Raw genomic sequence first — 56,215 nt, 5'->3', positions numbered from 1 at the left:
GTCCCTCCGGGCAGTGCGCGCGGAAATCACACCAGGAGCAGAGCGGGCCCGTCCTGGGCGGGAAAACCTCGTCGATCCGAGGTGGTACTGCGGGCGGCGTGCGCCCCGCGGCGGCCGTACGGGAACCTCGGGGGGCCTCGCCCGCCCAGGCCCGGTAGGCCTCGTCCGCCTCCGACGCCTCGACCGCGATCGCCTCGGCACGCCCGATGTGCCGGGCCAGGGACTCCTCGGAGTGCTCCCACTCCACGATCGAGCCCGTCGGCAGATGGTGCAGCTCCACCCGGTGGCAGGAGCGGCGCATCATCCGGGAGGAGGCGACGGCGTAGACGGCCAGCGCCAGCGAGGAACGCGCGTCGTCCTCGGTCAGCGGGCGGCGGCCCGTCTTGTAGTCCACGACGACCAGTTCGTCACCGCGCCGGTCGAGCCGGTCGACCCGCCCTGAGACGGCGATGACGGACGTCCTGGTGGCGACCGTACGCTCGACCCCGACCGGCTCGTCAGCGGGGTCCAGCGAGGCGGCGTAGCCCATGACCATCTCACGGGCCCGCGCACGCCACGCCGCCGACTGGGCGGCGTCGCGGAACCCCTCGCCGATCCAGCCGTTGTTCAGCAGGACGCCCGCCATCACGGGCGTGCGCCGCTCGTACGGCTCCCGCCACCACCCGGCCAGCGCGTTGTGCACGCTGACGCCGACGCTGTTGTGCGCCCACGGCGGACCCTTCTGCGGCGCCGGCCGGTCCAGGTAGGTGAACCGGTAACGCCTCGGGCAGTCCAGCCAGGTGTTCAACCGCGACGGCGTGCACGAGTACAGCCGCCGCGGCATGCCCTCCAGGGGCAGCTGGTCCATGAAAGGACTACTCGTCGTTCAGGTTGATCCGGATGCCCGCGGCCCTGGTGCCGTCGGTGAGCGGCCCTTCCTTCTCCTCGACCGTGCCGCGGGTCAGCGAACCGGAGAGCCAGGCGTCGAACTGCGGCTCCAGGTCACCGATCGTGGACTCCTCGCCGTGCGCGGGCAGCACCCGGGTGCGGTGCGGCAGCGTGAACAGCCTGCCGCCGATCGCGGTGAGCTGGTCGGCCAGCGCGGGATACTCCCCGCCGATCCTGCCGGGACCGTCGGCCTGCAGCGTCTTGCCGCTGAAGACCGCGTCGAGCGCCTCGCAGTACAGCGAGACCCCGCCCTGCGAGACGCCGGGCGTCGAGAGGACCTCAAGCTGGACGCCCGCGACGCCGAACAGCCCCTCGTCCTCCATCTCGATGTCCGGCCACGTCTCCGACCAGGTCAGCCGCCACAGCGGCCGGTCCTTCGGGTGGAGCGCGACCACGGCCTCGTCACGGGCCGCCACCTCGATGGCCGCACCCACGTGGTCGGGCAGACCATGGGTGCAGACGACCGCCAGCACCTCCCGCTCGCCGACCTTCTCCAGGATCGCCTCCGCGTCACGCGCGGGGTCGATGACGATGACCTCCTCATCGTCACCCACGATCCAGGTGTTGTTCTCGACCTTGTGCTCGACGCCGTCGACATCGACGACGCCCTCGGTCACCACTCGCTCGATACGCGCTGTCACGCTTCCGCACTTTACCTGTTTTCTTTGCGACGCCTTCGGCGTCGCGGGTCCGGGCGCCCTGTCTCTTTGCTCCGCCTGACGGCGTCGCGGGGTTCGGGCGCCCTGTCTCTTGCTCCGCCTGACGGCGTCGCGGGGTTCGGGCGCTTCGAGCCGACGCTTTCCCTCGTCGCTCATCCGCTTCGCTCCTTCGCTCCTCAGTCCAAGCGCCGGCGCGCCCGAACCGAAACCCTTCACACACGACACCGGTAAGTCCCTTCACGCCGCCTTCGGCAGAGCGGGCTTGGACCCCCTCACTCCCAGCACCGGAAAAGCATGAGCCGAACCCCTCGCACACAGCGTCGGGAGGGCCTGAGCCGAAAGACGGAAAAGGGGTCGGTCTCAGGTAGGGGTGTTCAGGAGGGTGCGGATGGCGGTGATGATCAGTTGTACGGCCAGGGCGGACAGGAGGAGGCCGGAGACCCGGGTGATGAGTTCCACGCCGTTCTCCTTGATCACTCTTATGACGGTGACCGAGAAACGCATGAACACCCACAGCAGGATGTGCACGACGGCGATGGCCAGGGCCAGGGCCAGGATGCCGCCGTCCTTGTGGCCGGCCTGCTGGGCGAAGACGATCGTGGCGACGATCGCGCCCGGCCCGGCGAGCAGTGGGGTGCCGAGCGGGACGAGCGCCACGTTGACGTTGGACCGTACGGCGTTGGCGGGAGGCTCGGTGTCTCCGGTGAGCAGTTGCAGGGCGACCAGCAGAAGCAGGAGGCCACCGGCGATCTGCATGGCCGCCACCTCGACGTGCAGGTATCCCAGGATGGCCTGACCGAAAACAGCGAAGATCACGATGAGGCAGAACGCGACGATGGGGGCCTGCCAGGCGATCCTGCGACGTTCGAGGGCCGTACGACCACCCGTGTAGGCGAGGAAGAGCGGGATGATCCCGGGCGGGTCCATGATCACGAACATCGTGACGAACGCCTCGACGAAGAACTGGACGTCGAACACCCGTTTCCCCTGACCCTCGGTAAGGAACACGCCATGACAGACCAGACGTTCCCGACCCGCAGGGTAGCAAGCATCCCCGTTCCCCTCACTCAAAGTAGCCCTCCCGGAATTCGGCCCCCTCAGACCACCCGGTAACGGCCCACCGCCCTCGGGCGGACACGCCTCACCACCTGCCCGAAGAACGACGAGGAGTTCTCCCGGCTCACACAGACGAGCCGCACCGGCCCTCAGACCCCCGGCCCCACACGGAAAGAAGAGCGCACGGCCAACCACAAGCCCGAAGCGAAGACTTTGATCTTGGCCCTACCGGTGCCGTGCGCGAGGGGTTTCGGCTTGGGCGCGTCGGTGCTTGGACTGAGGAACGCAGGAGCGAAGCGACGGAGTGACGAGGGAAAGCACCGACGCGCCCAAGCCCGCGACGCCGAAGGCGGAGCAAAGAGACACAGCGACGAGGGAAGACACCGACCCGAAGCGCACAAGCCCGCGACGCCGCCAGGCGGAGCAAAGAGACACAACCCGCGACGCCGAAGGCGTCGCAGAGAGACACAACTAGTTTTCCAGGCGCGGAGAGAAAGCTCCCAGAGGGAGGTCGAGGGTTTGGTCGTGTTCCCTGAGATCTCTCAGGGAGAGTTCGGCGAGGGTCACCAGGTAGCCCGCCTCGCCCGGCCAGACGACCGCCCACAGCCAGTTTCCCAGGGCCTCGCCCGCGTAGACCGCCCGGTCGGGGGCCGCTTCGACGCACCACATGGGTGTGGGATGGCCCATGATCTCGACCTTGGCGTGCGGCGGCCCTTCGCCGAAGCCCTCTCCCGGGTCGGTTCCCGCGATTCCGGCGAACCCGGCGCCGAGTCCCACTCCGGGCTCCTCGGCGATGATCAGCATGTCGGCGGGGCCGTGGGTCAGTGAGGGGCCGGAGATCGCGACCACGGTGCCTCTGACGCCGCTGCGTTCGTCGCCCGCCTCCGCGAAGCCCGTCACCAGCCATCCCTGCGGCAGCGGCCACGGAAGCCAGGCCGGGACCCTGGAGTTTCCGAGGCCCTCGATCGCAGCCTGAGAGGGGCGTTTCGGCGACTGCAACGGCAGGACGTCACCGTGCGGTCCACACCGCCAGGCGCTCGACCAGGCACTGGGCGGGCGGAGGGGGCCGAAACAACGCGGACAAATGGGCTCGGCTCTCACGCCTACCCACGGTGCTTTGTCCACACCCGGTTCGTCAAGGGCGCTTCTCGTTGCGCAGCCGTAATCTTGTTCATGTGCGCGTAAATTGTGTGGGAGCGATCATCCGTGACGCGGAAGACCGGTTGCTCCTCGTACGGCGAGGCCGTCCCCCGGGGAAGGGCCTGTGGTCCATCCCCGGAGGGCGGGTCGAGCCGGGCGAGTCCGACGCCGAGGCGCTGGCCCGTGAGCTGCGTGAGGAGACGGGCCTGACGGTCAGGGCCGTCGGCCTGGCGGGCACGGTCGACCGTCCGGGCCCCGGCGGCGTCGTCTACGAGATCCACGACTATCTCGCCGAGGCCTCCGGCGGCACGCTCCGCGCCGGGGACGACGCGGAGGACGCCCGCTGGTTCACCGAGGACGACCTGGCCCGGCTGCCTCTCTCGCCGGGCCTGCTCGACGACCTCATCGGCTGGAAGATCATCGGGAGGCCGTCAGGGTCGAGCGCCACAGGGTGAGGTGGTCGCTGTCGTAGGTGGTCGAACGCCCCAGGGCGACGACCTGGTCGCCGGCGACGGTGACGGCGCCGAGCCGTTGCGCACCTTCCCCGGCGAGGCCGTCCTCCGTCTGGGCGTGCGGCTGCCACTTCAGGCCGTCCTCCGAGGTCCACGCGACGCCGTCCCCCTCGCCCGGCGCTCCCTGCCAGCCGACCGCGACCACGCCGTCGGCCGTCGCCGCCATGTCCAGTACGGTGGCCGCCCCTTCGGCGGGCAGCCAGGAGAACTCCCACGAGATGCCGTTGTCCTCCGACATCGCCCCGAAGGCCCGTTGCCCGTCGCCGGTGACGGCGGTTCCGGTGGCGACGATGGTCGTGCCGTGCTGGACCACGTGTCTCAGGCCCGCCGCCGTCGCGCCCTCGGGCAGCACGGGTTTGCGCGCGACCCAGTTGATCCCGTCGGCGGACACCCAGACCACACCGGTCTCGTGGCCGTCGGTGCCCATGCCGCCGACGGCGACGTACCCGGAGGAGGTGACGGAGACGTCGTACAGGCGCACGCCGACACCGCCTGCGGGCAGACGCGCCGCCCGGGTGAAGCGTTTGAGGTCGGCGGTGAACCACAGCACCGGGACGGTCGCGGACGGCCCCCGGTCCTCTCCGGCCAGCACGTAGCCCGAGGGACCCGCGGCCACCGCGTGGGGGGCGAGGAAGTCGTGTTCCGCGGCGGGGGCGAGGGGGCCGGTCGCGGGAAGCCTGCGCCAGGTCGCGCCGTCGGCCGAGGCGACCAGGAGCGGCCCCGTCGAGGAGGCGTCGGTCATCGTGCCGCCGACGGCGAGCCAGCCCTGCCTGCCCCGGGTGACGTCGCTGAGGGCCTGGCGCCACGAGCCGCCGAGAGCCTGTGCCGGGCCCGCGCCCTTCCAGGTGTGGCCGTCCCTGCTGGTCCATATGCCCGCGTCTCCGGCGACCGCGCCGACGGCGACGAATGCGCCGTTCCCGGCGGCGATCCTGGCGGTGTCGCGGGAGGCCCTGGTCAGACCGTCGATCCGGTCGAGGGCTACGGGACGCGCCTGTCCTCCCTCGGGGGCCGTGATGAGGACCAGGCGGTTGTCCACGTCGGCGGCGCGTTCGTCTCCGCCGACGACGAGGGTGCCCTCCTCCGAGATGGCCAGGGCCCGTAGCGAGCCGGGCACGTCGCCCAGGTCGGTGGACCTGCGCCAGTCACGGCCGTCCCTGCTGGTGTAGACGGCGTACCGTTCGAAGCCGGATTCGGCGACCGCGGCGATTCCGGCGTCCGAGGAGGCAAGGCGCCTGACCCCGGAGCCCTCCCGGGCCAGGCCGGTGATGCCGCCGCACCGCTCCCAGTCGTCGCCCCTCGCCGAGCAGTAGACGACGACGTCGCCCTTCGCGTCGCGCCGCTGGATCGGGACGAGTACGAACCCCGAGGAGGAGGCCGCGAGCGCGCCCGCCTCAGGGGTGACGCCCGAGGGCGCGGAACCGGCCCGCGTCCAGGTCTTCCCTCCGTCCGCCGAGCGCAGGACGGCCGGAGAGCCGCTCCGTCCCGGGTCGCCGAGCGCGACCACCGAGTCGCCTCTGGCCACGACCGCCTTGAGTCCTCTGACCCGGTCCGGGGTGCCGAGTTCACCGGCTTCGACCCTGCTCCACCCCTGCCCGTCGGGGGAGGTCCAGGCCACGGCCCCCGATGAGCCGTCCTGGAGCACTCTCGTGCCGACCGCGACGAACCCGGAGGAGGTCCTGGCCAGGTCCATGATCTTGTCGCCGGTCATGAACGCGCCCAGTTTCGCCGGGGCCACGGCGGTCCAGGTGGTGCCGTCCTCGCTGGTCCACAGGCCCCGGCCCGCGCCCAGGAGGTCGTTGCCCGCGGCCAGCCAGAGGCCGTCGCCGCCCGCGACCCTGCCCACGGTCGTGGGGCCGTTCTCGTAACCGGCCGGGCCGGTCACCTTGCCCAGCTGCCAGGTCGCCCCTCCGTCGGGGGAGACGAGGAACAGCGGCCTGGGCACGGGGCTGGTCGTGTCACTGCCCACGGCGACCATGACGGAGCCCGCCGAGGCCACGGCGTTGAGCACCTGGCTCGATCCGGTGCCGCCCGCGTCCGCCGGCGGGGCGAAGTCGGTGTCACCGGGACTCACCTCGGCTCCGACGAGTTGCAGGCCGGTGGTGAACGGCCCGCCGTTCCAGCTCCACAGCACCGCTCCCCCGCCGACCGCGGCGGCCAGTACGGCGGCGACCACGACGGGCACGACCAGGCCTCTGCGCCCGCGTCCGGCCGGGCTCGAACGGCGCAGCGCGGAGGGGGCGGTCGTGGAGCGGTGGTGCCGTCCGCCGGACCCCCTCCTGCCCGGCGGCCCCTCGGCGACCAGCAGGTCGGGCCTGGCGGGCCTGCCTCCGGGGGGACGTCCGAGCCGGTGCACCGGCTCAAGGTCGTCGTCCTCCCCCGGTACGGCGGGCTCGTCCTCGTCCGGTTCCCACGGCTGGGCCGGCGCCTCCTCCTGGAGGTCGTGCCACACGTCGTACGGGCCGGTCCGGTCCTCCTGGGCGGGCTCGGCGGGTCTGCGCGGCGGCCCCGAGGCCACCAGCAGGTCGGGCCGGTCGCCACGGCGGCGTCTGACCGGTTCACGGGGGACGTCCGGCTCCTCGGTCTCCCCCCAGGACGCGTCGGGACCGGGGGCCGAGAAGACCGCGTGGGCGTCGTCGCGCCCCGAGTGGCCGAGAAGGTCCCCGTAGTCGCCCTCTCCGGTCCTCCTGGGCGTCTCGGCCGCCGGGCCGAGAGGGTCGGAGTCGTCGAACCAGGAGGGGCTCAGGAGGTCTCCGTAGTCGCCGTCACCGGGGGCGTCGTCCCGCTCGCGGGACGGCCCGGAGGCCACCAGCAGGTCGGGCCGGTCGCCGTCCCGCCTGCCGTGCCTGCGCTCGGGCGGCCGGTCCGGCCACAGCTCGGGGCCGGAACGCTGGTCGGGGTCCGGCGGGCTGCCCGCCGGGGAGGCGTACGGCTGGGTGTGGGCGCGGCGGCGCTCACCGCCCAGGCCCTCGGGGCGGGCCCTGGGGGGCTCGTCCTCCGGGGTGGGCGCGGCGAACGGCGGCAGCCTCCACGGGGAGGCGAGCGGAAGTCCTCGGGGGTCGTCGTCGGAGGGGCCTGGGGGGGAGTGCTGGATCGTCGGAGGCGAGTCCGGATGCCGCCGGCGTCCGCCTCCGTGCGTCCCTTCGTCGTCCGCCGGCCACTCTCGTGAGCGCGGTTCGTGGGGGCCCGGGGCCACGCTCAGCACCTCCTCGCAGGAAGCCCGTCCAGCCCGGGGTTGGGCACTCCGGACCGTTCCATTCATCTCCGTGACACTCCGTCGCGTCACCGTACGGCCACGGCGAAGCGCAGGAGACCTTACTACTACCCCGTTCCGCGGAAACGATCACCTCCGTGGGGCGGCGGGGGTTCCAACCGTGCACATCAAGAGCAACACGCCGGAGCCCCGATGACGAGACCTCTCTAGTCAGATTTATCGGCGCGGCGCCGGAATTATCACTATCTGTGGCTTTAATTCCGAGATTTCATGACGGGAAAAACCCTCGGGCCGGGAGTCAGGGGGCCGGTGGGGTGAAGGCGGTGGTCCGGGTCATCCCCGCCGCCCTCCCCTTGGCCGTCACGACCAACGCCATCTTGCGGGACGCCTCGTCGATCATCTCGTCACCGAGCATGACCGCGCCGCGCCCCTCGACCGTCGTGTAGTGGTCGTAGGCGTCCAGGATCAGCTCGGCCCGGTCGTAGTCCTCCTGGGACGGCGAGAACACCTCGTTCGCCGCCTCGATCTGCGTGGGGTGGAGCACCCACTTTCCGTCGAAGCCGAGGGCCGCGGAGCGCCCCGCGACCCGGCGGAAGCCGTCCAGGTCCCTGATCGCCAGGTAGGGGCCGTCGACGGCCTGCAGGCCGTGCGTGCGTGCGGCCATCAGGATGCGCATCAGGATGTAGTGGTAGGCGTCGCCCTCGGTGTAGCCGGGAGGCTGTTCCCCCACGACCAGCGTCCGCATGTTGATCGAGGCCATGAAGTCGGCGGGGCCGAAGACCAGCGTCTCAAGCCGCCTGGAGGCTCCGCCGACCGCGTCCACGTTGACCAGGCCCCTGGCGCTCTCGATCTGGGCCTCGATGCCGATCCGGCCGACCGGCAGGCCGTTGGCCTTCTCGATCTGGGTCAGCAGCGTGTCGAGCCAGACCACCTGGGCCGGGTCCTCGACCTTGGGCAGCATCAGGCAGTCGAGGAACTCCCCGGCGCCCTCGACGACCTCGATGACGTCCCGGTAGGTCCACTGCGTGCTCAGGTCGTTGACCCGCACGACCCGGGTCCTGCCCGACCAGTCGCCCTCCCGCAGGGCCGCCACGACGTTCTTGCGCGCGCCCTCCTTGGCCGACGGCGCCACGGAGTCCTCAAGGTCGAGGAAGACCTCGTCCGCGGGCAGCCCCTGGGCCTTCTCCAGGAAGCGGGGATTGCTGCCGGGCACCGCCAGGCACGAACGTCGTGAGCGCATGACCCAACGCTAGCGGCAGCCCGCCCCGCCGGGGACGGCAGGCGAAGGCCGTACATTCGTGCCATGGGAGTGATCGAGGAGGGCGCCAGGAAGTCCGGGGTCCTGTGGCTGTCACTGGACCGGCAGCGGCTCGCCTGGCACGTGTGGCACGACGGCGCGATCTATCTCGTCACCGGCGGGGACGAGCAGGACCTGCCCCGCCTCGCCGAGGTGGAACGGGTCCAGGTGACGCTCAGGAGCAAGGACAACGGGGCCCGCCTGGTCGTCTTCGACGCGACCGTCGAGGTGGTCGACCAGGCCGCCTCCCCCGAGGCGGTCGCCGTGCTGGCCAAGGAACGGCTCAACGCCCCCGACGCCGCGGGTCTGCCCGAGCGCTGGGCCGCCGCCTGCACGGTGGTACGGCTGACGCCCCAGGAACCCGCCTGAGGCCCGGCTGAGGCCTGTCTGGAACCCGCGGCCTCAGCCGACCCTGGCCGGTTCCCCGGCCTCGACGGGGACGGGCAGGGCCGCGGTGGCGCGCTGGGCCAGGTAGGCGCCGAACAGGACGATGAGACCGCCGACGATCTGGAAGGGGCCGAGCGCCTCACCGACCAGCACCCAGGCGATGATCGCCCCGGCGATGACCTCAAGCGAGGCGACCGTCGAACCGACGGCGGCCGACAGGCGGCGTACCGCGGTGACACCGAGGATGTAGGCGGCGACGGTCGCGATGAGGATCATCCACAGCGCCGCGGCCAGCACGGGCAGGGGGTGGCCTCCTGCGGGAGCGACGACCTGGCCGAAGGCCCGCCACGGGATGTTCCACGGCTGGGAGACCGGCACGAGCACGATCGCCGCGCCGACCAGGCCCCAGGCGATCAGGCCGAGCGGGTCGACGTCCCCGCCGAAGCCGTCGCTGAGCAGGAAGTAGCCCGTGCAGCAGGCGGCGGCGCCGAAGGCGAGCAGCAGTCCGAACGGGTCCAGGGCCATGCCCGACCACACCTCGACCACGATGCCGAGGCCGACGACCGCGACCACGGCGCCGACGAAGGCGGCGCGCGGCAGCCGTACCCGGCGGACGAAGCGCACCCAGAGCACGACCAGCACCGGGGCGGTGAACTCGATGAGCAGGGTGACGCCGACCGGCAGCCTGGTGATCGCCGCGAAGTACAGCGCCTGCACCCCGGCCACCGCGACGACCGCGTAGGCCACGAAGAGCGGCAGCCGGGAGCGCGGGATGCGCAGCGCGGCGGGCCGCAGGAGCGCCAGTACCCCGGTGAGCAGCAGCCCGGCTCCGGCCATCCGCACCCAGACGGCCTCAAGAGGGGACAGCCCGGCCGCGCCGAGATATTTGGCCATCGGCCCGGAGAACGCGAAACACCAGGACGACGCGAAGGCGATCAGCAGACCGTCACGCCGCACGGATTCACCACCCATGTAACTACCGTTCGCATGCTTTGATGCTGACATATCGGATATGCGCCCAGCAAGGGGACGTCCGAAATGTGAGCGAGCCTTGAACCGCCCCGGCGAGAAGGCGACCTACCCTGCAAATGTGAAGATCTTCATCGCGCGACTCGCGGGAACCCCGGTCTTCGACCCGGTGGGTGACCAGATCGGGCGGGTGAGGGACGTCGTGGTGGCGTTCGCGGGCGCCGCTCCCCCACGCGTGCACGGCCTCGTCGTCGAGGTGCAGCCCAGGCGGCGGGTCTTCCTGCCGATCACCAGGGTCCGCGGCATCGAGGCGGGCTCCGTCGTCTTCAGCGGCCAGATCAACGTGCGGCGTTTCGAGCAGCGGGCCACGGAGAGCCTGGTCATCGGCCAGATGCTCGACCTGGAGGTGCAGGTCGAGGGCGAACGCGTGACCGTCCTGGACCTGGCCATGGAGCAGGTCAGACGCGCCGAGTGGCTCATCACCAAGGTCGCCGTCGTCAGGGTGGGCCAGGGCCTCGGCCTGCGGCGGCGCGGCCCGGCCAGGATCGTCGACTGGGCCGAGGTCAGCGGTTTCAGCGCGGTGCAGAAGGACCAGGGCGCGGCCGGCCTGCTGGTCGCCTTCGAGACGATGCGCGCCGCCGACCTGGCCGGCGCGCTGCACGAACTGCCCGCCAAACGCCGCACCGAGGTCGCCGCCGCCCTCGACGACGTACGGCTCGCCGACGTGCTCGAAGAGCTCCCGGAACGCGACCAGATCGGCATCCTGGGCAGGCTCACCCCCCGGCGCGCCGCGGACGTCCTTGAGGAGATGAACCCCGACGACGCGGCCGACCTGCTCCAGGACCTGCCGGCCGAACAGGCCGAGGCCCTGATGGCGCTGATGGAGCCCGAGGAGGCCGCCCCCATCCGGCGGCTGCTGGTCTACCCGGAGGACACCGCAGGCGGCATGATGACCAGCGAACCCGTGGTGCTCCCGCCGAGCGCGACCGTCGCCGAGGCGCTCGCCCACATCCGCCAGCGGGAGGTCACGCCCTCCGTGGCCGCGCAGGTCTACGTGGCCAGGCCGCCCATCGAGACCCCGACCGGCCGCTTCCTCGGGCTGGCGCACTTCCAGCGGCTGCTGCGCGAGCCTCCCTCGACGCTGCTCGGCGGGGTCGTGGACAGCTCGCTCGACCCGATCAGGCCCGAGTTCACGCTCAACCAGGTGGCCTCCTACATGGCCACCTACAACCTGATGGCGGTGCCCGTGGTGGACGAGCTCGGCCGTCTGGTCGGCGCCGTCACCGTGGACGACGTTCTCGACCACCTGCTGCCCGAAGACTGGCGGGAGCGCAACCACGAACCGGGAGCCGAACATGGTTGACCGTCTCGACCAGCCGAGACAGCAGGGCCTGCGTCTGCGCGCGCACTACGACCCCGAGGCCTTCGGGAAGCTGTCCGAACGCATCGCGCGTTTCCTCGGCACCGCCAGGTTCCTCGTCTACATGACCGTCTTCGTCGGGGTCTGGGTGGTGTGGAACGCCCTGGTTCCGGGCGAGGGGAGGTTCGACCCCTACCCGTTCATCTTCCTCACCCTGATGCTCTCGCTCCAGGCCTCCTACGCGGCGCCGCTGATCCTGCTCGCCCAGAACCGGCAGGACGACCGGGACCGCGTCCAGACCGACATAGACCGGGCCGCGGCCGAACGCAACCAGGCAGACCTGGAGTACCTGACCCGGGAGATCGCGGCCCTGAGGATCGCCCTTGGCGACGTGGCCACCCGCGACTACGTCCGCTCCGAACTCCAGCGCCTGCTGGAGGACCTCCAGCAGCCCCGGCCCCCGGCGAACGACCTCCTCTGAGGGGTCAGTCGTCCGCGGGGAAGAGCTCGGTCAGGATCGAGGCGCACCGGCGCAGTTCCTCAGGGCCCAGGGTGTCGAGGAGCTGGGCGCGGATGCCCCGCAGATAGGTGGGCCGCGCCTGCGCCAGCCGTACGCCACCGGCCTCGGTGAGCACCGCGAACAGGCCACGCGCGTCGCTGGGACAGGCCTCGCGGTCGACCAGGCCGTCACGCTGGAGGCGGTCGATCAACCGGGTCAGGCCGCTGCGGGAGAGCAGGACCCGCTCGGCCAGGTCGTTCATGCGCAGTCTGCCCTCCGGCGCCTCCGCCAGATGGGAGAGCACGTCGTAGGAGGCCAGGGCAAGGTCGTGACCGACGAGCAGTTCGGTCTCCAGTGCCCGGGTGACACGCGCCTGGACGCGTTGCAGCACCCTCCAGACCACCAGTTCCTCTGAACTGACGGCCTCCTTCGGCTCGTCCGCCGTAACGGTCACGCAGTAACCTTAGACTGTTGCACACGCACCTACATAGGGGATCACCCGGGTGCGGGAGCCCGGAATTCCCGGCGTCAACTCCCGGTTCATACCATGGGTCCGTGGCCCCTCCCACTCTCAGCCGGGAGCGGCACGAACTGTCCGTGAAACGCCTGGACGACAATAGACAAGGAGGGACGGCAGCCCCGCCGCCTCATCGCGACGTCCGTTGCCGACACTTCGATGGCACCTACCCCGGAACTGGTCACGGCCGCGCTGGCGACCGTCAACGACCCTGAGATCCGTCGGCCGATCACCGAACTCGACATGGTCAAGAGCGTCGACATCTCCCCCGAGGGGGTGGTGCGCGTCGGAATCTACCTCACCGTGTCCGGCTGTCCCATGCGTGACACCATCACACGCGACGTCACCACGGCCGTCTCCAAGGTCGAAGGGGTGACCGGCGTCCAGGTCGAGATGGACGTCATGAGCACCGAGCAGCGCAAGTCGCTCCAGACGAAGCTGCGCGGCAACCGGGGGCCGGAGAAGGAGATCCCCTTCGCCCAGGCCGGTTCCCTGACCCGGGTGTTCGCGGTCGCCTCGGGCAAGGGCGGAGTCGGCAAGTCCTCGGTGACCGTCAACCTCGCCGCCGCGATGGCCGCCGGCGGTCTGAAGGTCGGTGTCGTGGACGCCGACATCTACGGCCACAGCGTGCCCCGCATGCTCGGCGTCTCCGACCGTCCGACCAAGGTCGAAGACATGATCATGCCGCCGGTCGCGCATGACATCAAGGTCATCTCGGTCGGCATGTTCAAGCCGGAGGGCAACACCCCGGTGGTGTGGCGCGGCCCGATGCTGGACAGGGCGCTGCACCAGTTCCTCGCCGACGTCTTCTGGGGCGACCTCGACGTCCTGCTGATGGACCTGCCCCCCGGCACCGGTGACATCGCGATCTCGGTGGCGCAGCGGATGCCCTCTGCCGAGATCCTCGTGGTGACGACCCCGCAGCAGGCCGCCGCCGAGGTGGCAGAGCGCGCCGGTTCGATCGCCGTGCAGACCCACCAGCAGATCGCGGGCGTCATCGAGAACATGGCCTGGCTGCCGTGCCCGCACTGTGACGAGCGGATCGCCGTCTTCGGCGAGGGCGGTGGCCAGACGGTCGCCGACGCGCTCACCCGCACCCTCGGCGCCCGTGTGCCTCTGCTCGGACAGGTGCCGATCGACATGCGGCTTCGCGAGGGCGGCGACGAGGGCAAGCCGCTCGTGCTGACCGACCCCGACGCCCCGGCCGCCGCCGAGCTGATCAAGATCGCCTCGGGCCTGAGCAGGAGGTCGAACAGCCTCAAGGGCATGCAGCTCGGCATCTCCCCGACCAGGGGCCGCTAGAGCGGGACGTACGGCGGGCCCCAAGAGGTCACTGCGGGGTCACCGAGAGGTCAGGTGGCCTCGGAGTCGTAGGGCGGGAGCTCGCCGTACCCCAGTTCGTCGAAGTCGTCCAGGACGTCGGTCCCCGTGCGGCCGGAGACGGCGGCCCCTCCGGCGACGCCCGCCGTGGCGCTGCGCCACTCGTCCTCCAGGTCACCGGTGAGGTGCTTGCGGACGAAGTTCTTCGGGTTCAGGTCGGTCGGGTCGAAGTTGGCGAACTCCGGCCCGAGACCGTCCTGCAGGTCCTGCTTGGCGTTGTTGGCCATCTGCCGCAGGGAACGCAGCGTCTTGCCCGCCTGCGCGGCCGCCTGGGGCAGCTTGTCCGGCCCGAAGACGAGGAGCGCGATGACCACAAGCGCCAAGATCTCAGGCCAGCCGAGTCCGAACACCGTGATCTCCTAGCGGGATGACACCAAGGCGGCGCTCCGGGCACACGCCCGGAGCCTTTTCCAGACTAATGCCCACGACCCGTGCCCGCACCAGCCCCTCCGTCGATCATGAGGGACTGGGCGTGGGCTGCGGGGACGCGGCACCGACGGTCACGACGACCGTCTTCTCCTGGCCGCCGCGCTGGAACTTCACCGTCAGCCTCTCCCCCGGCGCCTTGTTGCGGATCAGCGCGATCAGCTCGTAGCCGTCCTGCAGCACGATGCCGTTGACCTCGGTGATGATGTCCCCGGGCTTGAGCCCGGCCTTGTCGGCCGGCCCCTCGGGCTCGACGGGCTTGGTGGCGCCCCTGACCTCGGTGTCGATGCGGACGCCCGCGCCCTGGTAGGACTGGTCGATGGTGACGCCGATCCGGGACTTCTTCGCGGTGCCGGTGGTGATCAGCTCCTCGGCGACCCTGCGGGCGTGGTTGACCGGGATGGCGAAGCCGAGGCCGATGCTGCCGCTCTGGCCGCCGACCGACCTGCCGAGGGTGGCGATCGCCGAGTTGACGCCGACCACCTCACCCGCCGAGTTGACCAGCGGGCCGCCCGAGTTACCGGGGTTGATGGCCGCGTCGGTCTGGATGGCGCTCAGCCAGGTCGTGTCGGTGCTGTTCTCCTCACCGGCCTGGACGGGACGGTTGAGGGCGCTGACGATGCCCGAGGTGACGGTCCCGGTCAGGCCGAGCGGGGAGCCGATGGCGACGACCGGGTCGCCGACGACCACGTTGTCGGAGTTGCCGAGGGCGATCTCCGGGGCGCCGAAGGTCTCGTCCGGCTTGACCACCGCGAGGTCGGACTCCGGGTCACGGCCCACGACGTGGGCGGAGGTCGACTTGCGGTTGCTGAACTGGATCTGGATCTGGCTGTTGTTCGGCTCGGCCCCGGCGACCACGTGGTTGTTGGTCACCACGTAACCGCCCTTGATCAGGAAGCCGGAGCCGGTGCTCGCGCTCGTGCCCGCGTTGACCGACAGCGAGACCACGCTGGGCAGGACCTTGGAGGCCACGCCCGCGATCGACTCGGGGGCCCTGGAGTTGGAGCCGCTCGGCGCCGTCCCCAGCCGGTAGGACGGGTCGAGGTCGGAGTTGGCCGGGCGGGTGAGCAGGTAGGTGCCGAAGCTGCCCGCCGCGGAGGCCAGCAGCGCGATCACCACGGCCAGTACGGCCAGCGTGCCGGTGCGCGGGCCACGCCGCTCGGTGACGGCCGACCCGCCGAAGGTCCCGTCGTACGGCCCCGGCCCACCGGGGACCGGAGGCGCGGGCGGCGGTGCCCAGCCCAGCCCGAGGCCGTGCGCCCGCGACGGCGGGGGCGGCTGGTTCCCCGGAAAGCCCCCGGGGGCGGCGAAGACCGCGGTGTCGCGGTAGGTCCTGCCCGACGGGTCTCCCCAGCCGCCGTTGGCGGGAGGCGCGGCCTGACGCCCGGTCCAGTCCTCGTATCCGGGCCCCTCGGGCTCCCGGGCGCCCCAGCGGGCACGCCCCGGGGGCTCACCGAGCTGGCTCCAGCCCTCGCCGTACCCCTGGGAGCCCTGGACTCCGTGGGACCGGTCCACCGGCGAGGGAGGCGTCTGCCCTGCGGGCAGGAACTCCGGCCTGGAGAACTCCGAGGTCGCGCCTGCACCGCCTCTGTCGTCGGTGAGGCCCGACTGCGTACGCCCCTCGGCGTCGTCCGCCTCGTGGGTACGGTTCTCGTCGGTCATCGAATGTTCACCACTCCTCGCCTCGCATGAGGCAACTCACCGGGGGGCACCCGGCAATCTTCCCCTGAACGGCATACGAGAGACGTAAAACGCGCCCTATCCGAAGGGATTGACCCAGGAAAGCAGGCGGTGGGCTCCTCTGCCCAGCCGGTTCCACAGGTTCGGGGCGGGTTCGTGGGGCAGTGCCGCGACCGCGGCGTCGACCGTGTCGGCCGGAGCGTCCGCGAAGACGGTGTAGACATGGTCCCCACTGGCCCAGATCGTCCCCTGCTCGGCTGAGTTCCGCATCCAGATCGTATGCCCGTCATGACGCTGGGCATGCCACCCACGGAGCTTTTCCCCATCAAGCACACCAGAGTCCACGAAAACCGACACGACCGACAACCCATCCGAATATCCCAGATACAAGTATCCGGCAGGTGCGGTGTGCGCCGCGAACAGCTCAAGGCGACCGGGCAACTCGGCGGGGAAACGCCACCCCCGGTCCAGGAGCTCGGGCACCTCGCCCAGGTCGAGCCCGCCCGGAGGCGGCACGGGGACAACGCTCCCACGCGCAACCGGATCGAGGGTCAGGTCGAGGAAGCCGCCCACGTGGACGGTCCGGCCCCGGCCGTCGAACAACTCACGGCGCAGCGCCAGGCCCCCCGACTCGTCCAGCCAGTAACGCGCCGCGGGTGTGCCGTCCGTGCGCAGGACGTCCACCAGGTGGGCGGCACGTCCGCCGGTACGGGTCCTGCCCGCGTCGACCACCCGGTAGTTGCGGGCCAGCACCTCAAGCATCGTCTCCGAGGGGGCGGCCATGCTCCCCGCGGGGGTGCCGGGGTCGACCCAGCCCGCCGTACCCGAGGGGCGTGAGCTCACCGACAGGCCACGCCCGGGGACGTTGCGGACCTCGACCATGGAGGAGAAGGACCCGGAACGGCCCCAGGTCGTGACGTACTGGGTGCCCGAGTAACCGCGCCCCCTGGCCGCGGCGGCCGCCTCACGCAGCAGCCGCAGGCCCGTGTCCTCGTCGCGCTCGCCCTGCTGCACAGACTGCTGTACGGCTCGCGCCGGGCTGCCCGCCACCAGGCCCAGCGCCATGGCGACCACCACGGCCAGGCAGGCGGGCAGCCGGATCACGGAGTCGGCGAGAAGCTCGGAGTCGCCGAGCCTCCGTACGGGGCGGTGTTCCTGTGCTGGTTGGCGAACATGTCGACCGGAGGCACACGCGGGCCGGGGTCGGGACCGCCGACGACGAACAGCGTGCCGATGGCGACCGCCGCGGAGGCGACGCCGACCGCGACGTAGCCGACCCTGCGGGCACGGCGCGTCGACGCGGCCCGCCCGCGCGGCCGGTTGTCCGGCGGCGCGACGGTGTGCATGCCGGGGATCGGCGCCCCGCCGAAGGTCCGCGAACCGCTGGGAAAAGGCCGCTCACGCGGCGGTAGCGGGTCGCCGGGGTCGGCCATCCGCAGCAGGGACATCGTCAGGTCGGCGGGCATCGCGGGCCCGTCGAGCGACCTCAGGCGGCTCTTCAGCGCCCGCATGGCCTCCACCTCGGCCCTGCAGGAAGCGCAGAAGGCGAGGTGGGACAGCGCCCGGTCACGCTCGTGGTGGTTCAGCTCGCCGTCGACCAGCGCGGAAACACGTTCTCCAAGATGACTCATGACCACTCCTTGCCAAGCGGCTCGTCGTGACATTCGTCATAACTGCGGCTTCTCATGCGAGTTCCTCCCCGCGGGTGATGGTCGGGGGGAGTTGATCTCCGCGGGGCGCGCGGTGTTCCAGCGCGTCACGCAGCTGAGCCCGGCCACGGTGGATACGGCTGCGGACCGTGCCGAGCTTCACGCCGAGTGTCGCGGCGATCTCCTCGTAGGACAGCCCCTCGATGTCACACAGAACGACGGCCGCGCGGAACTCGGGCGCGAGCGCGTCGAGTGCCGCCTGGATGTCGGGTTCGAGATGGGTGTCGTCGTACACCTGGGCGGGGGACGGCTCACGGCCACGCAGCCGTTCCGCCGCGTCGTCCGCCAGGCCCTCGAACCTGATGCGCTGCTTGCGCCGCGCCATGTCGAGGAACAGGTTGGTGGTGATGCGGTGCAGCCAGCCCTCGAAGGTCCCCGGAGTGTAGTTCGACAGGGACCTGAAGACCCGGACGAAGACCTCCTGTGTGAGGTCCTCGGCGTCGTGGACGTTACCGGTCAGCCGATAGGCCAGCCTGTAGACACGCGCCGAATGGGTCCGAACCACCTCCTCCCAGGTGGGAGGTGTCCATTCAGACACGGGAGTATCCGTCTGGTGGTCGAACTCGTCCACCAGCACTCCTCTCTCCGGGACCACCGCTATCGCCATAGTGCCTGGTTTCGTCCCTTCGTGCGCACTCACTACCCTCAGGACCGGCAAAGGCCGCTTAAACCGTGCAACGCACCAGGCATGACATGAGTTCCCGATCGGGCTTGGCTCCCCTAGGCTGCGACCCAGTCCCTATATGGCTCTGTACGGAGAAAGCGGGAAGGAGAGGCCGATGGCAGAGACGCCGACAAGTCCGTTGGAGGCCGCTCTGGCCTATGCCGAGGAATTCCACCGGGAGGACGAGATCCTCTGGGAGGCGCGCCGACGCGCCGCGGAGGTCGGGGTCACCCCCATCCCGCCCGGCACCGGCGCCGCGCTCTGTTTCCTCGCCTCGGCCACCAACGCCAAGGCCGTCGTGGAGGTCGGCACGGGATGCGGTGTGTCCGGGCTGTGGCTGCTGCGCGGCATGCGCCAGGACGGCACGCTCACCAGCGTGGACGTCGAGCCGGAGTACCAGCGCCTCGCCCGGCAGAGTTTCGCCCAGGCGGGCTTCCCCGGCGGCAGGACCCGCCTCATCACGGGACGGGCCCTGGACGTGCTGCCTCGTCTGTCCGACGGCGGCTACGACCTGGTCTTCTGCGACGGAGCCAAGCAGGAGTACGCCGACTACCTGGCCGAGGCGGTCCGCCTGCTGCGTGTCGGCGGCATCGTGATCTTCGACAGCGCGCTGTGGCAGCACAGGGCGACCGACCCCACCCGGCGTGACCCGGACGTCGTCGCCCTGCGGGAGCTGGGCAAGCTGGTCCGCGGTGACGAACGACTGCGCCCCCTGATGATCCCTCTCGGCGACGGCGTCCTGGCCGCCGTCAAACTCGGCTCCTAGCCGCCCGGCTCAGCTCCTGGTCAGCCAGTCGAGCAGCAGGCGCACGCCGTAGCCGGTGGCGCCCTTGCTGAGGAAGCCCTCGTCCGCGGTGCTCCTGCCGACGCCCGCGATGTCCAGGTGCGCCCACGGCCGCCCGCCGGTGAACTCACGCAGGAACAGCGCCGCCGTGATGGAACCGGCGCCGTAGGTCGATCCGGCCTCGATGTTGGCCAGGTCCGCCACGCTCGACTCCAGCGCCGGAGAGTAGTCCTCGATGAGCGGCATCCGCCACAGCCGCTCCCCCGCCTGCGTGCCCGCCTCGGTCAGCTCGGCCGCCAGGGCGTCGTCGGAGGCGAAGACGGCCCCCACGTCCTTGCCCAGGGCCACACTGATCGCGCCGGTGAGCGTCGCGACGTCCACCATGACGTCCGGGTCGAGCTCGGCGTCGGCGTAGGCCAGTGCGTCGGCCATCACCAGCCGGCCCTCCGCGTCGGTGTTGAGCACCTCGACGGTCCGCCCGCCGTACTGGGTGATCACGTCGGAGGGGCGCTGGGCCGTACCGGAGAAGGCGTTCTCCGCGGCGGCGACCAGGGCGGTGACCCGCACCCGCGCGCCCAGCGCGGCGAGCGCGGCGACGGCCGCGATGACGGTCGCGGCGCCCGCCATGTCGGTCTTCATGAACTTCATGCCGTCGCTCGGCTTCAGGGACAGGCCGCCGGTGTCGAAGGTGATGCCCTTGCCGACCAGGACGACGTGCCTGGTGGCGCCCTGCGGGCTGTAGGAGAGCCTGACCAGGCGCGGCGGGCTGACCGAACCCTGACCGACCGCCAGGATGCCGCCGAAGCCCTCGGCGCGCAGCTCGCGCTCGTCCCACACCTTCACGTCGACGCCCCCGGCCGCCTCGGCGCGCTCCGTCGCGCGCTCGGCGAGCCACTGCGGCGTCTTGATCGAGGCCGGGGTGTTGGCCAGGTCCCTGGCGAACGAGACGGCCTCGGCGACCACGGCGCCCCTGGCGACCTCGGCCTCGACGCCGTCACCGACGAGCTCGACCAGGGCCGCGGGGGCGGACCTGGTCTCGCCGATCCTGAAGGTGTAGGTGGCCAGCAGCGCGCCCTCGACGAACGCTGCCACCGGCCCCTCCGGCAGCACGACCCTGATGGAGGACCTGCCCCTGCCCCGCCGTACGACCGTGGCGCCGGCCTTGCGCAGCGCGCCCGCCGAGCCGTCGCCGACCCCGTAGAGCAGCACCCGGCCGACGCCGTCGCCGTTGGCCACCGGGACCTCGACGACCTCACCGGCCTCGCCCTTGGCCTCGTAGTGCGCCAGCAGGGCCTCGACGGGCAGCGGCAGCTCCACCTCGGGCGCGCGGTCGGCGGAGAAGGGTACGGCGAGCAGCCCTGCCTCCCCGAGCGGCGGCACCCCCGCCGGGACGGCGGCCCCGGGTTCCGAAGGGGCACCGGTGAGCAGGGTGTACGGAGAGATGGGCATGTGGAACTCCAGTCATCAGCCGGGGGACACCGCGGCCCTGGCACGAGCCGCGCTCCGGCGGTCCGGTGGCCAGGGCCGTGTTCGTCGATCGGGGGCGCACGGGCCGCAGTGGCTGTCGTGCTCCGCGAACGAGATCGAGTCGGGGCCCGGCGTCACCGCTGGTCTCAGGCCGGGATCAGACGACGACCTTCTTCAACTCTTCGCCAAGGGCGCTGGCCTCATCCGCCGAGAGCTCGACGACGAGCCGGCCGCCACCCTCAAGGGGAACCCGCATGACGATGCCCCTGCCTTCCTTGACGACCTCCAGCGGACCATCACCGGTCCTCGGCTTCATAGCCGCCATGCGTGTATCCCTTCCTGCTTCGGGCTCCGGATCTCCGACTGACCCGAGGGTGGCCGACGCATTCACGTCTTCTGTGATGTCCTATTATCCCGTCTCCGCGCTCGGAATGGGAACGATCAGCCCCAGCATCGACTCATCGGGCAATCAAGACCGTCCTTCGCGCTCGGGGACGGCCCCGCGGACATCCGGGCCGTCGCGGTCCGCGGGACCTCTCACTTCCCTGACCAGGCCACAGAGGTGGCAGGTTACGAAGCGGTCCCGGAGCGGGCGGGACGGGCGCGCGTGGCGGCGCGGAGAATTTACCGGACCGAGACGATCAACTGAACGGCTCGGGGGTCGCCGGGAAGACGTTCCGGCTCGGCGGGGTCAGGTCCGAGGTCAGTAGGTGCCCCGCACCCAGCAGTCCTCCAGATGGTCGTTGACCAGTCCGATGGCCTGCATCAGGGCGTAGGCGGTCGTCGGGCCGACGAAGCGGAAGCCGTTCGCCTTGAGCTCCTTGGCGAGGGCCTTCGACCCGGGCGTCTGGGGAGGCACGTCCGCCAGTGTCCTGGGGACGGGCGCGCCGGGATCGGCGTGCTTCCAGATCAGGTCGGACAGGTCGACGTCGAGCGCGGCCCGCGCGTTCGCGACGACCGCCTCGATCTTGGCCCGGTTGCGGACGATGCCGGTGTCGGCGAGCAGCCGCTCGACGTCGGCCGCGCCGAACGCCGCGACGGCGGGGATGGAGAAATCGGCGAAGGCCGACCGGAAGTTCTCCCGCTTGCGAAGGATCGTGATCCACGACAGGCCCGACTGGAAGGCCTCAAGGCACAGGCGCTCGAACACCAGGTCGTCACCGGTGACCGGACGGCCCCACTCTTCGTCGTGGTAGGCGATGTACTCGGGCGCGGAGCTCACCCAGCCACAACGTGTCGGTTCCGTCACCGGCCCTCCTTCACGCCCTGCTTCTCCCGCTTCTTGTCCTTCTCATCTTGCCCGTCCGGGTCCTTGTCGGCGCTCTCGGCGGACTCCTCAGGGGACCGTACGGTTTCCAGGGGCTCCTCGGGTTTGGCGGCTTCCTCGGCCGCGGGCTTCCCGGTTTCCTGAGGCTCCGAGGCTTTCCGGGGCCCTGCGGCCTCCCCGGGTTCTTCGGCCTCCTGAACTTCCCGAACGGCCTGGGGCTCGTCCGGCTCCTGAACCTTCTCGGGCGCGTTCGCCTCACCGGTCTCCACCGCGCCGGCTTCGGAAGCCTTCTGAGCTTCCTGAACCTTCCCGGGGTCCACGACCTCGTCCGTGTCCGTCTCTCCGGCCGCCGGCGGCTCCTCGGACTCGGGGTCCGCGCGCCGTACCGTGTCCGTGGGCCCGGGGAGGGCCTCGCGCATGACCGGCGGGGCCGTGAGGGCGGCGTCGTGGCGGGCCTGGAGCCTGCCCGCGAGCAGTTCGGCGATCTGCTGTTCGAGGACCGCGATCCTGGTGTCACGCTCGCTCAGCGCGTTCACCACGCGGTTGAGGGTCTCGTCGACGCTCTGCGTGTTGTAGCCGATCACGCTCACCGGCAGCTGCAGGGCCATGAAGTCGGCGGCCCCGAGTCTCTTCGGCTCGGGCAGCTCAAGCGGGGGGACGTCGGGGACGAATCTGGCCAGTTCACCACCCCTCCCCATGGAGACCGCCACGACTGCGGCGATGACGGCTAAGGCGGCGAGGGCGAGTACGACCAGCACATACGAATCGTGCCACAACTCCCACTGATCTAGGATCGCCTCATGACCGCTCTCACGGTGCTCACCCCCGGCGACCAGGGCGATTCCTCCTGGGCCGAGGCGAGATCGATCGCCGAGATCGAGAAGTTCGTCCGGGCCGGGCACACCGTCGTCGTCACGCCCGCCGAACTCGCGGGACACGACGGAGAGGCCGCCGAACTCGCGGCGGCCTCCGTCTGCGCGTGGGCCGGAGCCAGGGTGTTCCGCACCAACCGTCCCGAGCAGGTACGGCTCGCGGTCGAGATGACCGAGTCACTGGCCGGGCGGCGCCCCCCCGCGCTAACCCGCCGTGGCCTCGCCTAGCTCCTCGATGCCCGGCTCCAGGTGCCTGGTCCGCTTCTCCAGGTGCTCGAAGGCCTCCTCGACCGTGGTGGTCCAGGAGATCGCGTCGAAGACGTTGGGCCGGGTGAAGCCCTCCGCGTGCATGCCCTCGACCAGGCTCCGCAGCGGCGCGTAGAGCCCCCACGGGTCGAGGAGCACCAGCGGCCTGTCGTGGAGACCCAGAGTCCTGGTCGTCCAGATCTCGAACAGCTCCTCCAGCGTCCCGATGCCGCCGGGCAGCACGAGGAAGGCGTCCGAGCGGGCGTCCATGACCCCCTTGCGCTCACGCATGTCGGTGGTGACGACCAGTTCGTCGGAGTCGTGGTCGGCGACCTCGACGTCCACCAGGGCCTGCGGGATCACGCCGACCGTACGGCCGCCGCCCGCCCTGACCGCTCTGGCGACCGCCCCCATGCACGAGACCGTCGCCCCGCCGCTGACCAGGGTGTGCCCGCGCCGGGCCAGTTCGGCCCCGACCTCCTCCGCCAGCGTCAGGTACTTCCTGTCGATCTTCCGGTGTGATGCCAGGAAAACGCATATGAACACATCGGAACCATAGTCGTGGCCCGGGATCGCGGGGAAACCCTTATTCGGCGTCGGCGACCGTGCTCCGCGCGGCCTGCTGTCCCTTCCCGAGACCGCTCGCCCGGTCCCTGTCGGCCTCGACGATGATCCGTACGGCCTCGTCCACGTCGTCGGTCACCTGGATGAGGTCGAGGTCGGCCGGGGAGATCTTGCCGGTGTCCACAAGGGTCGTCCTGATCCACTCGTACAGGCCGCCCCAGAACTCCGTGCCGAGCAGCACGACGGGGAAGGAGGTGACCTTGCGCGTCTGGACCAGCGTCAGCGCCTCGAACAGCTCGTCCAGCGTGCCGAAGCCGCCGGGCAGCGCGACGAAGCCGCGGGAGTACTTCACGAACATGGTCTTGCGTACGAAGAAGTAGCGGAACTCGATGCCGAGGTCCACATATTCGTTCATGTGCTGTTCGAAGGGCAGCTCGATGCCCAGGCCGACGGAGACGCCGCCCGCCTCCCTGGCACCGCGGTTTGCGGCCTCCATGCAGCCGGGACCACCACCGGTGATCACGGCGTAGCCCGCCTCGGAAAGCCTGCGGCTGAGCTCCACGCCCAGTTTGTAGTCCGACGACTCCTGCGGGGTACGCGCGGACCCGAAGACGGTCACCGCCTCGGGCAGTTCGGCCAGCTGACCGAATCCCTCGACGAACTCCGCCTGGATGCGCATAACCCGCCACGGGTCCATGTGCAGCCAGTCGGCGGGGCCCCTGCGGTCGAGAAGGCGCTGGTCGTGGGTGGAGTCGGAGACCAGGTCACCGCGGACGACCGCGGCTCCCTGACGGCGTTCGGGGCGTGTCTTCTTCATGCCGAACACGCTAGCGCCGCTTCTGGAAAAATCTTGAAAATTCTGGGGGAAAACCGGGAACCGGATTTCTCCGGAGCCACGTCTAACTGCCGAGGGTGCTGCTCGGGACTGAAAGTGGCTTTCCCCGCCAAATGGCCGGCGAGGAAAGCCACTTTCATTTGTGCCCGTGTACCGTGCGGCGCTCAGCCGCGGAGCCAGCCGATCATCCTGCGTTCACAGTCGGCGATCTTCTCCAGCGAGACGTACTCCCCCCGCTGGTGCGCCAGATTGGGGTCGCCGGGACCGTAGTTGACCGCGGGAATCCCGAGCCCGGAGAACAGCGAGACGTCGGTCCAGCCGAGCTTGGCCCTGGGCGTGCCGCCGACCGCGGCGACGAAGGCCCCGGCGACCGGGTCGGTCAGCCCGGGACGCGCGGCCGGGGCGAGGTCGGTGAAACGGAGCTCGAACCCGTCGAAGACCTCGCGCACGTGCTCCTGCGCGGCGTCGAGGGAGAGATCGGGGGCGAAGCGGTAGTTGACGGTCACCACGCACTCGTCGGGGATCACGTTGCCCGCGACGCCGCCGCGGATCGCCACCGCGTTGAGCCCCTCGTGGTATTCGAGCCCGTCCACGACCGGCTGCCTGGCCTGGTAGGCGTTGAGGATCTCCAGCACCGGCATGGCCCGGTGCACGGCGTTGACGCCGAGCCACGACCTGGCGCTGTGCGCCCTCCTGCCCCGCACGGTGATCTCGGCCCTGAGCGTGCCCTGGCAGCCGCCCTCGATCTCGCCGTCGGTCGGCTCCATGAGGACGGCGAAGTCGCCGGTGAGCCAGTCGGGGTGGTCGAGGCTGAGCCTGCGCAGGCCGTTGCGCTCCGCCTCGATCTCCTCGCAGTCGTAGAAGACGTAGGTGACGTCCCTGGCGGGCTCGTCGAGCGCGGCGGCGAGTTTCAGCGCGACCGCGACGCCCGCCTTCATGTCCGAGGTGCCGCAGCCGTACAGCAGGCCGTCCTCGACGTGGCTGGGCAGGTTGTCCGCGACCGGGACGGTGTCGATGTGGCCCGCGATCACCACCCGCTCGCTCCGGCCAAGCCCGGTCCTGGCCACGATCGACTCGCCGTCACGGTCGACACGAAGGTGCGGCAGTGCCCGCAGTGCCTCCTCGACCGCGTCCGCCAGGACCTTCTCGTCTCCGCTGACCGACTCGATGTCCACGATTCGCGCGGTCAGCGCGCCGACGTCCTGTGTGAGGTCCAGCCGCGTACTCATGCGGCGACCCTATCCTCAGCCGGTCCTCGGCCGCCCCGGACCCGGCCGTCCGCCGTCACGAAGGGCGATCCCGTTCGCAAAACCTGTGAAACGATAACAGAGCGCGACGGCTCCTCCGGGGGTTCGCAGGAAGTGCCGTCGCCTTCCCGCTGTCTGCGATCGGTAGGTTCTTCAGCGTGCGTCGGCGCTTCTCCAAAGGGGTCATCGCGATCGTCGCGATCGTGACCGTGCTCGCCGCGGCCATCACCGTGGGGGTCTTCACCCTGATCAACCGGGTGACGCCGTTCCGGGAGACCGGTGAGGGGTGCAAGATCACAACGCCCGGCGGCACGCTCGAACTGGAGATCGACCAGGCCCAGGTCGCCTCGGTCATCGCGGCGGTCGCCGCCCGCAGGAAACTGCCCGAACGGGCGGTGGTGATCGCCTACGCCACCGGCATCCAGGAGTCCAAGCTGCTGAACCTGCCCTTCGGTGACCGTGACTCCGTCGGGGTCTTCCAGCAGCGGCCCTCACAGGGCTGGGGCACCCCCAAGCAGCTGATCGACCCGGTCTACGCGTCGGGGAAGTTCTTCTCCGCGCTGGTCAAGGTGAAGGGCTACCTCAAGCTGCCGCTCCACGAGGCGGCGCAGCGGGTGCAGCGCTCCGCCGACGGGTCGGCCTACGCCCAGCACGAGGACGAGGGCAAGATCCTGGCGGCGGCCTTCACCGGGCGGGTGCCCAAGGCCGTGCACTGCTGGTTCCCCGAGCCGACCTCGACCCCCCGCACGTCGGGCACGGCCACCACGACACCGCGTCCCCCTGCGGACAGGGCGATGCGCGGGCTCGTGCACGCGCTCGGCGCCAATGCCACGTTCGAGGCGGCGTCCTCACGTGACGGCTGGCTGATGGCGAGCTGGTCGGTCGCCCACGCGCAGAAGTTCGGGCTGCGGCGGGTCCGCTACAGCGGCCAGGCGTGGACGTCCGCCGACGGCGAGAACGGCTGGCGGCCCGACACGACCACCCCCAAGGGCAAGGTCGACATCTCCTAGGCCCGTTTCTGGATGGTGATGGAGCCCGGGGCCAGGGGCTGGGCGTAGGAGGAGGTCCAGGGCTCGTCCTGGGGACGGTCGAAGGAGAGCAGGCGGCCGTCGGAGGCCCGGTAGTCGGCGAAGTCGAGCAGGCCGCGTTCGGGCATGAAGGTGACGCCCTCCGAGCGGAAGGCCGCGGTGCCGCGGCCGACGGGGAAGAACTCGACGCCCTCGACGCTCAGCGTGGTCCTGGCCGGGACCATGCCCTGTGTCGGCACCGGCGTCCACAGCAGCACCTCCAGGTGCGGCGCGTCGGAGTCGGAACCGGTCCGCGTCTCGATCGACAGCCACTGGTAGCGGCGGCTGCCGTCGTCGAGGAGGTACTCGGTCCACTCGACGCCCTGCGACGACAGGTACAGGGCGCCCAGGACACGGGTCCGCACGCCCTGGCAGTCGATCGTGTCACCGACCTTGATCGTGCGAGGGTCGGGGTAGTCGATGCCGACATGGCCCGCGCTCGGCCTGGCAGGCTCCGCGGCCTGTGCCGCCTGGACGGGGGACTCGCCGGGGGCCCCGGACCCGCGTGGCCTCCTGTCCTGGCGCGTGGTCGCGAACAGCGCGCCCAGCAGCAGAACGAGCGTGACCGCGCTCAGTCCCAGTATCGCGGCGACCTCAGGGGTCATGGCGCGCGATCCTACTGGAGGCGGCTCACCGCCGCACTTATGCGCTCGTCACTCGCGGTCACGGCGATCCGGACGTGTTCCGCGCCGGCCCTGCCGTAGAAGTCTCCGGGCGCGACCAGGATGCCCTTGTCCGCCAGCGAGCGCACCTGCTTCCAGCAGTCGGTGCCGTTGGTCGCCCACAGGTACAGGCCCGCCTCGGAGTGCTCGATCCGCCAGCCGGCCGCCTCAAGGGCGGGGCGCAGGAGCGCTCGACGGGCCGCGTAGCGCGCGCGCTGCTCGTCGGCGTGCGCGTCGTCGTCGAACGCCACGGCCATCGCCGCCTGGACCGGCCCCGGCATGATCATCCCGGCGTGCTTGCGGACTTCGAGCAGCCGCCCGACCAGCGCCGGGTCTCCGGCCACGAAGCCCGCCCGGTAACCGGCCATGTTGGAGCGCTTCGACAGCGAGTGCACCGCGAGCAGGCCCTCGTGCGAGCCGCCGCAGACATCGGGGTGCAGGATCGAGATCGGCTGTTCCTCCCAGCCCAGCTCGATGTAGCACTCGTCGGAGGCCACGACGGCGCCGCGCTCACGGGCCCACGCGACCACCTTGCGCAGGTGCTCGGCGGGCAGGACCTTGCCGCTCGGGTTCGAGGGGGAGTTCACCCAGACGAGCGGCACCCGCTCGGGACCGAGGGAGAACAACCCGTCCGTCGCGTACGGCTCCGCCCCCGCCAGGCGCGCTCCGACGTCGTAGGTGGGGTAGGCCAGCGCGGGGAAGACCACCCGCTGCCCCGGCCCGACACCGAGCAGGGTCGGCAGCCAGGCGACGAACTCCTTCGAGCCGATCAGCGGCAGCACGTCGGCCTGGTCCAGGTTCACCCCGTGACGGCGGGAGAGCCAGCCCGCGGCCGCGGAGCGCAGCCGTTCGGTGCCGTAGGTCAGCGGGTAGCCGGGACTGTCGGAGGCGTCGGCGAGCGCCTGCCGTATGAGAGGGGGCACCGGGTCGACGGGGGTGCCGACGGAGAGGTCGACGATCCCGTCGGGATGCTCCTGCGCCAGCGTCTTGAGCGGCGTGAGCCGATCCCACGGAAAATCTGGCAGGCCGATCACAGCTCTCCCCGCTGATGACTGTCCCCCCGCCTCACCGGCCGGGAGAAGGGACCTCTTCGCCCGGGACGTCCGGGTGACTGACTCTCGCGGGCGGACGGCGTCGCCCCCCGCCCGCGGGGATGTTTTCTAGTGCTCCTCGGCCTGCGGGGGCAGAGCCGAGACGACGGAGTGGTCCTTGGCGATCTTGCCGATCTTGGAGGCGCCACCCGGGGAGCCCAGGTCGTCGAAGAACTCGACGTTGGCCTTGTAGAAGTCCTTCCACTGGTCGGGAAGGTCGTCCTCGTAGAAGATCGCCTCAACCGGGCAGACGGGTTCGCACGCGCCGCAGTCCACGCACTCGTCGGGGTGGATGTAAAGCATGCGCTCGCCCTCGTAGATGCAATCGACGGGGCATTCCTCGATGCACGCCTTGTCCAGGACGTCCACGCAAGGCTGCGCGATGACGTAGGTCACCTCGGGCTCCTTCTTTTATCCGCACCTAGGCACGACTTCGACCGCGGGTTGCTACGCCCTAGTATTGCCGTGCCCACCAGATGTCTGAAACGGGAGGGGGCAAAAGACGATGATCCTCGGTATCAGCGCTGCCCTCAAAATCACCCTAACCCCTTCCGACGTGGGCAAAAGGGTAACTACCCGGCGTCGTGTTCCCGAGGGCTTCCGTGACGCCGTCGGCGAACTTGAGTTCTGGCGTGACGATCTTCTCGGGGTGCGCAAACGCGACGGCACGCTCGTTGAGATCCGCCGTTCCGAACTCGTCGCGGCGAAGGTCGTCCAGGGCGGACGGCCCGGCCGGACGTAAGTCGTTCCCCAGTCGTTTCCCAAAAAAGGCCGCGCCTCCTCGACCCGCCGCGCGATCACCGAGAGTATTCGATGAGTGACCGTACGCATCAGCGCCGCCGCCATGCTCCTCATCGCCACGACCGCCGGATGCGGCGGCACACAGGCACAGGACGACGGGAAGCTCCCGCCGATCAAGCCACAGGCCGCCTCCCTGAAGGACGGCTTCTCGACGATGGACCGCCTCGTCGAGGCCGCCAGGAAAGAGGGTTCGCTCACCGTCATCGGGCTGCCGCGTGACTGGGTGAACTACGGCGAGATCATCGACACCTTCTCCGACGAGTACGGAATCAAGGTCAACCAGGTGGAGCCCGCGGCCAGCAGCCGCCGGGAGATCGAGGCCGCCGCGCAGCTCAAGCCGGACGTGTTCGACCTGAGCCTGGAGGTCGCGGTCGCCAACGCCCCGATGTTCGCCCCCTACCGGGTGCAGCAGTGGCCGGACGTGCCCGACAACCTGAAGGACTACGGCGGGCGCTGGTACGCCGGATACGGCGGCTACATGTCCATCGGTTACGACCCGCGCAAGGTCGCGACGCCCGCCTCCTACCAGGACCTGCTCAAGCCCGGCTACAGCGTCTCGCTGCCCGGCGACCCCCGGCAGACGGCCGCCGCCTTCAACGGGGTGATGGCCGCCTCGCTCAGCGCGGGCAAGGCCGAGGCCGCCAGGGGAGTCGCCTTCTTCGGCCGCCTGAAGAAGGCGGGCAACCTCGCGGCGAACGAGCGGGCGGCCACCGTGGTGGTCGACTGGGACTACCACAACGCCGAGCGGGCGGCCCACGAGGCGAACGGCTGGAAGGTCGCCATCCCCGGCGACAGCGTGCTCAGCGCCTACTACGTCCAAGCCGTCAACAAGGACGCCCCGCACCCGGCGGCGGCCCGCCTCTGGCAGGAGTTCCTCTTCTCCGACCGGGGTCAGAACCTCTTCCTCAAGGGGTACGCCAGACCTGTCAGAATGGAGGCCCTGCAGATGCGTGGCACCCTGGACACCGAGGCCGCCGCCAGACTCCCGGTGACCGGCGCGAAGCCGGTGATCCTGACGATCCCCGAGACCGACACGGCCAAGACCTACCTCAAGAAGGAGTGGGGGGAGAGGGTCGGTTAAGCCGGAGGCTGATGCGACTGATATGTCGGGACATCTTTGAGGCTCTAAAGTGTCTGGGGAGGACCGATAAGAGGCCGTGGCGTCTCGGAATGTGAGCTGATCGTCTTGCGATACGACACCCCGAGTCAGATGAGGTGGAACGCTCGCGCCTACGACAGCAGCTTCGGATACGTCTCGGCCCACGGCGCGCCCCTGGTCGACCTGCTCGACCCCCAGCCGGGGGAGCGTGTCCTCGACCTCGGCTGCGGCACCGGGCTGCTGACCGCCGAGATCAGCTCACGGGGGGCACGGGTGCTCGGCATCGACGGCTCCTCCGCGATGATCGAGAAGGCGCTCTCCCTGCATCCCGGGCTTGAGTTCATCGTGGGGGACGGGCGCGACTTCACGGTCGCGGAGCCGTACAACGCGGTCTTCTCCAACGCGGCCCTGCACTGGATGGGGCGGGAGCCCGACACGGTGATCTCCAACGTGTGGCAGGCGCTGACGCCGGGCGGGCGGTTCGTCGCGGAGATGGGCGGCGCCGGCAACTGCGCCGCGCTGACGGCGGCGCTGTCCACCGCCTGGCGGGAACACGGGCTCCCCGAACCCGATCTTCCGTGGTACTTCCCCAGTCCGGCCGAATACGCCACACGGCTGGAGAAGGGCGGTTTCACCCTCCGCCTGCTTGAGTACTTCGACCGGCCGACCCCGCTCGACGAGTGTCCGGGGGGAGCCGCCGACTGGGTGCGAACGTTCGCCGGTTCCCTGATCCAGGGAAAGCCGGTGGAGCTGGTCGAATCCCTGCTGCTTCGGGTGAACGAACTGGCCGCTCCCGCCCTGCGGCGGGAGACCGGTTGGATGGCCGACTACGTGCGGCTCCGCTTCGCGGCCGTACGACGCTGACCAGACCCGATGCGCTGGGGCGATTTGCCAGACTATGGTCTGTTCCATGAGTCTCGTTCCCCGGCGACGAGGAGTGACTCGGGCGGCTTGAGGGGCTGGTGAAGGGAACGGATGAACTTCTGTCTGAGTGACCTCGTGCCGCCGCTCCGCTGGAGCGACGCGGCCACGATTCCACTCTTGCGCGACCAGTCTGAACTGCCCGGCGCGTGGTGGCGCAGCCTGCCCGTCTCCCGGGTGCTGGCCCTGCTCGGCCCCGAGCGGTTAGCCGGGATCCTCGCCGGGATCACCCTGGAGCACTGGCCCGCCGCCGCCGTCGGCGACGTGTTGCCCGCCCTGTACGTCCTGGACCCCGAGGACGCCGACGAACCCTGTACGGCCATCGCCCTCGACCGCGCGGGCTCGTGGGCGGGGCTGCTGGCCCTGACCGGTCACGAACTGCGCGAACAGCCCTTCATTCAGCCGCTCCCCGTGCTGAACGCGCTGTTCGGCGCGGTCTTCGCCCGTCTGGCCGCCCCCGGCGTCGCACCCGCCCGTACCGGCGGGACCGCCGAGGACGTCGCGGAGAACGCCGAGGCCGCCGGAAACGTCAAGGACGCCAAGGCCCCCGAGGCCGCCCAGGACGCCGCGAGCGCCGAAGATGCCGGGAAGACCGAGGACGTCGCGAGCGCCGAGGGCATCGAGGATGCCGGGGACATCGGGGGCTCCGAGGACTCCGGGGAGGCCGCGCCGCAGGACGCCCCTGAGGCTCCTCAGGAAGCCCCCCAGGAGGCCCCGCAGGGCGACGCCGAGGCCGTACCCGAAACCACGCCCGAAGCCACGCCTGAGGCCGTGTCCGAGGGCATGCCTGAGGCTTCCGAGGTCGAGAAGGCCGAGAAGGAGGACGCGGAGAGGGCCACGGACAAGGCCGGGGAGGAGCCCGTGGAGGCTCCGGCTCCCTCGGACGTCCCGTTGGCCGTCTCCCCTGCCGCTCCCCCGGCCCCGCCCGAGCCCAAGCCGATCCCCCTTCCCGTACGGCCGAAGCGGACCCCCGGGTCCACGCTCCCCAAGCCACCGCCCCAGGTGGGTTCCGCTCCCGAGCGCGGGCTCTTCGAGCCGATGACCGCCGTGAGCCCGGAGACCGGACCCGAGCCGAAGCCCGAACCGGAACCTCAGCCCGAGCCGGAGGCCGCACCGGAACCAGAGGTCGCACCGGAGCCGGAGGCCCTGCGGGAGCCGGAACCGGAGCCCGTTGAGTCCGCTGAGGCCGTTGATTCCGCCGAGCCCGTTGAGCCCGTCGCCGAGCGGGCCCCCCAGCCGGACGACCTGTACGCGCTGCTCGACGGCGCCTTCGCCGACCTCGACGACAGGAGCTGGGCCGTCGCGCAGAACAGGGTGTTCACCGACGCGCCCGCGGCCGTCGAGGCCCTGTCCAAGCTCTTCGCGGTGCCGCCCGAGGTCATCGACGAGGTCGAGGCCGCCCTGCGGCACCGGCTCGGCGAGTGGCTCGCCTCAGCGGAGGCGGAGCCGTACCGGGAGCATCTGGCGGAGGTCGGCAGGGCGCTCGGCAAGGCCGCGCCCAAGGCCCGTCTGGCCACGGTCGCGCCCTGGCACGCCCGTGAGCTGCGCTCGCTGGACGTGCCCGCCTGGCAGTTCGTGCTGGCCACCCTGCCCCACCACCGGCTGGCCGAGGACTGGCTCGTCGAGGGGGACATCACCGAGCTGCGTCACCTCACCCGCGACGTGATCAGCGGCGCCAAGCCCCCGCTGACCATGTCCAAGGCCCTCGACCTGGTCGCCTCCCTGGGCATCCACCACGAGGTGGCCAAGGACTGGCTCGCGGGCGTCCCGCAGCTGCGCATCCTCGGCGCCGGGCAGCGTCCTGCGCAGCAGGGGCCCCCACAGCAGGGATCCCCGCCTCCGCGGCAGGAGCAACCCGTCCAGGAGGACGAGGAGCGCAGGGAGGGCCCGTTCCGCCCGCTGAAGGACGTCTCGCTGACCCGGCGTTGCTTCAGGCAGCCCGACGGCCGCTGGTGGCTCAGGATCGACGTCACCGCCGAGCACCTCCAGGGCGTCGAGTGTCCGCTGCCCAGCGGGTTCGCCGCCTATCTCGGCCTGTCGCCGGGGAGCGCCCGCAGGGTGCAGAGCGCGGTCGGCGAGCTGGGCCTGAGCTGGCAGGAGCGTCCCGTCCTCGAATCGCTCAGGACACTCCTTGAGGACGCGGGGGCCAAGCCCGGCGGCCACCTGTTCGTGACGCTGTCCGACGAGGGGGTCCTGCGGGCCAGGCACCTGCCCGCGGCGGGCGGTGACACGGAGCCGGTCGCGCGGGCGCTGCGGCTGGTCGGCTACACGGCACCCGGCGGTACGGCGGAGCAGGCGGCCAGGGTCATCGCCACCCGGGTCGGCATGACCGGGCAGGTCGGACTGCCGGACCTGCTCGCCCGGTTGAGAGAGCGTGGGGACCGCGACCTGTTGTCCCTGCTGGCCTAGCCCATGCCCCGACTCGCGATCTCCCCGGACTTCCCCGCCGAACTCGGCGCGCTGGCCCAGCCCGCGCGCCGGGACGCCGTCGTCGCGGTACGCCGCTTCATGCAGAACGTGGCGGGGGCTCCGCACCCGGAACGGGTCAGGGGGGCCAGGGACCCCAGGGTCGTCACGCTCAGGCTGGCCGAGGGCCATCGCGGCGTCATGGTCAGGCACCGGGACGTCCACTGGCTGCTGACCGTCCTGCCGGAGACGGAGGCCTGGGCCTACGCGAGACGCCACCGCTTCAGCGTCAACACCGCGCTCGGCGTGGTCGAGATGTGGGACGCCGAGGCGCTCGAACGGATCGAGCCCGCCGTACTCAGGGCGGCCGGGGCGACCTCGGTCCGGCTGTTCGCCGACACCTGTGACACCGACATGGCCGAGCTCGGCGTCGAACGCGGGCTGCTCGGCCTCGTCAGGCAGATCACCGACGAGCTGACCCTGGAGGCGCTCGAACCCCTGCTGCCCGCCACGCAGTACGCCCCGCTGGCCGCGCTGGCCAGGGGTGAGTCGATGGCCGGGGCCTGGCGGGAGCTTGAGGCCTGCCGGGCGACCGCGCCCCCCTCCGGGCCGATCGACCCCGACGACCTGACCGCCGCGCTGCTGCGCAGCCCCGACCGTGCGATCTTCGTGGGCAGCCCGCGTGAGCTGAACCACGTCCTCGACGCGCCCGCCTGGTGCGTGTTCCTCCAGCCGACGCTGCACCGCCTGGCCCGCTGGGAGACCCACGAGCAGCCGACCCTGGTCACCGGCGGGGCCGGGACGGGCAAGACCCTGCTGGCCCTGCACCGATCGGCCTTCCTGGCCAGGCGTGGCGCGGGTCAGATCCTGCTGGTCACCTTCTCCCAGCGGCTGAGCGCCGACCTCGCCTCCCGTCTCGACCTGCTGATCGAGGACGAGGTGACCCGTAAGCGGATCGAGGTCGGCAACGTGGACCGGCTGGCCCACCGCATCGTCGCCGAGGCCGAGGGACGGGCGCCCGCGCTGGCCGGGGCCGCCGAGGTGAACGCGCTCTGGCTGGAGACCGACACCGGCCACAGCCCGGCCTTCCTGCTGCGTGAGTGGGAACAGGTCGTGCTGGCGCAGAACCTCAAGACTCTGCAGGAGTATCTCGACGCCCCCAGGTCGGGCCGTGGCGTCGGGCTCTCCGCCGAGGAGCGGACCGAGGTGTGGCGGGCCGTCGAGCACGTCACCCTGCGGCTCAGGGAGCGCGGCAAGCGCACCCTGCTCCAGCTCGCGGGCGACGCCTGTCAGCTGCTCGGCCGTACGACCGGGGACCTGCTGGCCGACAGCGCGCCGCGGCGGGAGCCGTACCGGCACATCGTGGTCGACGAGGCGCAGGACCTGCATCCGGCGCAGTGGCGGCTGCTGCGGGCGGCGGTGCCGTACGGGCGGGACGACCTGTTCATCGTGGGAGACCCGCACCAACGGATCTTCGACACCCGGGTGACACTCGGTTCGGTGGGAATCGACGCGATCAGACGGCGTCTGCAGGTGTCGTACCGGCTTCCACAGGAGATCCTCACCTGGGGCGTGCGGTTGCGCGGCGGCGGCCCCGCGGACGGCCTGGTCGACGGAGTGCAGGAGCTGTACGGCTTCCGCGCGACGCGGAACGGGGCACGTCCGATGGTCCGTGCCTACGATTCACCGGAGGAAGAGCTGACCGGTCTGGCCACACAGGTGGGACAGTGGGTCCAGGAGGGCGTGCCGCCCCAGGAGATCGGGGTGGCCGCCAGGACGGCGGGCCTCGTGCGCGACGCCCGTGACGCCCTGCGCGAGGTGGGGGTGCGGGTGACGACGTTGCACGGCATGAAGGGCCTGGAGTTCCGCCGGGTCGCCGTGATCGGAGTCGCCGACGGTGTCGTGCCCGCTCCCGACTCCCTCACCCCGGCCGAGGAGGACCCGACCGCGCGGGCGCACGACCTCCAACGGGAGCGTGGCCTGCTCTATGTCGCGTGTACCCGAGCCAGGGAGCTTCTTTACGTGTCCCACTCCGGACGAGCAAGCCCCTTTCTCCCGACCTAACGACATACTCTGAACTGCGGATATATTCCCCTTTGCCGGTTGGACCTCAATGAACCTCAGCCTGAGCGACATCGCGCCCCCCCTGCGCTGGACCTCTCCCGGCCAGGTAGCGCCGATCGCAACCGACCCCCGTCTTCCCGAGGCGTGGTGGCAGGCGCTCCCGCTCGACCGGGCCTGCTCGACCATCGGGACGTCCGAGGTCGCCGGACGCCTGGCCGACCTCGCCCTGACGTGCTGGGGCCACCTGATGCTCGGCGACGTCCTGCCCCTGCTCAGGTTCTCCGACCCGGCTTCGAGCGTCAGCACGCCGGAGGGCCTGGGACGCGAGGTGGTGCACCGGATGTTCACCGGGGTCATCGAACGCCTCCTGGAGCCCGTCACCGAGGAGAGCGTCGGCCAGACCCGTCCCACCCGCCCTGACCGGCCGCTGCCCGAGCTGATCGACGAGGTCTTCGCGACCCTGGACGAGCGGCAGCGGGCCATCGCCAGGGACCGCCTCTACGCCTCGCAGCGGGCCACGCTGGACGACCTGGCCCAGCGTTTCTCCGTGACCAGGGAGCGCATCAGGCAGATCGAACGCGACCTGCGCGACCACGTCGAGGCCTGGCTGACGAGCGAGGACGCCGCCCCGCTGGTCGGGCACGTCTCCTGGCTGCGCGGCAGGCTCGGCTCCGCGGTCCCCGCCGACGACCTGGCCGCCGCCGTCCCTTGGCACCGCAGCGACCTGGCCACCCTGGGCATCCCGTCCTGGCGGTTCGTGCGGACCCTGCTCACCGGCTACGACCAGGTGGACGGCTGGCTCGTCGCGGGCGGCGCCGACGAGCTGCGGGAGAAGACCAGGCAGCTGTTCACCGACGGGCCGCGCCCCCTTGAGGAGGCCGTCTCGCTGGTCAGCCAGCTCGGCATCCGCGAGGACGTGGCCGAACGCTGGCTCATCGCCGTACCCCAGTTGCGGGTGCTCGACGGGCACGTGGTGCCCTGGCCGCGCAGCGTCAACGACAAGGCCGAGGCGGTGCTCGCGGTCGCGGGCACCGCGCTGACGCCGGAGGAGATCCAGGAGCGCATCGGCGAGGACTACAGCCTGGTCGGCATCCGCAACCAGCTGACCGCCGACGACCGCTTCCTGCGCCTCGACCGCAACAAGTACGGCCTGGCCAGGTGGGGCGGCGAGGAGTATCTCGGCATCCGGGAGATGATCGCCAGGGAGATCGAGCGGGCCAACGGAGAGGCCTCGGTCAACACCATCGTGACGAACCTGACCTCGCGCTACGACGTGAGTGAGAGCTCGGTGCGCGCCTACGCGGGCGGCCCCGGGTTCGAGCGCACCCAGCGCGGCTGGATCAGGGTCGCGGGCTCCGAACAGTCGGACTACCAGCCCCGCAGGGACGTCTCCTCGACCAGGCGGTGCTTCCGCAGCCGTGACGGGCGCTGGTGGCACCGGGTCGACGTCAACGCCGAGCACCTGCGCGGTTCCGGCTCCCCGCTGCCCACCGGGTTCGCCGCCTACCTGGGCATGGCCCCCGGAGGCCAGCTGACCGCCTCGACCCCGTCCGGCGACGTGGTGATCAGCTGGCACAACCAGCCGACCATGGGCTCCATCCGTCCCATCCTGGTGGCCGCGAACGCGGCCGAGGGCGACCACGTCTTCCTCACGGTCTCCGACGGGGGTGAGCTGCTGACCCGCTACCTGCCCTCGGCGGCGGCGACCCTGCCCCCACTGAACCGGGCCCTGCACCTGATCGGCTACACCGCGCCCGTCGCCTCGGAGGCCGAGGGCATACGTCTCATCGGCGCCCGCATCGGCCTGCCGGACGGCTCTCCGAAGGAGGATGTCGGCGCCCGACTGCGTGACCGGGGCGATCGCGACATTCTCGTCCTTCTTGAGGGGGCCGTCTGAGGCTTCCCGTAGGCTCGAAGAATGCTACGGCTGTATGACACGCGGCACCGCCGCGTCGAACCGGTCCTCCCGCAGGGCGCCCGTTCGATGCGCGTCTACGGCTGTGGCCCGGCCGCCGGGCGTGTGACGAGCCTGGGCGACCTGCGCGCCGGTCTGCTGGCCGACCTGGTCAGGCGGGTGGTGGAACGGCGGGGCGTCCGGGTCGTCCGCTGTCTGGGCCTCACCGATCTGGGCCGCCCTCCCGCGGGCCACGGGACCGAGGGGCGTGGTCGGCGCGACGCGTTCGAGGCCGAGGCTCTCGCGCTGAACATCCATCCGCCCCAGCACTCCCCCGAGGTCTCCGAGACCGTCGGCCCGGTGATCGAGATGATCGCCAGGCTGGTCGAGCGGGGGCACGCCTATCCGGCCTCCGACGGGTCCGTCCTCTTCGACGCCACCTCCTTCCCCTCCTACGGCGAGCTGTCCGGCAACCGCCCCGAGCGGCTGCGGCCCCGCGCCGGGGAGGCCGGCCCGCGCAAGCGGCACCCCGCCGACTGGGTGCTGTGGCGGCCCACCGAGGAGGAACCCGCCTGGCGGGCGCCGTGGGGGCGGGGGGTGCCCGGCCGTCACATCGGGTGCTCGGCCATGGCCCTGCGCTCCCTCGGCGAACGGATCGACCTGCACGTGGGCGGGATCGACCTGTGCTTCCCGCACCACGAGAACGAACGCGCCCAGTCGGACGCGGTCACCGGGCACGAGGTGGTCGCCCACTGGGCCCACTCCGGTCACCTGCTGTTCGACGGGCACGAACTGGACGGACGCGCGGGCGGGGCGCCGGCGCTCGGGGAGGTCACCCGGGCCGGTCTCGACCCGCTGGCCGTACGGCTGGCGCTGCTCGAACACCGCCACCGCGGACGGCTGGACCTCACCTGGCAGGCCCTGCGCGTCGCCGACGCCACGCTGCGGCGCTGGCGTTCGCGGGTGGCCGGGTGGGCGGAGGCGCCGAGCCGCCCGATGCCCTCGGGGCCGGTCTCCGCGATCGAGGACGCCTTCGACGACGACCTCGACACACCGCTGGCGCTGCGCCTGCTGCGCGGGCTCGAACGCGACGAGGCGGTCGCGCCCGGCGCCAGGCTTGAGGCGTTCCTGCATCTGGACCGTGTCCTGGGCCTCGACCTGTCCTGCGGGATCGGCCGCTCCGAGAGCCTGCCGCCGGGCGCGGCCGAGCTGCTCCAGCGGCGCCCGAGGGCGCGGGAGGCCGGAGACTGGGCCGCCGCCGACCGTCTCCGCGCGGAGCTGGCCGATCTCGGGGTGCTCGTCCGTGACACACCCGAGGGGCAGGACTGGTCGGTGCGGCCCTCCTGAAAGCCGTTTGTCGGTGGCGACCGGTAGCGTCCCGATCATGAGTGACAATGGCGTTGTCGTACGGCCGGCCACGGCCGCCGACCTCGACGGGGTCGTGGCGTGCAGTTCGGCCCTCTTCGCCGAGGACGCCGGCAGGCGTGACCCCTCTCTCGACGTGAACTGGCCGAAGGAGCACGGCCCGGTCCACTTCGCCGCCGCGCTGGGCGACCCGGCGCGCCTGGTGATGGTCGCCGACGACGGGGGCAGGGTCGTCGGCCACATGACCGGCTCGCTGTCGGGGCCGACCCCGATGCGGCCGGTCGCGGTCGCGACGCTGGGCAGCATCTACGTGCAGCCCGCCTACCGGGGGCAGAAGATCGGCAGCAGGCTGGTCGCCGAGTTCAGGACGTGGGCCGGGGGCAACGGGGCGCAGTACGCCGGGGTGACGGCCTACGCGGGCAATGAGGGGGCGGTCCGCTTCTACCAGCGCAACGGATTCGCCACGCGCTCCGTCGTCCTGGAGACACCGCTGTGACCCATCGTCGTCGCCGATAACCGGCTGTCACCGTCCTCCTTGAGCCGTTCCACCGTCTTTTCCCGTCTCACTGCGGGTTTTCCCCTGTTGTACACGGGGCCGCCACGCGGTTCCCCGGGGGTCGCGGAGGTGGAAGCGGCGTTCTGACGTGCGAAGAGCTGCCAAACTTGTTCGAGCACGCCGCCTAGGAGGTGTTTGTGAAGTTCCGGCCATATGCCCGGATGCCCCGACCGCTCATGTGGCTCGCGCGGGTGGTGACCACCCTCGTGGTGCTCTGCCTGGCTCTGGCCGGAGCGGGGGTGCTGGCCGTACGAGCGTCGTTCCCGCAGGTGTCGGGCGACCTCAAGGTGAAGGGCCTGACCGGAAAAGTCACCGTATATCGCGATAAAACAGGGGTGCCGCATATCTATGCGGACTCCTCGGAGGACCTGTTCCTCGCCCAGGGCTACGTGCACGCCCAGGACCGGTTCTTCGAGATGGACTTCCGCAGGCACGTGACGGCCGGACGCCTGTCCGAGATGTTCGGCCCCTCGACGCTCCCCGAGGACAAGGCCATCAGGACCATGGGCTGGCGGCGGATCGCCGAGCGGGAGCTGCCGATGCTCTCCGAGCAGACCCGCCGCTATCTCGACGCCTACGCCAGGGGCGTCAACTCCTGGATGGAGCAGCACGAGGGCGCACTCGGCAAGAGCCTGGAGTACGGCCTGCTCAGGCTCACCAACTCCGGCTACCAGCCGGAGCCGTGGACCCCCGTCGACTCCGTCGCCTGGCTCAAGGCCATGGCCTGGGACCTGCGCTCCAACCTCTCCGACGAGATCGGCAGAGCGGTGGCGGCGAGCAAGCTGCCCCGTGAACGGGTCGAGCAGCTCTGGCCCGGCTACCCCTTCGGCACGCACCGGCCGATCGTCACCAAGGGCTCGGTCACCGACCACGGCTTCGACCAGGCCCAGGAGCCGCGTGGCGCCTCGCCCGGCCCCGAGGAGAGCGCCGACCCCACGGCGCTGACCGGGGCCGCCGCGACCGTCGCCGCGGTACCGAGTCTGATGGGCGACCCCAAGGGGGGCAACGGCATCGGCTCGAACTCCTGGGTCGTCGGCGGCGCGCACACCGCCTCGGGCAAGCCGCTGCTGGCCAACGACCCGCACCTGGCGCCGGGGATGCCCTCGATCTGGTACCAGGCCGGGCTGCACTGCCGTACCAAGAGTGAGCGGTGTTCCTTCGACGTCACCGGGTTCACCTTCTCCGGGCTGCCCGGCGTGATCATCGGGCACAACGACCGGGTCGCCTGGGGGTTCACCAACCTCGGCCCCGACGTCGCCGACCTGTATCTCGAACGGGTGAGGGACGACTCCTACCTGTTCATGGGCGAGTGGCGGCCGCTCACCACGAGGGCCGAGAAGATCGAGGTCGCGGGTGGCGATCCGGTCACGCTCACGGTGCGCGAGACCCTGCACGGGCCGATCATCTCCGACGTCATGGGCGACGCGAAGGACGCCCTGCCCGGCGCGGCCGCGGTCTTCAGGGAACCGGCGGACGCGGTCGCCCTCAAGTGGACCGCGCTGGAACCCGGCAGGACCGCGGACGCGATCTTCGACCTCAACACGGCACGTGACTGGCCGAGTTTCAGGGCGGCGGCGAGCAAGTTCGAGGTTCCCTCGCAGAACATGGTCTACGCCGACGTGGACGGCAACATCGGCTACCAGGCGCCCGGCCGCATCCCTGTCAGGACCAGGGGCGACGGCACCTGGCCCGTCCCCGGCTGGACCGGCGAGTACTCCTGGCAGTCGACCATCCCCTTCCAGGACCTGCCCAGCGCCTACAACCCGCCGGAGGGCTACGTCGTGACCGCGAACAACGCGGTCGTCGATCCCGGGCGCTACCCGCACATGTTGACCAAGGACTGGGCGTACGGCTACCGCTCCCAGCGCATCCTCGACCGCCTTGAGGCCGAGATCGCCAAGGGCAAGGTGGACGTCGAGACCATGGGCGCGGTCCAGCAGGACACCGGCAACGGCCTCGCGCCCTTCCTGGTGCCCCGCCTGACGGCCCTGAAGGTGGCCGGGGACCCGGCACGCGCCCTCGACCTGCTGCGTTCCTGGGACGGCTCGCAGGGTGTCGACTCGGCCCCCGCGGCGTACTTCAACGCCGTCTGGCGGCACCTGCTCATCGAGACCTTCAACGACGACCTGCCGGAGGTGGCCTGGCCGACCGGCGGCGACCGGTGGTTCGAGGTGGTCCGCGTCATGCTCGACCGGCCGGAGGACCCGTTCTGGGACGACACGCGGACGCCGCAGCGGGAGACCCGCGACGACATGCTGCGCCGGGCCATGGCACTCGGCTACGACGAGCTGCGGCGGCTCCTGGGCGAGGACGTCAAGGCGTGGCGCTGGGGTGAGGTGCACACGCTCACCCTGACCAGCCAGACCTTCGGCTCCTCGGGGATCTCTCTGGTCGAACGGCTGTTCAACCGTGGCCCGTTCCCGGTGCCGGGCAACGACGACGCGGTCGACGCCGCGGGCTGGGACGTCCAGGAGGGGTACGAGGTCAGCTGGCTGCCGTCGATGCGGATGGTCGTCGACCTCGCCGACCTGGACAGGTCACGATGGATCAACCTGACGGGCGCCTCGGGACACGCCTTCCACGCCAACTACTGGGACCAGGCGCCCCTGTGGGCCGACGGCGGGACGACGCCGATGCTCTCCCGCGAGGAGTCCGTCAGAAAGGCCGCCGTCGACACCCTGACCCTCACGCCGTGACCCGTCTCACGGCAGGACACGGGACTCGCCGACGGCCAGGTCCCACAGGTCGGCGCGGTCTCTGCCCGCCGCGGCCCATGCCGCGCGGGCCTGTTCGACCGGGGCCAGCAGCGGCTCGCCGGACAGCAGGAAGGTGCCCCAGTGCATGGTCGCCATCCGCCGCGCCCCGACGTCCGCGCACGCCTGTACGGCCTGCGCCGGATCGACGTGCGAGTTCTTCATGAACCAGCGGGGCTCGAACGCGCCGACCGGCATCAGGGCCAGGTCGACGCCCGCCGGATAGCGCTCCCCGATCTGGGCGAAGCGCTCGCCGTACCCGCTGTCCCCGGCGAAGTAGACCGTCTGGTCCACGGTCCTGATGACCCAGCCGCCCCACAGCGTCCTGCAGGTGTCGCTGATCGACCTGCGGCTCCAGTGGTGGGCGGGGACGAAGTCGAAGGACACCTCGCCGATCTCGGTGCTCTCCCACCAGTCGAGTTCGACGACGTCGGTGAAGCCCCGCCGGGTGAACCAGGGCCTCAGTCTGGCCGGGACGAGGACGGGGGTGTCCCTGGGCAGGCGCCGTACGGTCGGGGCGTCCAGATGGTCGTAGTGGTTGTGGCTGATCACCACGGCGTCGATCCTGGGCAGGTCCGTCCAGGCGACGCCGGGCGGGGTGAGCCTGGGCCTGCCCCCGGGGATGCGCCTGGCCCAGACGGGGTCGGTGAGGATCGTCAGGCCGCCCATCTGCAGGACGTAGGTCGCGTGCCCGACCCAGGTGACCACGGTCTCGGTCGCCACCGGCCTGGGCAGCCCGTTCCTGGTCACCGGGATCAGGTCGGCGTCCCCGGTCTCCGGCCGGAACCCGCCGTGCCACATGGCGGCGAGCAGTTCCTGGAAGGCGGGCAACGGAGAGGTCAGCCGGTCTCTGAAGCTACGTGGCCACGCCCGTTCCGGTGCGCGCGGCGAGATCTCAGGCTGGATCGTCTGAGACATGGGTGACCCCCTTGGCAACCACCGGTCCGGGCGATGATCCCTATATGAGGTGATTTATTCCCATTAAGGTGACTTAAGCCGAAACCGCCAGGGCGATTTACGGGTCCAGTTCCCGTCTTCCAGGTTCGCGAGGCGCTCGGGCACGCACGGGACCCCAGGCCGGAGGGGCCGGACCGCGCACGCGGCCCGGCCCCTCCACTGTGGATCACCACAGTGTTTCCGCTCCGTCACGGAGAACCGCGGAGTCCGGTCCCACGCCGTTCATCGACGAACGAATCAATGCCGACGGAGATGTTCACCGAATCATCCGCGACCGATCACACCCCAGAGGACCGGACGTGGAACAACCCGGCGACCGTCTCCCCGGAAAACGGCGTCGTCCCGATGTTCCTCGGTCTCCACCGCCACGGAGTCGGTTCAGCGGGGACCCTTCGCCCAGGCGTACTCGATGTCGTACGGCATGCCGGGCAGGGTCATCCCGGGCTTGACGCACCGGTCGTATCCGGGCCGGTCGAAGGTCCGCCCGACACGGATGAGAACCCGGTCGAAGGAGCCACAGTGGTGGTAGCAGGCCACGGCACCCCTTCGTGTTCTGGCTGGAATTTCGTCAAAACTATCCGCCGGACGGACTCCGGCTCCACCGTGACCCCTGCCAAATGACGAAGGTTTGCCGCCAACCTCTTCCGCCGTCACAAAATCCTAAAACCGCGTCCTGAACCACCACGGTGATTTACGGATGTAGTTTCCGTCCTCCAGGTTCGCGAGGCGTTCGAAGACGTTCCACGAGGAGGGGTCGCCGCAGACGAGCACCGAGACGACCACCGCCACGACGTACAGCGGAAGCATCGGCAGTCCCGCGCAGAACATGTACTGCGAGGCGTGCCTGCCCTCGTGCCTGACCAGGGACTCGGTCAGACTCCCCTCCTGCGACCTGGTCAGCACCACGTTGCCGACGGTGAACGCCCCGGCGACGGGGAACGGGATGCGGTAGCCGTAGGCGAGGATCAGCCCGTCCGGCCCCGCCCTCCTCCTGGCGCCGCCCAGCCGTACCAGCAACAGTCCGAGCGGGGTGGACAGGTTGAGGTAGTTGAGCGTGCGCCGTACGCGATGCAACCGCCGCATACCAGGATTGTGCGCCGCCGTGCCGCGGGGAGCCAACGGCTCTCCGGTACGGGAGATGACCGGATCGTCTGCCTCGTGACCGTTCGCGAGTCCGAGGTTACGCCTGGCGGCTGCGACGCGGTGGCGCGATCGTCACCGCCAACGTGGACATCCTCAGTGGCGGGTCAGCAGCCAGGAGCCGCCGTGTGAGGTCGGGGTGATCAGGACGGCCACCAGGGCGGCGATCATGCCCCCGTAGAGGTAGACGTAGCCCGACAGGTCGGCGGCGATGATCACGTCGCCCTCCTGTCTGCCGGAGAGCCACATCATCGTCATCACCAGCCAGCCGCTCGCGGCGGCCAGGGCCGCCAGCTTGCCGCGCATCATCCGCCCGGCCCCGTAGCAGACGGCGAACAGCGCCAGGACGCAGCCGAAGGAGGAGATCGGGACCGTGGTCGGCCTGAGGTACCACGAATGCTGGAAGGCGCCCAGAAGGCCCATGAGAAGGCCGAGAACGAAGAGGACGGCGTACGCCGCCACGGCGACCGCCCTGCCCGAGGACCGCTCGGCCGTGGGGACCTGCTCCATCACAACCATGGAGGCTAGTCGATCCCGGCGAAGAGATCGTCCTCCGGCTTGTACGGCTCGCCGAGGCCGCCGACCTCGACCGGTGCCGCCGGAGCGCCGGAGCCGGGGAGGCCGGAGCGCAGGATGTAGTGCTCGACCGCCAGCACCTCCTGGCCGACGTCGTTCGACAGGGCGTACCACGGGGCCTCGACGCTGATCTGGGTGGCGTGCGCCCGCATCGCCGCGAACTTGGCCTCGATGTGCGCGCGGGCGTCGATCTCGGTGGTGACGTCCTCGTCGGCGCAGCCGTACGGCAGGTCCTCGACCCGCTCGGGGAGGAAGCGCGTCCCGGCCTCGACCAGCGCCTGGGCGGTCCTGCGCATCGTGGACCTGGCCACCGCGGTGACGTAGAACTTGGCGATCCGCCACGGCTCGCCCTCGCCGAACGCCGGGTCCGCGGCCAGTTCGAAGGCCCGTACCGAGACGCGGTGCGCCTGGATGTGGTCGGGGTGGCCGTAGAAGCCGTTCTCGTCGTAGGTGACGAGGACCTGGGGACGCGTCTCGCGGATGACCTTGACCAGTTCTCCGGCCGCCTCGTCCAGGTCGGCCCGCCAGAAGGCGGCGGGGTGGTCGTTCGAGGCCACGCCCATCATGCCGGAGTCGCGCCAGCGCCCCGGGCCGCCGAGGAAGCGGTGGTCGGTGACGCCGAGGGCCGCGCAGGCGGCGGCCAGCTCGCCGATCCGGTGCCCGCCGAGGGCGTCGTCGCGGTCGGACGTCAGGTGGGCCAGGCCGGGCGGGATGACCTCGCCCTCGTCGCCCAGGGTGCAGGTCACCAGGGTCACCCCGGCCCCCTCGGCGGCGTACTTCGCCATGGTGGCGCCGGTGCCGATCGTCTCGTCATCGGGATGGGCGTGCACGAGCAGCAGACGGCGGTCGTTCATGGTTCGAGGGTAGCCGCCGGGTGTAGAGCGTGACACGGACCGCACCGGATATCCGGGTGGGCCCGGCCTTGGTGAAGCCCCGCTTCAGGGCGGCCAGCCGGGGGTCGCTCTGCCACTCGGTCCCCGGGAGCCGCCGGGAGACCAGCCACACCCGCTCCGCGCCGGGGTCGAAGGGCACCAGCTTCCCGTACGGCCCGCCGTACACGGAGACGAACAGCCAGAAGCGTTCCGGCGCGTAGAGCACGGCGTCGCCGGGGCGTTCGGCGGCGCCGAGCTCGGCCGCCAGGGTGCGCAGGTCGTCGGGGCGGTTGGCGGGGCCCCTGACGGTCAGCTGGGCGCTCATGGACAGCGCCGCGAGGGCGGCCAGGGCCGCCAGGCCGATCGGCGCCCGCCCGGAGAACGGCCGGGGCAGCCCCGCCAGACCGGCCCCGGCCAGCAGCGCCAGGGCGGGCAGGACGAACATGACGTAGCGCGGGTTGTAGACCGGGTACACCTGGGAGATCGCGTAGGACAGCGCGACCGGGACGAGGGCCCACGGCAGGGCGACCTCCGTGAGCGACGCCCTGCCGTACCAGACGCCGAGCAGGGCGAGCAGCCCCAGGAGGGCGAGGAACAGCGGCGGGGTGCCCGAGTCCTGCCAGGAGACGGGTCCTCCGGAGATCTCCACACCGAACTGCGCCAGGGCCGCCAGGTCGGGCGTCTTCAGCCAGAAGAGCTGTTCGTCCCGCTGCCCGGAGGCCATGAGGACCAGGGGAACCAGCAGCACCGCCGCCCCGGCGAGCGCCGCGAGCCAGGGCAGGATCTCCCGTCGCCCGCGGCGGAGCACGACGAGGGCGTGCGCGGGCAGCAGGAGCAGCGCGTAGAGGTGGAACCAGCCGAGCAGGGCGATCAGCAGGCCGTAACCGGCGTGGCGGGAGCGCCGTTCGCCGAGCAGGACCAGGGTCGAGGCCACCGCGACCGCGCTGACCAGGGCGTAGCTGCGTGCCTCCTGGCCGTAGCGGCTGACCATGGGGATGAGCGCGTAGGCCAGGCCCGCGTAGGTCCCGGTCCAGGAGCCGGGGGCGGAGAGCCTGCGGCCCAGGGCCGTGATCCCGGCCGCCGCCCCGGCGACCGCGAGCGCGGAGGGCAGCCTGACCGCGACCTCCCCGCCGAGGGCGGCGAAGGGGCGTAGCAGCAGGTAGTACAGCGCGTGGACGGTGTCGATGTGGGAGAGCAGCTCGCGCAGCTCGTCGAAGGACATCCTGGCCGCCAGGACGCTGACCGACTCGTCACGCCAGAACGAGGGGACGCCGATCCCCCACATCACGAACGCGAAGGCCAGAACGGCGGGCGTCCCGGGGGAGCGAGCGATTCGCGCGGTAAGCGTCACTCGCCCAAGTTTCTCCCATGATCACATTCATTTGGACCATCCTGGGAGATCCCTTCCCGGGACCGTACTGGCAAGATGACTGGTATGAGTGAGAGTTTTCCTCGGCTGCACGCAAGGACCCGCCGCTTCACCCTCGGCGTTCCCCGTGCGTTCACGGTCGCGCCCGACGGTGCGCGGATTGTCTTCCTGCGGACCAAGGGCGGCTGTGACCCGGTCACCTGTCTGTGGGAGTTCGACGTGGCCAGCGGCACGGAACGGCTGATCGCCGATCCCCGGGTCATCGCCGCCGACGAGGAGAACCTCCCGCCGGAGGAACGGGCACGCCGCGAGCGCGCCAGGGAGTCGGCGGGCGGCATCGTCGCCTACAGCACCGACGCCGCGGTGACCACGGCCGCCTTCGCCCTCTCCGGCGGCCTGTACGTCGTGGACCTGCGGACCAGGAGCGTGCGCCACCTGCGCACCCCGGGCCCGGTCATCGACCCCCGGCTCTCCCCGACCGGTGTGCACGTCGGATACGTGACCGGTGGCGCCTTCCACGTCCAGGACCTTGAGGACGAGGTCGACCACGCGCTCGCCCGCCCCGAGGCGCCCGAGGTGACCTACGGCCTGGCCGAGTTCATCGCCGCCGAGGAGATGGACCGGATGCGCGGCTACTGGTGGTCTCCGTCCGGCGAGGCCGTACTGGTCGAGCGGGCCGACGACTCACCGGTCGAGAAGTGGCACATCGCCGACCCGGCCAACCCCGCCAGGCCCGCGACCGAGCAGCGCTACCCCGCGGCGGGAACCCCCAACGCCAAGGTCGAGCTGTTCGTGCTGTCCCTGGCCGGGGGCCGCGTCCCGGTGCCCTTCACCGACGAGTACCTCGTCAACGCCGCCTGGGACGACCACGGCCTGTCCATCGTCACCATGACGCGTGACCAGCGGACCATGCGCCTGTTCGACGTCGACCCCGAGACCGGCACCTCCTCCCTCGTCCGCGAGGACACCGACGCCGCCTGGGTCGACGTCGTCACCGGCGTCCCCGGCCACCTGTCGGACGGCTCCCTCGTCTGGGTGACGAACCTCGACGGGGGCCGCCGCCTGGTCGTCGGCGACCAGCCCGTCACCCCGGCCTCCCTCCAGGTCCGCGACGTCGCGGGCGTCAGCGGCGACACGGTGCTGTTCCGCGCCAGCGGCGAGCCGTCCGAGATCGCGCTGTGGGCCTACAAGGACGGGCGGATCACCCTGGTCAGCCCGCAGGACAGCGGCGTCTACAGCGGCCAGGCCGCGGGCGGGACCCTCGTGGTCACCGGCCAGACCCTCGACGGAGAGGGACCGGTCACCCGCGTCTCCCACCACGGCCGCCACGTCGGGCACATCACCTCCCACGCCGAACGCCACGGCCTCGACCTGCGGGTCTCCCTGATCCGTACGGGCGAGCGCGAGCTGTCGACCGCCGTGATCTTCCCGTCAGGGCACGTGCCCGGCTCGGCGAGGCTCCCGGTCCTCATGGACCCGTACGGCGGCCCGCACGCCCAGCGTGTCCTGTCCGCCTCGGGCGCCTACCTGACCAGCCAGTGGTTCGCCGACCAGGGCTTCGCGGTCGTGGTCGCCGACGGCCGGGGCACCCCGGGACGCGGCCCCGAGTTCGAGCGGGAGATCCTGCACGACCTGGCGACCCCGGTCCTCGACGACCAGGTGGACGCCCTGCACGGCGCGGCGGAGCGCTTCCCCGACGACCTGGACCTGTCCAGGGTCGGCATCAGGGGCTGGTCGTTCGGCGGCTACCTCGCGGCGCTGGCCGTGCTGCGGCGGCCCGACGTCTTCCACGCCGCCATCGCCGGAGCCCCGGTGACCGACTGGCGGCTCTACGACACCTGCTACACCGAGCGCTATCTCGGCCAGCCCGCCGAGGGGCACTACGACGCCTCGTCGCTGTTCGCGGACGCCGAGAAGCTCGAACGCCCGCTCCTGCTGATCCACGGCCTGGCCGACGACAACGTGGTGGCCGCGCACACGCTGCGCCTGTCGTCCGCGCTGCTGGCCGCCGGGCGCCCGCACAACGTGCTGCCGCTGTCCGGCGTCACCCACATGACGCCGCAGGAGGTCGTGGCCGAGAACCTCCTGCTGCTGCAGGTGGACTTCCTCAACAAGGCCCTGTCCTGACGAGGAGCGGCCGCCGTACCCTCCCCGGGGTACGGCGGCCGCTTCCGTTCAGTCCTGGGGCGTCACTTGAAACGCTGCCACTTGCCCGCCGACCGCTTGATGCCGTTGCGGCCGTGGCCGGTAGCGGGGCCCGTGTTGGAGCCGGGGCCCGCACCCGCGCTGCGGCCCCCGGGGGCGGCGTCGTCGGCACTGGCCTCGGGGTCGTAGGTGTCCCCGCCCTGCGGGCCGGTGGCGCCCCCGTTCTTGCCACCGCCCCTGCCTCCGACCTTGCCGCCGCTGTGGCCGCCGGTCATCGAGCGGACGTCCTGGCCTGCGTCCTCGGCGGCCCTGTTCCGCTTGGCGGGCCGCCCGGTCTTCGTCGGGCTGGGCGAGGGGCTCGCCACGGGGGCCGGGTCCGCGGTGACGGTGTGACCGACGGCGGGCACGGCGGCCTCGGCCGGCCCCCCACAGATCATGAAGGCGGGGACAAGAAGGGCGGCTCCCGCCAGGAGCCTGCCCAGCGTCGAGCTCGTGACGGATGCGATCGATTCAGGTGACACGGGGGCACCCCTTTCCTGCGACTTTTCGCACTCGACTGACCACTGTCAGTGACGATCACTGTAGTCGCGCGGAGCCGTTTCCCCCGGAAGGTGCACCCGGAGGTTCCCCTCCTTTCCCCACCGGACAGGACGGTTTTCCTTCACTCCGCCGTTGGCGTGCCAGCTGCTCCACAGGGCGGCGTAGGAGCCACCCGCGGCGACCAGCTCGTCGTGGGAGCCGAGTTCGCTGATCCGCCCGTCCTCGACCACCGCGACCCGGTCGGCGTCGTGCGCCGTGTAGAGGCGGTGGGCGATGGCGATCACCGTACGGCCGTCGAGCACCGCGGCCAGCGAACGCTCAAGGGAACGGGCCGCCCTGGGGTCGATCAGCGAGGTCGCCTCGTCCAGGACGAGGGTGTGCGGGTCGGCCAGGACCAGCCGGGCCAGGGCGAGCTGCTGGGCCTGGGCGGGCGGGACCGGCTCACCGCCGGAACCGACCATCGTGTCCAGCCCGTCGGGCAGACCGGCGGCCCACTCCCAGGCGTCCACCGCCTCAAGCGCCGCCCTGACCTGGTCCGCGTCGGCGTCCGGACGGGCGATCAGCACGTTCTCCCGCAGCGTGCCCCGGAACACGTGGTGTTCCTGGGTCACCAGCGCGACGTGGCCGCGCAGGTCGTCGAGCGGGAGCTCGACCAGCGGGGCGCCGCCGACCGTGACCGAGCCGGTCCGCGGCCCGTGGACGCCCGCGAGCAGGCGGCCGAGCGTCGACTTGCCCGCCCCGGAGGGACCGACCATGGCCAGCCGCTCCCCCGGCCTGACCACCAGGTCGACGCCGTGCAGCACGTCGTGCCCCTCGCGGTAGGCGTAGCGGACGTCCTCGGCCCGCAACTCCTCCCCCTCGGGAGCCTCGGAACCGGCCTCCCGGTCGTCGGGCACCTCGGCGACGCCGAGCAGCCGGGCCATGGAGGCGCCGCCCACCTGGAGTTCGTCCACCCACGACATCAGCCGGTCGAGCGGGTCGGCAAGCTGCTGCACGTACAGCGTGGCCGCCGTCACCTGGGCGATCGTGACCCAGCCCTGGATGTAGAAGACACCCCCGGCCAGCAGCGTCGTCACGATCGGGAGCACGTAACCGAACTCGACGGCCGGGAACCACACCATGCGCAGCCCGAGGGTGTAGCGTTCGGCCGCCCACGACCTGGCGATGTCGACGTCCGTACGGCGCCGCCTGCGCTCCTGGAGTCCCAGGGCCTCGACGGTACGGGCGCCGCCGACCGTCTCGGCCAGCCCCTCGGTCATGTCCGCGTAGGCGGCGTTCTCCCGCAGGTAGCCGTCCCGCGCCCGCCTGAGGTACCACCGCGTCGAGATCCACAGCAGCGGTACGACCAGCAGCGCGGGCAGCACGAGCAACGGCCCGGTCAGTATCAGCGCCCCCGCGGTGATCACGAAGGCCACCAGGGCGATCACCGTCTCCGGTACGGCGTGCCGCACGCTGCGGGAGAGGGTGTCCACGTCCCGTGAGGTGCGGGTGATCAGGTCGCCGGACCCCGCGCGCTCGACCGTGGACAGCGGCAGGGCGAGGACCCGGCCGACGAACTCCTCGCGCAGCTCGGCGAGGACCTTCTCCCCGAGCCGTGAGGAGACGTAGACCGCGAACCTGACGAGCACCCCCTGCGCGGCGAGGAAGCCCGCGATGGCCAGCGCGACCACGGTGACGTCGATCCCCGTGCCGTTCTTGATGCCGTGGACGAGGTCGCCGAGCATCCACGGCACGACCAGGCCCGCCGCCGCGGCCAGGCCGTGCAGGCCGAGGGCCGCCGACAGCGTGCCGGGATACTTCAGGGTGAGTCTGCGGGCGTAGGCCCGTACCTGTGCCCGGTCGGCGACCGGGAGGATCTGCCCGCTCACGCGGCCTCCTTTCCTGGGTTCCCGCGTCCGGCGCCGGCGGGTTCCGGGGGCCGCGTGGACTCCTCCTCTCCCCTGGTGACGACGGCGCGGTAGTCCGCGCTGACGGCCAGCAGTTCCCTGTGGGTGCCCTGGGCCCGCGCGACGCCCTCCTCCACGTAGACCACGTGATCGGCGTGGTCGAGCACCAACGGGCTCGTGGTGCAGACGAGGGTGGTTCTGCCCGCCCTGGCCTCCGCCAGCCGTACGGCGATGCGCGCCTCGCTGTGCGCGTCGACCGCGCTGGTCGGCTCGATGAGGATGAGCACCTCGGGGTCGGCGGCCAGCGCCCTGGCCAGCCGCAGCCGCTGCCGCTGGCCGCCGGAGAACTCCCGGCCCGCCTCGGCGACGGCCGCGTCGAGACCACCGGGCAGCGCCTCGACGACGTCCTCGGCGCACGCGGCGCGCAGGGCGCGGTTGATCGTCTCCTCGGAGGCCGTCCCGGTCACGTCCAGCTCGTCCCTGAGCACCCCGGCGAACATCCCGGCCTCGTTGTCGGCGACCAGGATCCGGCGGCGGACCTCGGCGACCGGCAGACTGTCCAGCGGTACGTCGCCGAAGTCCACGTCGCCGTCGGCGTACCGGCCGAGCCGGTCGGCGATCGTCGCGCTCTCCTCGGGGACGGCCGAGACGACGGCTGTGAGGGCACCCGGGCGTACGGCGACGCCGGAGGCGACGTCACGCAGCAGGCCGCCGGGCGAGGTCCCGGTGCCGCCGGTGATCTCGGGCCGCAGGTTGAGGATCCGCACCACCCTGCGGGCGGCCACGTGTCCCTTGGTCAGCTTGTCCGCGGTCTCGGTGAGCGTGCGCAGCGGGGAGATCAGGAAGGCGGCGTAGCCGTAGAAGGCCACGAGCTGGCCCACGGTGATCTCCCCGCTGAGCGCGAACCTGGCGCCGAGCCAGGTCACGCCCGCGATCAGCAGGCCGGGCAGCAGGACCTGGGCTCCCTCAAGGGTCGCCTCGATCGCGGCGACCCGCACGCCCGCCCGCCGTACCTTCTGGGACTCCTCCGCGTAGCGCTCGGCGAAGATCTGCTCGCCGCCGACGCCACGCAGCACGCGCAGGCCGGCGACGATGTCGGCGGCCCTGGTCGAGAGCTCCCCCTGGAGGTCACGGTGGGCGTGCTGGCGCCGGTGCAGCGGCCTGAGCAGGGGGCCGACCGCGACGGCCATGATCGGAACGCCGACGAGCACGGTCAGTCCGAGCGCGGGCGAGGTGCTGATGAGGATGACGGTGACCGTGACGACGGCGACGACCGCCCCCGTGCCCCGCAGGAGGATGTCCATCGCGTTGCCGATGTGGGCGATGTCGGAGTTGCCGACGCTGACCACCTCGCCGGTCGACACCCGCTTGGGCAGGGTCGCCCCCAGCCTGGTGGCCTGCCTGACGGTGACCTGGACCGTGCGGTAGGCGGCGGACAGCCAGTTGAAGACGGCCATCCGGTGACGAAGGGTGCTCGTCACCGCCTGCGCCACTCCCAGGCCGAACACGACCGCCGTCCAGATGAGCAGGCTCCGCATGTCCTGGTTCCAGATGGCGTCCACGCTGCGACCGATCGCGGCGGGGATCAGGGCCATCGAGGTCCACCACAGGATGGCGTAGCCGATGCCGATGAGCAGGGGACCGGCCTGCGAGCGGGCGGTCCAGAGGAGATATCGGAAGGGACTTCGGGAATCGGGATCGCCGGGATCAGCGGCAGGCAGGGAACGCATAGCCCTACCAGGCTGACAAACCCCACGATCACCCGGCAAACCGTTTTCTGACCGTGAGACGGGCCTCGTCAATCAAGGTTGACATCTCGATGGCGTCAACTTACATTGACATACATGAGCGACACGGCACAGCTGGCCTCGGACGCGGGCAGCCGCGACCCGGCCGTCGGCCTGCGGGCCGTACGGGCGTTGCGGATCCTCGTCGATCGGCTGGAGGCCCTCCAGGTCGAGAACGCCAGACAACAGGGCTGGTCCTGGCAGGAGATCGCCCACTGCCTTGAGGTGACGAGGCAGGCGGTCCACAAGAAGTACGCCGGTGGCCGCGGGCTGCTGAGACGGGAGAGGTAGCGATGTTCGAACGGTTCCACCAGGAGAGCCGCCAGGCGGTCACCCTCGCCCAGGAGAACGCCAGACGACTGCGCCACGACCGCTGCGGCACCGAGCACATCCTGCTCGGCCTGCTCGACCAGCGTTCCTGCATGGTCACCCGGGTGCTGACCGGGCACGGCCTCGACTACGAACGCGCCTACCGGGCCGTCGTACGGCTCACCCCCGTCAGACGCGCCACCGCCCTCGACGCCGAGGCCCTCGAAACGATCGGCATCGACCTGTCGGCCATCAGGGAGAGGGTCGAGGCCGCCTTCGGGCCCGGCTCCCTCGACCGCGACCCCGTCACGACCAGGAACGGGCTCCGCAGCGGACGGCACATCCCCTTCACCCCACAGGCCAAGAAGGCCCTGGAGCTTTCCCTGCGCGAGACGCTGGCGCTCAAGCAGAAGGGCATCCGCGACGGCCACCTGCTGCTCGGCATCCTCCGTGAGGGCAGAGGGCTGGGCTCCCGCGTCATCACCGACGCCGGCATCGACACGGGGGCGCTGCGCCGGGAGATCGTCGCGGAGCTCGGCCAGGATCAGGGCGGCGCCTCCCGGGCATAGGCCGGGCCGGGGACCGGGCCTCTCTCCGGCCCGGTCCTAACCGGCCCGGAAGCGCGCGGAAACCGCAAGGGCCGCGGCGAGGCACGCGAACGGCACGACGGGAAGCACGTAACGGTGATCGAAATCGAGCACGGCGACGGGCAGCACCAGCAGAACCACCGCCGTCCCCCACGGCAGCAGCACATCCTTACGGCGCAGGCCCGCCGCCCCCAGCAGAAGGATCACCCCGAGGAACGGCCCACGCAGGTAGGAGGGGTTCTGAAAGGCCTGCAGGAACCCGGCGTACGGCTGGACCGCCTCGTACTCCCCGGTGACGCCCGGCGCGTATCTCCGCAGGTACGAACGGGCCCAGTCGGGAACGGCCGGCGCCGCCACGCCTCCCCACAGGCTGAGCGGCCCGGACATCCGCATCGGATGGTCCGCCGGGGTCCAGTGGAAGGCCAGCGAGACGTCACCGGCGACGGTCCGCAGATAGTCCAGAGGCTGCGCGAGGACGGCATGGACCGCGAATGACCGGGCGAGCGAGTCGTTCTCCTTCCGGCCTCCCGGCATGCGGTTGAGCGACGCCTCGGGCGCCCAGTAGTAGCCCTCCGCCGCGTCCCGCCACGTCCCGTTGGGACACAGCGGCGCCTCGGCGGGCGGCGGTTTGATCACGTCGCAGTCGGCGAAGGTCATGACACGCGCCCAGAGCGCCGCCCCGTCACCGCCGACCAGTTTGAAGCGTCCGTACTCGGCCTGGTACCAGGCGGCGTACGACAGCAGCGGAAGCGCGCCGGCGAGCGCCGTGACGACCAGCGGGCGCCACCCGACACGGCGTACGGCCAGCCAGCCGAGGGCGACCAGGAAGATCGGCAGCCCGACGGTCCTGGTGAGCGCGGCCCACGCCAGGAACACGCCCGCCGTCGCCCCCGCCCAGAGCGGCGGAGCGGACGACCAGGACAGCAGCACGGTCGCGGCGACCAGCAGGAAGACGAACAACGTGTCGCCGAGCACGGCGTGCTCAAGCCGCAGGAACGAGGTGTCGAACAGCACCGGGACGGCCGCGGCCGCCGCCCCCCAGGCGGGAACACCCTTACGGCGAAGCAGGGCGTAGATCATCACGCCGACGCCCAGTCCCATCGCGTGCTGGACTCCCACGACCACCGGAATGCTGTGAAAGGGCATGAGCAACCGGAGCAGGAAGGGGTAGCCGTTCGGGTTCAGATCCTCCCTGGGCGTCAGCTCGTAGGCGAGCTGAAGGTATGTGTACGTGTCGTACCAGTAGATCCGTCCGGGCCGGAATCCCAGCATCGTCAGCGCCCTGAGCCCCAGGGCGAGGGTCACGACCACCGCGAACAAGCGATGCCGGAAAAGACTCCCGCGAATCCACCTATACCGGGAAAGGCGCTCCTGCCGGGATTCCAATGCCGTGACCACGCGAAATCCAACCGTCGCTCAGTAGGGGGACGCCGGCCTCCCGGCCACCGCGGATCGTGACGGCCCGGGGACGGCTCACCTCCGGTGTCCACCAAAGGTGATCATGCCGATGGAGCGACCATATACGAATAAGGGCGCCCCAAGTCGACATTCAACATCATTTCCATTAGAACTGGCGATGAAAAGTGGTCATTTGTCGCCAGAGAGCCCCATACGTGCCGAGAATATATCTGACATGCCGCCATTCCCATCGGCTCGGCACACCTCTGCGTTCACGCGGCAAGACTTACCGTGA

At 71.0% G+C, this 56,215-nt stretch carries 53 protein-coding genes (1 of these 53 running past the window's edge); 20 read left to right on the top strand and 33 right to left on the bottom strand.

Annotated elements, in window-relative coordinates; genetic code table 11:
* The 4 genes from ACIBVQ_RS15295 to ACIBVQ_RS15280 form a co-directional block, all read right to left on the bottom strand.
* On the bottom strand, positions 1-847 hold the 5' portion of the coding sequence (locus ACIBVQ_RS15295; protein WP_399177964.1) for a RecB family exonuclease. 50 nt of this gene lie to the left of the window's left edge; only the first 847 of its 897 coding nucleotides appear in the window; its start codon is at positions 845-847; its stop codon lies off the left edge, out of view.
* Between the two features lie 7 nt (positions 848-854).
* Positions 855-1,568: an MBL fold metallo-hydrolase gene (locus tag ACIBVQ_RS15290; protein WP_352016270.1), complete on the bottom strand. Its 714-nt coding sequence runs from the start codon at positions 1,566-1,568 to the stop codon at positions 855-857.
* Positions 1,569-1,946: 378 nt separating this feature from the next.
* Positions 1,947-2,564: a MarC family protein gene (locus tag ACIBVQ_RS15285; protein WP_352016271.1), complete on the bottom strand. Its 618-nt coding sequence runs from the start codon at positions 2,562-2,564 to the stop codon at positions 1,947-1,949.
* A 549-nt stretch (positions 2,565-3,113) separates the two neighbouring features.
* A complete protein-coding gene (locus ACIBVQ_RS15280; protein ID WP_362914252.1) occupies positions 3,114-3,743 on the bottom strand; it encodes a DUF6758 family protein in 630 nt (209 codons plus the stop codon).
* 89 nt (positions 3,744-3,832) lie between these two features.
* On the opposite strand from ACIBVQ_RS15280, the gene ACIBVQ_RS15275 reads away from it, so the two are divergent.
* Positions 3,833-4,237 carry an NUDIX hydrolase gene (locus tag ACIBVQ_RS15275; protein ID WP_399177961.1) on the top strand — a complete coding sequence of 135 codons (405 nt, stop codon included), beginning with the start codon at positions 3,833-3,835 and terminating at the stop codon, positions 4,235-4,237.
* Here the strand turns inward: ACIBVQ_RS15275 and ACIBVQ_RS15270 are convergent.
* Both ACIBVQ_RS15270 and ACIBVQ_RS15265 read right to left on the bottom strand, forming a co-directional pair.
* Positions 4,200-7,487: a hypothetical protein gene (locus ACIBVQ_RS15270; protein WP_399177959.1), complete on the bottom strand. Its 3,288-nt coding sequence runs from the start codon at positions 7,485-7,487 to the stop codon at positions 4,200-4,202. The genes ACIBVQ_RS15275 and ACIBVQ_RS15270 overlap by 38 nt on opposite strands.
* A gap of 316 nt (positions 7,488-7,803) precedes the next feature.
* Complete coding sequence (locus tag ACIBVQ_RS15265) at positions 7,804-8,745, bottom strand: CoA ester lyase (RefSeq protein ID WP_352016558.1); 942 nt, start codon at positions 8,743-8,745, stop codon at positions 7,804-7,806.
* Positions 8,746-8,808: 63 nt separating this feature from the next.
* On the opposite strand from ACIBVQ_RS15265, the gene ACIBVQ_RS15260 reads away from it, so the two are divergent.
* A complete protein-coding gene (locus tag ACIBVQ_RS15260; protein WP_399177957.1) occupies positions 8,809-9,171 on the top strand; it encodes a hypothetical protein in 363 nt (120 codons plus the stop codon).
* Between the two features lie 33 nt (positions 9,172-9,204).
* Here the strand turns inward: ACIBVQ_RS15260 and ACIBVQ_RS15255 are convergent, their stop codons facing one another.
* Positions 9,205-10,146 carry an EamA family transporter gene (locus ACIBVQ_RS15255; protein WP_399177955.1) on the bottom strand — a complete coding sequence of 314 codons (942 nt, stop codon included), beginning with the start codon at positions 10,144-10,146 and terminating at the stop codon, positions 9,205-9,207.
* 133 nt (positions 10,147-10,279) lie between these two features.
* On the opposite strand from ACIBVQ_RS15255, the gene ACIBVQ_RS15250 reads away from it, so the two are divergent.
* Positions 10,280-11,521 carry a magnesium transporter MgtE N-terminal domain-containing protein gene (locus ACIBVQ_RS15250; protein ID WP_352016555.1) on the top strand — a complete coding sequence of 414 codons (1,242 nt, stop codon included), beginning with the start codon at positions 10,280-10,282 and terminating at the stop codon, positions 11,519-11,521.
* Positions 11,514-11,999, top strand: coding sequence for a DUF1003 domain-containing protein (locus ACIBVQ_RS15245; RefSeq protein ID WP_352016554.1), 486 nt, complete (start codon positions 11,514-11,516; stop codon positions 11,997-11,999). Before ACIBVQ_RS15250 ends, ACIBVQ_RS15245 begins: the two co-directional genes overlap by 8 nt.
* Before the next feature lie 4 nt (positions 12,000-12,003).
* Here the strand turns inward: ACIBVQ_RS15245 and ACIBVQ_RS15240 are convergent, their stop codons facing one another.
* Entirely contained in the window at positions 12,004-12,471 is a 468-nt protein-coding gene (locus ACIBVQ_RS15240) for a MarR family transcriptional regulator (protein ID WP_362914243.1), read from the bottom strand.
* A gap of 222 nt (positions 12,472-12,693) precedes the next feature.
* On the opposite strand from ACIBVQ_RS15240, the gene ACIBVQ_RS15235 reads away from it, so the two are divergent.
* A complete protein-coding gene (locus ACIBVQ_RS15235) occupies positions 12,694-13,836 on the top strand; it encodes a P-loop NTPase (protein WP_352016552.1) in 1,143 nt (380 codons plus the stop codon).
* A gap of 50 nt (positions 13,837-13,886) precedes the next feature.
* On the opposite strand, the gene ACIBVQ_RS15230 is transcribed toward ACIBVQ_RS15235, so the two are convergent.
* From ACIBVQ_RS15230 to sigE, 5 genes are all read right to left on the bottom strand, one after another.
* The gene (locus tag ACIBVQ_RS15230; RefSeq protein ID WP_362914241.1) at positions 13,887-14,264 is read right to left on the bottom strand and encodes a sec-independent translocase; all 378 of its coding nucleotides are present in this window, start codon (positions 14,262-14,264) and stop codon (positions 13,887-13,889) included.
* Positions 14,265-14,370: 106 nt separating this feature from the next.
* On the bottom strand, positions 14,371-16,002 hold the full coding sequence (locus ACIBVQ_RS15225) for a trypsin-like peptidase domain-containing protein (RefSeq protein ID WP_362776505.1): 1,632 nt from the start codon (positions 16,000-16,002) through the stop codon (positions 14,371-14,373).
* A gap of 96 nt (positions 16,003-16,098) precedes the next feature.
* Entirely contained in the window at positions 16,099-17,124 is a 1,026-nt protein-coding gene (locus ACIBVQ_RS15220; protein WP_399177951.1) for a sigma-E factor regulatory protein RseB domain-containing protein, read from the bottom strand.
* Positions 17,121-17,651 carry a zf-HC2 domain-containing protein gene (locus ACIBVQ_RS15215; protein ID WP_352016548.1) on the bottom strand — a complete coding sequence of 177 codons (531 nt, stop codon included), beginning with the start codon at positions 17,649-17,651 and terminating at the stop codon, positions 17,121-17,123. The genes ACIBVQ_RS15220 and ACIBVQ_RS15215 overlap by 4 nt, the downstream gene beginning before the upstream one ends.
* A gap of 52 nt (positions 17,652-17,703) precedes the next feature.
* Positions 17,704-18,336, bottom strand: coding sequence for an RNA polymerase sigma factor SigE (gene sigE, locus ACIBVQ_RS15210; protein ID WP_352016547.1), 633 nt, complete (start codon positions 18,334-18,336; stop codon positions 17,704-17,706).
* Between the two features lie 172 nt (positions 18,337-18,508).
* On the opposite strand from sigE, the gene ACIBVQ_RS15205 reads away from it, so the two are divergent.
* On the top strand, positions 18,509-19,159 hold the full coding sequence (locus ACIBVQ_RS15205; protein ID WP_352016546.1) for an O-methyltransferase: 651 nt from the start codon (positions 18,509-18,511) through the stop codon (positions 19,157-19,159).
* 9 nt (positions 19,160-19,168) lie between these two features.
* Here ACIBVQ_RS15205 and ACIBVQ_RS15200 read toward each other — a convergent pair whose 3' ends face one another.
* From ACIBVQ_RS15200 to ACIBVQ_RS15185, 4 genes are all read right to left on the bottom strand, one after another.
* Complete coding sequence (locus ACIBVQ_RS15200) at positions 19,169-20,626, bottom strand: leucyl aminopeptidase (protein WP_386196102.1); 1,458 nt, start codon at positions 20,624-20,626, stop codon at positions 19,169-19,171.
* A gap of 175 nt (positions 20,627-20,801) precedes the next feature.
* Positions 20,802-20,969 (bottom strand): DUF3117 domain-containing protein, encoded by a 168-nt coding sequence (locus ACIBVQ_RS15195; RefSeq protein ID WP_012894793.1) that lies wholly within the window; start codon positions 20,967-20,969, stop codon positions 20,802-20,804.
* A 378-nt stretch (positions 20,970-21,347) separates the two neighbouring features.
* Positions 21,348-21,893 carry a DNA-3-methyladenine glycosylase I gene (locus ACIBVQ_RS15190; RefSeq protein WP_386196100.1) on the bottom strand — a complete coding sequence of 182 codons (546 nt, stop codon included), beginning with the start codon at positions 21,891-21,893 and terminating at the stop codon, positions 21,348-21,350.
* The gene (locus ACIBVQ_RS15185) at positions 21,890-22,669 is read right to left on the bottom strand and encodes a hypothetical protein (protein WP_399177947.1); all 780 of its coding nucleotides are present in this window, start codon (positions 22,667-22,669) and stop codon (positions 21,890-21,892) included. Before ACIBVQ_RS15185 ends, ACIBVQ_RS15190 begins: the two co-directional genes overlap by 4 nt.
* Before the next feature lie 42 nt (positions 22,670-22,711).
* Between ACIBVQ_RS15185 and ACIBVQ_RS15180 the strand changes: the two genes are divergently transcribed.
* Entirely contained in the window at positions 22,712-23,011 is a 300-nt protein-coding gene (locus tag ACIBVQ_RS15180; protein WP_362914229.1) for a hypothetical protein, read from the top strand.
* Here ACIBVQ_RS15180 and ACIBVQ_RS15175 read toward each other — a convergent pair.
* From ACIBVQ_RS15175 to dapE, 3 genes are all read right to left on the bottom strand, one after another.
* Entirely contained in the window at positions 22,988-23,575 is a 588-nt protein-coding gene (locus ACIBVQ_RS15175) for a TIGR00730 family Rossman fold protein (protein ID WP_362776519.1), read from the bottom strand. The genes ACIBVQ_RS15180 and ACIBVQ_RS15175 overlap by 24 nt on opposite strands.
* Positions 23,576-23,615: 40 nt before the next feature.
* Positions 23,616-24,410 (bottom strand): TIGR00730 family Rossman fold protein, encoded by a 795-nt coding sequence (locus ACIBVQ_RS15170; protein ID WP_399177945.1) that lies wholly within the window; start codon positions 24,408-24,410, stop codon positions 23,616-23,618.
* A gap of 182 nt (positions 24,411-24,592) precedes the next feature.
* Positions 24,593-25,657: a succinyl-diaminopimelate desuccinylase gene (dapE, locus tag ACIBVQ_RS15165; protein ID WP_362776521.1), complete on the bottom strand. Its 1,065-nt coding sequence runs from the start codon at positions 25,655-25,657 to the stop codon at positions 24,593-24,595.
* A 176-nt stretch (positions 25,658-25,833) separates the two neighbouring features.
* Here dapE and ACIBVQ_RS15160 point away from each other — a divergent pair, with 176 nt between their 5' ends.
* Positions 25,834-26,685, top strand: a complete 852-nt coding sequence (locus ACIBVQ_RS15160; RefSeq protein WP_352016538.1) for a hypothetical protein — start codon at positions 25,834-25,836, stop codon at positions 26,683-26,685.
* Here the strand turns inward: ACIBVQ_RS15160 and ACIBVQ_RS15155 are convergent.
* The 3 genes from ACIBVQ_RS15155 to fdxA all read right to left on the bottom strand — a co-directional run bounded on the left by ACIBVQ_RS15155 (position 26,682) and on the right by fdxA (position 28,891).
* Complete coding sequence (locus tag ACIBVQ_RS15155; RefSeq protein ID WP_352016537.1) at positions 26,682-27,347, bottom strand: DUF4178 domain-containing protein; 666 nt, start codon at positions 27,345-27,347, stop codon at positions 26,682-26,684. The two genes, ACIBVQ_RS15160 and ACIBVQ_RS15155, sit on opposite strands and share 4 nt — an antisense overlap.
* Before the next feature lie 11 nt (positions 27,348-27,358).
* The gene (gene dapC, locus ACIBVQ_RS15150; RefSeq protein WP_399177942.1) at positions 27,359-28,438 is read right to left on the bottom strand and encodes a succinyldiaminopimelate transaminase; all 1,080 of its coding nucleotides are present in this window, start codon (positions 28,436-28,438) and stop codon (positions 27,359-27,361) included.
* A 126-nt stretch (positions 28,439-28,564) separates the two neighbouring features.
* Positions 28,565-28,891 carry a ferredoxin gene (gene fdxA, locus ACIBVQ_RS15145; RefSeq protein ID WP_352016535.1) on the bottom strand — a complete coding sequence of 109 codons (327 nt, stop codon included), beginning with the start codon at positions 28,889-28,891 and terminating at the stop codon, positions 28,565-28,567.
* A gap of 160 nt (positions 28,892-29,051) precedes the next feature.
* Between fdxA and ACIBVQ_RS15140 the strand changes: the two genes are divergently transcribed.
* The 9 genes from ACIBVQ_RS15140 (at position 29,052) to ACIBVQ_RS15100 (ending at position 42,297) form a co-directional block, all read left to right on the top strand.
* On the top strand, positions 29,052-29,237 hold the full coding sequence (locus ACIBVQ_RS15140) for a hypothetical protein (protein WP_362776525.1): 186 nt from the start codon (positions 29,052-29,054) through the stop codon (positions 29,235-29,237).
* A gap of 75 nt (positions 29,238-29,312) precedes the next feature.
* Positions 29,313-30,377, top strand: a complete 1,065-nt coding sequence (locus tag ACIBVQ_RS15135; protein WP_352016533.1) for an ABC transporter substrate-binding protein — start codon at positions 29,313-29,315, stop codon at positions 30,375-30,377.
* A 129-nt stretch (positions 30,378-30,506) separates the two neighbouring features.
* Positions 30,507-31,259 (top strand): methyltransferase domain-containing protein, encoded by a 753-nt coding sequence (locus tag ACIBVQ_RS15130; protein WP_352016532.1) that lies wholly within the window; start codon positions 30,507-30,509, stop codon positions 31,257-31,259.
* Between the two features lie 177 nt (positions 31,260-31,436).
* Positions 31,437-33,725: a hypothetical protein gene (locus ACIBVQ_RS15125; protein WP_399177939.1), complete on the top strand. Its 2,289-nt coding sequence runs from the start codon at positions 31,437-31,439 to the stop codon at positions 33,723-33,725.
* A 3-nt stretch (positions 33,726-33,728) separates the two neighbouring features.
* Positions 33,729-35,786 (top strand): UvrD-helicase domain-containing protein, encoded by a 2,058-nt coding sequence (locus ACIBVQ_RS15120; protein ID WP_362914219.1) that lies wholly within the window; start codon positions 33,729-33,731, stop codon positions 35,784-35,786.
* A gap of 49 nt (positions 35,787-35,835) precedes the next feature.
* The gene (locus ACIBVQ_RS15115) at positions 35,836-37,683 is read left to right on the top strand and encodes a sigma factor-like helix-turn-helix DNA-binding protein (protein ID WP_352016529.1); all 1,848 of its coding nucleotides are present in this window, start codon (positions 35,836-35,838) and stop codon (positions 37,681-37,683) included.
* A gap of 21 nt (positions 37,684-37,704) precedes the next feature.
* Positions 37,705-39,027: a cysteine--tRNA ligase gene (locus ACIBVQ_RS15110; protein ID WP_399177936.1), complete on the top strand. Its 1,323-nt coding sequence runs from the start codon at positions 37,705-37,707 to the stop codon at positions 39,025-39,027.
* A 37-nt stretch (positions 39,028-39,064) separates the two neighbouring features.
* Positions 39,065-39,541 (top strand): GNAT family N-acetyltransferase, encoded by a 477-nt coding sequence (locus tag ACIBVQ_RS15105; RefSeq protein ID WP_352016527.1) that lies wholly within the window; start codon positions 39,065-39,067, stop codon positions 39,539-39,541.
* A 221-nt stretch (positions 39,542-39,762) separates the two neighbouring features.
* Positions 39,763-42,297 carry a penicillin acylase family protein gene (locus ACIBVQ_RS15100; RefSeq protein ID WP_399177934.1) on the top strand — a complete coding sequence of 845 codons (2,535 nt, stop codon included), beginning with the start codon at positions 39,763-39,765 and terminating at the stop codon, positions 42,295-42,297.
* Positions 42,298-42,303: 6 nt separating this feature from the next.
* Here ACIBVQ_RS15100 and ACIBVQ_RS15095 read toward each other — a convergent pair whose 3' ends face one another.
* From ACIBVQ_RS15095 to ACIBVQ_RS15070, 6 genes are all read right to left on the bottom strand, one after another.
* Positions 42,304-43,272 carry an MBL fold metallo-hydrolase gene (locus ACIBVQ_RS15095; protein ID WP_352016525.1) on the bottom strand — a complete coding sequence of 323 codons (969 nt, stop codon included), beginning with the start codon at positions 43,270-43,272 and terminating at the stop codon, positions 42,304-42,306.
* Positions 43,273-43,689: 417 nt separating this feature from the next.
* On the bottom strand, positions 43,690-43,848 hold the full coding sequence (locus ACIBVQ_RS15090) for a DUF6355 family natural product biosynthesis protein (protein WP_399177932.1): 159 nt from the start codon (positions 43,846-43,848) through the stop codon (positions 43,690-43,692).
* A gap of 123 nt (positions 43,849-43,971) precedes the next feature.
* Positions 43,972-44,394 carry a hypothetical protein gene (locus ACIBVQ_RS15085; RefSeq protein WP_352013731.1) on the bottom strand — a complete coding sequence of 141 codons (423 nt, stop codon included), beginning with the start codon at positions 44,392-44,394 and terminating at the stop codon, positions 43,972-43,974.
* Positions 44,395-44,547: 153 nt separating this feature from the next.
* Positions 44,548-44,970 (bottom strand): DUF6113 family protein, encoded by a 423-nt coding sequence (locus ACIBVQ_RS15080; protein ID WP_352013732.1) that lies wholly within the window; start codon positions 44,968-44,970, stop codon positions 44,548-44,550.
* Positions 44,971-44,975: 5 nt separating this feature from the next.
* Positions 44,976-45,881: an N-acetyl-1-D-myo-inositol-2-amino-2-deoxy-alpha-D-glucopyranoside deacetylase gene (gene mshB, locus ACIBVQ_RS15075; RefSeq protein ID WP_352013733.1), complete on the bottom strand. Its 906-nt coding sequence runs from the start codon at positions 45,879-45,881 to the stop codon at positions 44,976-44,978.
* A complete protein-coding gene (locus ACIBVQ_RS15070) occupies positions 45,838-47,250 on the bottom strand; it encodes a hypothetical protein (RefSeq protein WP_399177929.1) in 1,413 nt (470 codons plus the stop codon). The genes mshB and ACIBVQ_RS15070 overlap by 44 nt, the downstream gene beginning before the upstream one ends.
* 84 nt (positions 47,251-47,334) lie before the next feature.
* Between ACIBVQ_RS15070 and ACIBVQ_RS15065 the strand changes: the two genes are divergently transcribed.
* Positions 47,335-49,395, top strand: coding sequence for a prolyl oligopeptidase family serine peptidase (locus ACIBVQ_RS15065; RefSeq protein ID WP_399177927.1), 2,061 nt, complete (start codon positions 47,335-47,337; stop codon positions 49,393-49,395).
* A 62-nt stretch (positions 49,396-49,457) separates the two neighbouring features.
* Here ACIBVQ_RS15065 and ACIBVQ_RS15060 read toward each other — a convergent pair whose 3' ends face one another.
* Genes ACIBVQ_RS15060 through ACIBVQ_RS15050 form a run of 3 tightly spaced genes read right to left on the bottom strand, consistent with a single transcriptional unit; the run spans position 49,458 to position 53,569 of the window.
* Positions 49,458-49,934, bottom strand: coding sequence for a hypothetical protein (locus tag ACIBVQ_RS15060; RefSeq protein ID WP_399177925.1), 477 nt, complete (start codon positions 49,932-49,934; stop codon positions 49,458-49,460).
* Between the two features lie 45 nt (positions 49,935-49,979).
* Positions 49,980-51,821: an ABC transporter ATP-binding protein gene (locus ACIBVQ_RS15055; RefSeq protein WP_399177923.1), complete on the bottom strand. Its 1,842-nt coding sequence runs from the start codon at positions 51,819-51,821 to the stop codon at positions 49,980-49,982.
* Entirely contained in the window at positions 51,818-53,569 is a 1,752-nt protein-coding gene (locus tag ACIBVQ_RS15050; RefSeq protein ID WP_362776552.1) for an ABC transporter ATP-binding protein, read from the bottom strand. Before ACIBVQ_RS15050 ends, ACIBVQ_RS15055 begins: the two co-directional genes overlap by 4 nt.
* A gap of 114 nt (positions 53,570-53,683) precedes the next feature.
* Between ACIBVQ_RS15050 and ACIBVQ_RS15045 the strand changes: the two genes are divergently transcribed.
* A complete protein-coding gene (locus tag ACIBVQ_RS15045) occupies positions 53,684-53,917 on the top strand; it encodes an RNA polymerase subunit sigma-70 (protein ID WP_352013739.1) in 234 nt (77 codons plus the stop codon).
* A 2-nt stretch (positions 53,918-53,919) separates the two neighbouring features.
* Entirely contained in the window at positions 53,920-54,504 is a 585-nt protein-coding gene (locus ACIBVQ_RS15040; RefSeq protein WP_352013740.1) for a Clp protease N-terminal domain-containing protein, read from the top strand.
* Between the two features lie 36 nt (positions 54,505-54,540).
* Here the strand turns inward: ACIBVQ_RS15040 and ACIBVQ_RS15035 are convergent, their stop codons facing one another.
* Positions 54,541-55,833, bottom strand: coding sequence for a phospholipid carrier-dependent glycosyltransferase (locus ACIBVQ_RS15035; protein ID WP_362776557.1), 1,293 nt, complete (start codon positions 55,831-55,833; stop codon positions 54,541-54,543).
* Positions 55,834-56,215: the final 382 nt, after the last annotated feature.

It is taken from the genome of Streptosporangium sp. NPDC049376, from assembly GCF_044466505.1.
Classification (GTDB): Bacteria; Actinomycetota; Actinomycetes; order Streptosporangiales; family Streptosporangiaceae; genus Streptosporangium.
Note: the sequence above shows the minus strand (reverse complement) of the source record. Positions and strands in the feature narration are given on the sequence as shown.

What these genes read in the sequence shown, in the direction of transcription:
- ACIBVQ_RS15155 (WP_352016537.1), bottom strand. Translation starts at nt 27,347, where the DNA reads ATGACCCCTGAGGTCGCCGCGATACTGGGACTGAGCGCGGTCACGCTC.
- ACIBVQ_RS15130 (WP_352016532.1), top strand. Translation starts at nt 30,507, where the DNA reads ATGAGGTGGAACGCTCGCGCCTACGACAGCAGCTTCGGATACGTCTCG.
- ACIBVQ_RS15200 (WP_386196102.1), bottom strand. Translation starts at nt 20,626, where the DNA reads ATGCCCATCTCTCCGTACACCCTGCTCACCGGTGCCCCTTCGGAACCC.
- ACIBVQ_RS15040 (WP_352013740.1), top strand. Translation starts at nt 53,920, where the DNA reads ATGTTCGAACGGTTCCACCAGGAGAGCCGCCAGGCGGTCACCCTCGCC.
- ACIBVQ_RS15050 (WP_362776552.1), bottom strand. Translation starts at nt 53,569, where the DNA reads ATGCGTTCCCTGCCTGCCGCTGATCCCGGCGATCCCGATTCCCGAAGT.
- ACIBVQ_RS15195 (WP_012894793.1), bottom strand. Translation starts at nt 20,969, where the DNA reads ATGGCGGCTATGAAGCCGAGGACCGGTGATGGTCCGCTGGAGGTCGTC.
- ACIBVQ_RS15080 (WP_352013732.1), bottom strand. Translation starts at nt 44,970, where the DNA reads ATGGTTGTGATGGAGCAGGTCCCCACGGCCGAGCGGTCCTCGGGCAGG.
- ACIBVQ_RS15180 (WP_362914229.1), top strand. Translation starts at nt 22,712, where the DNA reads ATGACCGCTCTCACGGTGCTCACCCCCGGCGACCAGGGCGATTCCTCC.
- ACIBVQ_RS15100 (WP_399177934.1), top strand. Translation starts at nt 39,763, where the DNA reads ATGCCCCGACCGCTCATGTGGCTCGCGCGGGTGGTGACCACCCTCGTG.
- ACIBVQ_RS15265 (WP_352016558.1), bottom strand. Translation starts at nt 8,745, where the DNA reads ATGCGCTCACGACGTTCGTGCCTGGCGGTGCCCGGCAGCAATCCCCGC.
- dapE (WP_362776521.1), bottom strand. Translation starts at nt 25,657, where the DNA reads ATGAGTACGCGGCTGGACCTCACACAGGACGTCGGCGCGCTGACCGCG.
- ACIBVQ_RS15095 (WP_352016525.1), bottom strand. Translation starts at nt 43,272, where the DNA reads ATGTCTCAGACGATCCAGCCTGAGATCTCGCCGCGCGCACCGGAACGG.
- ACIBVQ_RS15205 (WP_352016546.1), top strand. Translation starts at nt 18,509, where the DNA reads ATGGCAGAGACGCCGACAAGTCCGTTGGAGGCCGCTCTGGCCTATGCC.
- ACIBVQ_RS15085 (WP_352013731.1), bottom strand. Translation starts at nt 44,394, where the DNA reads ATGCGGCGGTTGCATCGCGTACGGCGCACGCTCAACTACCTCAACCTG.
- sigE (WP_352016547.1), bottom strand. Translation starts at nt 18,336, where the DNA reads ATGGCGATAGCGGTGGTCCCGGAGAGAGGAGTGCTGGTGGACGAGTTC.
- ACIBVQ_RS15105 (WP_352016527.1), top strand. Translation starts at nt 39,065, where the DNA reads ATGAGTGACAATGGCGTTGTCGTACGGCCGGCCACGGCCGCCGACCTC.
- ACIBVQ_RS15260 (WP_399177957.1), top strand. Translation starts at nt 8,809, where the DNA reads ATGGGAGTGATCGAGGAGGGCGCCAGGAAGTCCGGGGTCCTGTGGCTG.
- ACIBVQ_RS15170 (WP_399177945.1), bottom strand. Translation starts at nt 24,410, where the DNA reads ATGAAGAAGACACGCCCCGAACGCCGTCAGGGAGCCGCGGTCGTCCGC.
- ACIBVQ_RS15065 (WP_399177927.1), top strand. Translation starts at nt 47,335, where the DNA reads ATGAGTGAGAGTTTTCCTCGGCTGCACGCAAGGACCCGCCGCTTCACC.
- ACIBVQ_RS15215 (WP_352016548.1), bottom strand. Translation starts at nt 17,651, where the DNA reads ATGAGTCATCTTGGAGAACGTGTTTCCGCGCTGGTCGACGGCGAGCTG.
- mshB (WP_352013733.1), bottom strand. Translation starts at nt 45,881, where the DNA reads ATGAACGACCGCCGTCTGCTGCTCGTGCACGCCCATCCCGATGACGAG.
- ACIBVQ_RS15115 (WP_352016529.1), top strand. Translation starts at nt 35,836, where the DNA reads ATGAACCTCAGCCTGAGCGACATCGCGCCCCCCCTGCGCTGGACCTCT.
- ACIBVQ_RS15045 (WP_352013739.1), top strand. Translation starts at nt 53,684, where the DNA reads ATGAGCGACACGGCACAGCTGGCCTCGGACGCGGGCAGCCGCGACCCG.
- ACIBVQ_RS15120 (WP_362914219.1), top strand. Translation starts at nt 33,729, where the DNA reads ATGCCCCGACTCGCGATCTCCCCGGACTTCCCCGCCGAACTCGGCGCG.
- ACIBVQ_RS15110 (WP_399177936.1), top strand. Translation starts at nt 37,705, where the DNA reads ATGCTACGGCTGTATGACACGCGGCACCGCCGCGTCGAACCGGTCCTC.
- ACIBVQ_RS15235 (WP_352016552.1), top strand. Translation starts at nt 12,694, where the DNA reads ATGGCACCTACCCCGGAACTGGTCACGGCCGCGCTGGCGACCGTCAAC.
- ACIBVQ_RS15245 (WP_352016554.1), top strand. Translation starts at nt 11,514, where the DNA reads ATGGTTGACCGTCTCGACCAGCCGAGACAGCAGGGCCTGCGTCTGCGC.
- ACIBVQ_RS15225 (WP_362776505.1), bottom strand. Translation starts at nt 16,002, where the DNA reads ATGACCGACGAGAACCGTACCCACGAGGCGGACGACGCCGAGGGGCGT.